The organism is Streptococcus jiangjianxini (assembly GCF_040225085.1).
GTDB lineage: Bacteria > Bacillota > Bacilli > Lactobacillales > Streptococcaceae > Streptococcus > Streptococcus jiangjianxini.
In genome coordinates this window covers 1-57,671 of sequence record NZ_JBEHGL010000009.1, presented here as the reverse complement: position 1 = coordinate 57,671, position 57,671 = coordinate 1, and the positions used below count along the sequence as shown (strand labels likewise).

Annotated in this window: 52 protein-coding genes and 1 other RNA gene (1 of these 53 running past the window's edge); 42 read left to right on the top strand and 11 right to left on the bottom strand. The window is 38.5% G+C overall.

Annotated elements, in window-relative coordinates; translation table 11 throughout:
* From infB to ABP870_RS05205, 3 genes are all read left to right on the top strand, one after another.
* Window positions 1–1,085, top strand: partial view of a translation initiation factor IF-2 gene (gene infB, locus ABP870_RS05215; protein ID WP_405054641.1) — the 3' portion only. The gene continues 946 nt to the left of window position 1, outside the view; only the last 1,085 of its 2,031 coding nucleotides appear in the window; the start codon falls outside the window, past its left edge; its stop codon occupies window positions 1,083–1,085.
* A 414-nt stretch (window positions 1,086–1,499) separates the two neighbouring features.
* Window positions 1,500–1,853, top strand: coding sequence for a 30S ribosome-binding factor RbfA (gene rbfA, locus ABP870_RS05210; protein WP_350014410.1), 354 nt, complete (start codon window positions 1,500–1,502; stop codon window positions 1,851–1,853).
* Between the two features lie 221 nt (window positions 1,854–2,074).
* Window positions 2,075–2,500, top strand: a complete 426-nt coding sequence (locus ABP870_RS05205; RefSeq protein WP_350014409.1) for a CopY/TcrY family copper transport repressor — start codon at window positions 2,075–2,077, stop codon at window positions 2,498–2,500.
* Between the two features lie 65 nt (window positions 2,501–2,565).
* Here ABP870_RS05205 and ABP870_RS05200 read toward each other — a convergent pair whose 3' ends face one another.
* Complete coding sequence (locus tag ABP870_RS05200; protein ID WP_350014445.1) at window positions 2,566–4,605, bottom strand: surface-anchored 5'-nucleotidase; 2,040 nt, start codon at window positions 4,603–4,605, stop codon at window positions 2,566–2,568.
* 271 nt (window positions 4,606–4,876) lie between these two features.
* On the opposite strand from ABP870_RS05200, the gene ABP870_RS05195 reads away from it, so the two are divergent.
* On the top strand, window positions 4,877–5,791 hold the full coding sequence (locus tag ABP870_RS05195; RefSeq protein ID WP_350014408.1) for an aldo/keto reductase: 915 nt from the start codon (window positions 4,877–4,879) through the stop codon (window positions 5,789–5,791).
* 607 nt (window positions 5,792–6,398) lie between these two features.
* Here the strand turns inward: ABP870_RS05195 and ABP870_RS05190 are convergent.
* Window positions 6,399–7,361, bottom strand: coding sequence for an asparaginase (locus ABP870_RS05190; RefSeq protein WP_350014407.1), 963 nt, complete (start codon window positions 7,359–7,361; stop codon window positions 6,399–6,401).
* Window positions 7,362–7,430: 69 nt separating this feature from the next.
* Between ABP870_RS05190 and ABP870_RS05185 the strand changes: the two genes are divergently transcribed.
* Entirely contained in the window at window positions 7,431–8,816 is a 1,386-nt protein-coding gene (locus ABP870_RS05185) for a Cof-type HAD-IIB family hydrolase (RefSeq protein ID WP_350014406.1), read from the top strand.
* 181 nt (window positions 8,817–8,997) lie between these two features.
* Here ABP870_RS05185 and ABP870_RS05180 read toward each other — a convergent pair whose 3' ends face one another.
* Entirely contained in the window at window positions 8,998–9,450 is a 453-nt protein-coding gene (locus tag ABP870_RS05180) for a universal stress protein (RefSeq protein ID WP_350014405.1), read from the bottom strand.
* Window positions 9,451–9,627: 177 nt separating this feature from the next.
* On the opposite strand from ABP870_RS05180, the gene ABP870_RS05175 reads away from it, so the two are divergent.
* The 6 genes from ABP870_RS05175 to ABP870_RS05150 all read left to right on the top strand — a co-directional run bounded on the left by ABP870_RS05175 (window position 9,628) and on the right by ABP870_RS05150 (window position 16,911).
* A complete protein-coding gene (locus ABP870_RS05175) occupies window positions 9,628–10,842 on the top strand; it encodes a pyridoxal phosphate-dependent aminotransferase (protein WP_350014404.1) in 1,215 nt (404 codons plus the stop codon).
* A 149-nt stretch (window positions 10,843–10,991) separates the two neighbouring features.
* The gene (codY, locus tag ABP870_RS05170; RefSeq protein ID WP_350014403.1) at window positions 10,992–11,777 is read left to right on the top strand and encodes a GTP-sensing pleiotropic transcriptional regulator CodY; all 786 of its coding nucleotides are present in this window, start codon (window positions 10,992–10,994) and stop codon (window positions 11,775–11,777) included.
* A 684-nt stretch (window positions 11,778–12,461) separates the two neighbouring features.
* Window positions 12,462–12,764, top strand: a complete 303-nt coding sequence (gatC, locus tag ABP870_RS05165; protein ID WP_350014402.1) for an Asp-tRNA(Asn)/Glu-tRNA(Gln) amidotransferase subunit GatC — start codon at window positions 12,462–12,464, stop codon at window positions 12,762–12,764.
* Window positions 12,764–14,230: an Asp-tRNA(Asn)/Glu-tRNA(Gln) amidotransferase subunit GatA gene (gene gatA, locus ABP870_RS05160; protein ID WP_350014401.1), complete on the top strand. Its 1,467-nt coding sequence runs from the start codon at window positions 12,764–12,766 to the stop codon at window positions 14,228–14,230. The genes gatC and gatA overlap by 1 nt, the downstream gene beginning before the upstream one ends.
* Window positions 14,230–15,669, top strand: a complete 1,440-nt coding sequence (gene gatB / locus ABP870_RS05155) for an Asp-tRNA(Asn)/Glu-tRNA(Gln) amidotransferase subunit GatB (protein ID WP_350014400.1) — start codon at window positions 14,230–14,232, stop codon at window positions 15,667–15,669. Before gatA ends, gatB begins: the two co-directional genes overlap by 1 nt.
* 552 nt (window positions 15,670–16,221) lie before the next feature.
* Window positions 16,222–16,911, top strand: coding sequence for a hypothetical protein (locus ABP870_RS05150; protein ID WP_350014399.1), 690 nt, complete (start codon window positions 16,222–16,224; stop codon window positions 16,909–16,911).
* Here ABP870_RS05150 and ABP870_RS05145 read toward each other — a convergent pair.
* From ABP870_RS05145 to ABP870_RS05125, 5 genes are all read right to left on the bottom strand, one after another.
* The gene (locus tag ABP870_RS05145) at window positions 16,903–17,439 is read right to left on the bottom strand and encodes a TetR/AcrR family transcriptional regulator (protein WP_350014398.1); all 537 of its coding nucleotides are present in this window, start codon (window positions 17,437–17,439) and stop codon (window positions 16,903–16,905) included. The genes ABP870_RS05150 and ABP870_RS05145 overlap by 9 nt on opposite strands.
* 436 nt (window positions 17,440–17,875) lie before the next feature.
* Entirely contained in the window at window positions 17,876–18,511 is a 636-nt protein-coding gene (locus tag ABP870_RS05140) for a bifunctional 2-keto-4-hydroxyglutarate aldolase/2-keto-3-deoxy-6-phosphogluconate aldolase (RefSeq protein WP_350014397.1), read from the bottom strand.
* An 11-nt stretch (window positions 18,512–18,522) separates the two neighbouring features.
* Window positions 18,523–19,530, bottom strand: a complete 1,008-nt coding sequence (locus ABP870_RS05135) for a sugar kinase (RefSeq protein WP_350014396.1) — start codon at window positions 19,528–19,530, stop codon at window positions 18,523–18,525.
* A gap of 27 nt (window positions 19,531–19,557) precedes the next feature.
* Complete coding sequence (locus ABP870_RS05130) at window positions 19,558–20,196, bottom strand: RpiB/LacA/LacB family sugar-phosphate isomerase (RefSeq protein ID WP_350014395.1); 639 nt, start codon at window positions 20,194–20,196, stop codon at window positions 19,558–19,560.
* A gap of 14 nt (window positions 20,197–20,210) precedes the next feature.
* The gene (locus tag ABP870_RS05125; RefSeq protein ID WP_350014394.1) at window positions 20,211–21,023 is read right to left on the bottom strand and encodes a gluconate 5-dehydrogenase; all 813 of its coding nucleotides are present in this window, start codon (window positions 21,021–21,023) and stop codon (window positions 20,211–20,213) included.
* 794 nt (window positions 21,024–21,817) lie between these two features.
* Here ABP870_RS05125 and ABP870_RS05120 point away from each other — a divergent pair.
* The 24 genes from ABP870_RS05120 to ABP870_RS05005 all read left to right on the top strand — a co-directional run bounded on the left by ABP870_RS05120 (window position 21,818) and on the right by ABP870_RS05005 (window position 44,669).
* Window positions 21,818–22,252, top strand: coding sequence for a PTS sugar transporter subunit IIA (locus tag ABP870_RS05120; protein ID WP_350014393.1), 435 nt, complete (start codon window positions 21,818–21,820; stop codon window positions 22,250–22,252).
* Window positions 22,253–22,255: 3 nt separating this feature from the next.
* Window positions 22,256–23,452, top strand: a complete 1,197-nt coding sequence (locus ABP870_RS05115; protein WP_350014392.1) for a glycoside hydrolase family 88 protein — start codon at window positions 22,256–22,258, stop codon at window positions 23,450–23,452.
* A gap of 76 nt (window positions 23,453–23,528) precedes the next feature.
* Window positions 23,529–24,023, top strand: coding sequence for a PTS sugar transporter subunit IIB (locus ABP870_RS05110; RefSeq protein WP_350014391.1), 495 nt, complete (start codon window positions 23,529–23,531; stop codon window positions 24,021–24,023).
* A gap of 37 nt (window positions 24,024–24,060) precedes the next feature.
* Window positions 24,061–24,927 carry a PTS mannose/fructose/sorbose/N-acetylgalactosamine transporter subunit IIC gene (locus ABP870_RS05105; protein ID WP_350014390.1) on the top strand — a complete coding sequence of 289 codons (867 nt, stop codon included), beginning with the start codon at window positions 24,061–24,063 and terminating at the stop codon, window positions 24,925–24,927.
* Entirely contained in the window at window positions 24,914–25,729 is an 816-nt protein-coding gene (locus ABP870_RS05100; RefSeq protein ID WP_350014389.1) for a PTS system mannose/fructose/sorbose family transporter subunit IID, read from the top strand. Before ABP870_RS05105 ends, ABP870_RS05100 begins: the two co-directional genes overlap by 14 nt.
* Window positions 25,730–25,799: 70 nt before the next feature.
* A complete protein-coding gene (locus ABP870_RS05095; protein ID WP_350014388.1) occupies window positions 25,800–27,707 on the top strand; it encodes an alginate lyase family protein in 1,908 nt (635 codons plus the stop codon).
* A gap of 93 nt (window positions 27,708–27,800) precedes the next feature.
* The gene (locus ABP870_RS05090; protein WP_350014387.1) at window positions 27,801–28,802 is read left to right on the top strand and encodes a LacI family DNA-binding transcriptional regulator; all 1,002 of its coding nucleotides are present in this window, start codon (window positions 27,801–27,803) and stop codon (window positions 28,800–28,802) included.
* Window positions 28,803–29,851: 1,049 nt separating this feature from the next.
* On the top strand, window positions 29,852–30,379 hold the full coding sequence (locus tag ABP870_RS05085; protein ID WP_335339152.1) for a YqeG family HAD IIIA-type phosphatase: 528 nt from the start codon (window positions 29,852–29,854) through the stop codon (window positions 30,377–30,379).
* Entirely contained in the window at window positions 30,379–31,497 is a 1,119-nt protein-coding gene (gene yqeH / locus ABP870_RS05080) for a ribosome biogenesis GTPase YqeH (protein WP_350014386.1), read from the top strand. The genes ABP870_RS05085 and yqeH overlap by 1 nt, the downstream gene beginning before the upstream one ends.
* A 21-nt stretch (window positions 31,498–31,518) precedes the next feature.
* Window positions 31,519–31,839 carry a ribosome assembly RNA-binding protein YhbY gene (gene yhbY, locus ABP870_RS05075; protein ID WP_350014385.1) on the top strand — a complete coding sequence of 107 codons (321 nt, stop codon included), beginning with the start codon at window positions 31,519–31,521 and terminating at the stop codon, window positions 31,837–31,839.
* A gap of 39 nt (window positions 31,840–31,878) precedes the next feature.
* Window positions 31,879–32,511, top strand: coding sequence for a nicotinate-nucleotide adenylyltransferase (locus ABP870_RS05070; RefSeq protein WP_350014384.1), 633 nt, complete (start codon window positions 31,879–31,881; stop codon window positions 32,509–32,511).
* Window positions 32,508–33,101 (top strand): bis(5'-nucleosyl)-tetraphosphatase (symmetrical) YqeK, encoded by a 594-nt coding sequence (gene yqeK / locus ABP870_RS05065; protein ID WP_350014383.1) that lies wholly within the window; start codon window positions 32,508–32,510, stop codon window positions 33,099–33,101. The genes ABP870_RS05070 and yqeK overlap by 4 nt, the downstream gene beginning before the upstream one ends.
* Before the next feature lie 6 nt (window positions 33,102–33,107).
* Window positions 33,108–33,461 (top strand): ribosome silencing factor, encoded by a 354-nt coding sequence (gene rsfS, locus ABP870_RS05060; RefSeq protein ID WP_350014382.1) that lies wholly within the window; start codon window positions 33,108–33,110, stop codon window positions 33,459–33,461.
* A 136-nt stretch (window positions 33,462–33,597) separates the two neighbouring features.
* Window positions 33,598–34,341: a class I SAM-dependent DNA methyltransferase gene (locus tag ABP870_RS05055; protein ID WP_350014444.1), complete on the top strand. Its 744-nt coding sequence runs from the start codon at window positions 33,598–33,600 to the stop codon at window positions 34,339–34,341.
* A gap of 10 nt (window positions 34,342–34,351) precedes the next feature.
* Window positions 34,352–35,452 (top strand): nucleotidyltransferase, encoded by a 1,101-nt coding sequence (locus ABP870_RS05050; protein ID WP_350014381.1) that lies wholly within the window; start codon window positions 34,352–34,354, stop codon window positions 35,450–35,452.
* A 101-nt stretch (window positions 35,453–35,553) separates the two neighbouring features.
* Window positions 35,554–36,270 (top strand): YebC/PmpR family DNA-binding transcriptional regulator, encoded by a 717-nt coding sequence (locus tag ABP870_RS05045; RefSeq protein ID WP_350014380.1) that lies wholly within the window; start codon window positions 35,554–35,556, stop codon window positions 36,268–36,270.
* Window positions 36,271–36,742: 472 nt separating this feature from the next.
* A complete protein-coding gene (locus tag ABP870_RS05040; RefSeq protein ID WP_350014379.1) occupies window positions 36,743–37,528 on the top strand; it encodes a transporter substrate-binding domain-containing protein in 786 nt (261 codons plus the stop codon).
* A 739-nt stretch (window positions 37,529–38,267) separates the two neighbouring features.
* The gene (locus ABP870_RS05035) at window positions 38,268–38,693 is read left to right on the top strand and encodes a PTS sugar transporter subunit IIA (RefSeq protein WP_350014378.1); all 426 of its coding nucleotides are present in this window, start codon (window positions 38,268–38,270) and stop codon (window positions 38,691–38,693) included.
* A 21-nt stretch (window positions 38,694–38,714) separates the two neighbouring features.
* Window positions 38,715–39,206 (top strand): PTS system mannose/fructose/N-acetylgalactosamine-transporter subunit IIB, encoded by a 492-nt coding sequence (locus ABP870_RS05030; protein ID WP_350014377.1) that lies wholly within the window; start codon window positions 38,715–38,717, stop codon window positions 39,204–39,206.
* A 19-nt stretch (window positions 39,207–39,225) separates the two neighbouring features.
* The gene (locus ABP870_RS05025) at window positions 39,226–40,035 is read left to right on the top strand and encodes a PTS mannose/fructose/sorbose/N-acetylgalactosamine transporter subunit IIC (protein ID WP_350014376.1); all 810 of its coding nucleotides are present in this window, start codon (window positions 39,226–39,228) and stop codon (window positions 40,033–40,035) included.
* Window positions 40,032–40,859 (top strand): PTS system mannose/fructose/sorbose family transporter subunit IID, encoded by an 828-nt coding sequence (locus ABP870_RS05020; RefSeq protein ID WP_350014375.1) that lies wholly within the window; start codon window positions 40,032–40,034, stop codon window positions 40,857–40,859. Before ABP870_RS05025 ends, ABP870_RS05020 begins: the two co-directional genes overlap by 4 nt.
* 357 nt (window positions 40,860–41,216) lie before the next feature.
* Window positions 41,217–42,860 (top strand): sensor histidine kinase, encoded by a 1,644-nt coding sequence (locus ABP870_RS05015; RefSeq protein ID WP_350014374.1) that lies wholly within the window; start codon window positions 41,217–41,219, stop codon window positions 42,858–42,860.
* Window positions 42,853–43,614 carry a response regulator transcription factor gene (locus tag ABP870_RS05010; protein ID WP_350014373.1) on the top strand — a complete coding sequence of 254 codons (762 nt, stop codon included), beginning with the start codon at window positions 42,853–42,855 and terminating at the stop codon, window positions 43,612–43,614. The genes ABP870_RS05015 and ABP870_RS05010 overlap by 8 nt, the downstream gene beginning before the upstream one ends.
* 23 nt (window positions 43,615–43,637) lie before the next feature.
* Window positions 43,638–44,669, top strand: a complete 1,032-nt coding sequence (locus ABP870_RS05005) for an extracellular solute-binding protein (RefSeq protein WP_350014372.1) — start codon at window positions 43,638–43,640, stop codon at window positions 44,667–44,669.
* Between the two features lie 365 nt (window positions 44,670–45,034).
* Here the strand turns inward: ABP870_RS05005 and pbp1a are convergent, their stop codons facing one another.
* Complete coding sequence (gene pbp1a, locus ABP870_RS05000; RefSeq protein ID WP_350014371.1) at window positions 45,035–47,281, bottom strand: penicillin-binding protein PBP1A; 2,247 nt, start codon at window positions 47,279–47,281, stop codon at window positions 45,035–45,037.
* A 1-nt stretch (window position 47,282) separates the two neighbouring features.
* On the bottom strand, window positions 47,283–47,882 hold the full coding sequence (gene recU / locus ABP870_RS04995; protein WP_350014370.1) for a Holliday junction resolvase RecU: 600 nt from the start codon (window positions 47,880–47,882) through the stop codon (window positions 47,283–47,285).
* Window positions 47,883–47,960: 78 nt separating this feature from the next.
* Between recU and ABP870_RS04990 the strand changes: the two genes are divergently transcribed.
* The 5 genes from ABP870_RS04990 to ABP870_RS04970 all read left to right on the top strand — a co-directional run bounded on the left by ABP870_RS04990 (window position 47,961) and on the right by ABP870_RS04970 (window position 52,059).
* Window positions 47,961–48,479, top strand: coding sequence for a DUF1273 domain-containing protein (locus ABP870_RS04990; protein ID WP_350014369.1), 519 nt, complete (start codon window positions 47,961–47,963; stop codon window positions 48,477–48,479).
* A gap of 125 nt (window positions 48,480–48,604) precedes the next feature.
* Entirely contained in the window at window positions 48,605–48,958 is a 354-nt protein-coding gene (gene gpsB / locus ABP870_RS04985; protein WP_350014368.1) for a cell division regulator GpsB, read from the top strand.
* Window positions 48,959–48,972: 14 nt separating this feature from the next.
* An RNA gene (gene rnpB, locus ABP870_RS04980) (RNase P RNA component class B) lies at window positions 48,973–49,345 on the top strand.
* A gap of 69 nt (window positions 49,346–49,414) precedes the next feature.
* Complete coding sequence (locus tag ABP870_RS04975; protein ID WP_350014367.1) at window positions 49,415–50,572, top strand: THUMP domain-containing class I SAM-dependent RNA methyltransferase; 1,158 nt, start codon at window positions 49,415–49,417, stop codon at window positions 50,570–50,572.
* Between the two features lie 11 nt (window positions 50,573–50,583).
* Entirely contained in the window at window positions 50,584–52,059 is a 1,476-nt protein-coding gene (locus tag ABP870_RS04970; RefSeq protein WP_350014366.1) for a cell division site-positioning protein MapZ family protein, read from the top strand.
* A 40-nt stretch (window positions 52,060–52,099) separates the two neighbouring features.
* On the opposite strand, the gene ABP870_RS04965 is transcribed toward ABP870_RS04970, so the two are convergent.
* Window positions 52,100–52,582: an S-ribosylhomocysteine lyase gene (locus ABP870_RS04965; protein WP_350014365.1), complete on the bottom strand. Its 483-nt coding sequence runs from the start codon at window positions 52,580–52,582 to the stop codon at window positions 52,100–52,102.
* 151 nt (window positions 52,583–52,733) lie between these two features.
* On the opposite strand from ABP870_RS04965, the gene ABP870_RS04960 reads away from it, so the two are divergent.
* Window positions 52,734–54,344, top strand: a complete 1,611-nt coding sequence (locus tag ABP870_RS04960; RefSeq protein ID WP_350014364.1) for a ribonuclease Y — start codon at window positions 52,734–52,736, stop codon at window positions 54,342–54,344.
* Window positions 54,345–55,272: 928 nt separating this feature from the next.
* A partial coding sequence (locus ABP870_RS04955) for an IdeS/Mac family cysteine endopeptidase (RefSeq protein WP_350014363.1) occupies window positions 55,273–57,671 on the top strand: 2,399 nt, incomplete at its 3' end.

The window sequence follows — 57,671 nt, the reverse complement described above, 5'->3', positions numbered from 1 at the left end:
CTGAGTTTGTGGAAATTTCAGCGAAATTCGGTCAAAATATCGATGAATTACTTGAAACAGTTCTTCTTGTCGCGGAAATGGAAGAGTTAAAAGCCGATCCAACTGTTCGTGCCATCGGTACTGTAATTGAGGCTCGTCTTGATAAAGGTAAAGGTGCGGTTGCGACCCTTCTCGTTCAGCAAGGAACCCTTAATGTTCAAGACCCAATCGTTGTCGGTAATACCTTTGGGCGTGTTCGTGCGATGGTCAATGATCTTGGTCGTCGTGTTAAAACAGCTGCGCCATCAACACCAGTTTCTATTACTGGTTTGAACGAAACACCTATGGCTGGTGATCATTTTGCTGTTTACGCTGATGAAAAAGCCGCTCGTGCAGCTGGTGAAGAACGGGCTAAGCGGGCTCTGATGAAACAACGTCAAAATACACAACGTGTTAGTCTCGAGAACCTCTTTGATACTCTTAAAGCCGGAGAGGTTAAGACTGTTAATGTTATTATCAAAGCCGACGTTCAGGGTTCTGTTGAAGCCTTGGCAGCTTCTCTTCTTAAAATCGAAGTAGAGGGTGTTCGTGTTAATGTGGTTCACTCAGCAGTTGGTGCCATTAATGAGTCAGATATCACCCTAGCAGAAGCTTCCAACGCTGTTATCATTGGTTTTAACGTTCGTCCGACACCTCAAGCACGTCAACAGGCTGATGCAGATGAAGTTGAAATTCGCCTTCACAGCATTATCTATAAGGTCATCGAGGAAGTTGAAGAAGCGATGAAAGGTAAACTGGATCCTGAATATCAAGAAAAAGTTCTTGGTGAAGCAATTATCCGTGAAACCTTCAAAGTTTCTAAAGTTGGTACTATCGGTGGATTCATGGTCATCAACGGTAAAATTACACGTGACTCAAGCGCTCGTGTCATCCGTGATGGTGTTGTTATCTTTGATGGTAAATTAGCTAGTTTGAAACACTATAAAGATGACGTTAAAGAAGTTGGAAACGCTCAAGAGGGTGGCCTTATGATTGAAAACTTCAACGATCTTAAAGTTGACGATACCATCGAAGCTTATATCATGGAAGAAATTGTTAGAAAATAAGCTATTTTTGCGAATAGATAATTAAAAAGCTAGGTGAGTAGCCTAGCTTTTCTTGAAAATATAGTCAAATGAATTAGCTTTCAGACAAGGAACAGAAAGACGCAGACAGTACTCGTGTACGGCAAGTCGAAAGTGACGATCTATCAAAGTTAATTCAAAAGACTACAGTTGACTCTTAAACATTACAATCTATTAAACGCTCTTCGAAAAATAAGATAATGGTTTCTATATTTGTAACTATTTAAGGGCAGGCATGCTTAATCATTTTTGTTTTTCATGAAGGCTTATTAAATAAAATGAAAGGAAGGACTCTCTTTTAGGAACTATTTCAAAAGCTAGCCGAAGTTATCACAATTATATTGTCAATCTTGTAGCTATCTAGAATAGCTCCTCTAATGGAGTAGGTATCATATTATGGCAAATCATCGTGTTGATCGCGTTGGGATGGAAATCAAACGCGAAGTCAATGAAATCCTGCGTCTCAAGGTTCGTGACCCTCGTGTTCAGGATGTTACCATCACAGATGTTCAAATGTTGGGTGATTTATCATTGGCAAAAGTTTACTATACAATCCACAGTGAACTGGCTTCTGATAATCAAAAAGCTCAAATTGGTTTAGAAAAAGCCACAGGAACTATCAAACGTGAACTAGGTAAAAACTTACACATGTACAAGATTCCTGATTTATCTTTTGAAAAAGATGAGTCTATTGAATACGGTAATAAAATTGACGAATTATTACGTCATTTAGACCGTAAAGATAATTAACATTCTAAAAGGTCCATTGGACCTTTTTATCTTGATCCTCAAAGTTACACAGGTCCAAAAAAGTTTTGTCAACCTCAGGAGATTTGAAAGAACAAGTTTAAGGATTGGGTTTTACCGTTAAGATGATTTGTTCACGGTATCAAATCACCTAGTGTATGAAGTTTGACACTAACAAACAGATGGGGTAAAATTTATTTACAATTGTAAACAAGGAGATTATCATGCCACAGATTTCAAATGCTGAATGGGAGGTTATGAAGGTTGTTTGGGCATCTAAGGAAGCAACCAGTGCCTTTATCATTGATGTTTTGCAACAGAATCATGATTGGTCGGATTCAACTATAAAGACTATGATAACCCGTTTGGTTGAAAAAGAGTTGTTAGCTAGTCGTCGTGAGGGCCGTCGTTTTTGGTACAGAGCCTTGATTTCCGAAGAGATGGGTCAATGGACGAGTGTTTCAGATACCTTTTCTAAAATTTGTGTTACGAATCATAAGTTACTAATTGAAAGGTTATTGCTGGATACACCGATGACTTTGCGAGATATCGCAGATCTTGAGAAACTGCTAGATACTAAAAAGTCTGAAGCAGTGGATAAGGTGATTTGCCAATGCCTTCCTGGCCAATGTTCTTGCCACCGTCATTAATAAGAGAAAAATACTCCTCCTTGAATCACCAAGGAGGAGTATTTTGATGGGACTAAATCTGTAGCCTAATTGTTTTTGCGTTTAACAACTAGTCCAGCCATTCCTAAAATGCTGATTCCAGCTAGGATAAAGCTTGCAGAAGTATTTTCACCAGTTTCTGGAAGACTGACTGCTTTACTTTCATAATGATTTTCTGATTTAGCTGCAGCTTTTTTATTCCCAAGTGTTAAGACGATTGCTTTGTTTTGGATACTGTGGGAAGCTGGTAATTGGTTGGTCATTTGTCCATCACCAGGTAAGTTTGTTTGAGTTGTTGAAGTGGAAGGGTTATTTGGAGTATTAGGTCCTGTTGTTGTGTCATCTGAATCAACCGCATCATCAGGAACCTCAGCTAAGTAGGTTTTAACATTTCCAAAACCTGTTGTAATTTTCTCACCTTTAGCTTCTTGCTGTTGAATGTATTTGATAAAGGTTTCAGTATCAGGATTGATAGCCCCAATTAATTTTGCATTTCGGAAGCCTGCAAACCCATCACCACCGCCAAAGAGGAAGTCATTGATCACTAGGGTGTAAGTTTTGTTTGGATCAATCTCTTCGCCATTAGATTTGTAGGCTTTGACCACTTTATATGGTGTTTCTTCCCCGCCTTCAGGATTATCAGTAAAGGTGTATTTAAGACCAGACATTTGAAGGAAATATTTTTGTTTTTCATCGTATTGTTCATTAAGAACTTTGTAAATGTCTTCACCGGTCATTTGAACAATTTGAAGGATATTACCGAAAGGTTGCACGGCTTGTGCTGCTCCCCAGGTAATGGTTCCATCTTCAGCGACTAGTAAGTCTGAACGGATACCACCGTTATTAGTCATTGCAAAGTCTACTGGGGTCTCTGACTCTTGATTAGCAATTGCTAGTTGAGCAGTTGTGACAAGGTTTCCAACGGGACTTTCTTTGAATTCATTAACATCACGACTAATCAATTCTGAAGTAGCAGCAGTACCGATTTTAGCGTCAGTTACTTGTTTTACGATAGCATTGGCTTCGTCAACGATAGCTTGGATATCTTCACTACCAGTTTTGACACCAGGAGCAACTGCGATGACTTCAGCATTTGGGACAGCAACAAAATCTTGTGTATCAGTGTCAAGGATACCACGCACATCAGCGTAGGCCTTGCCTTGTGATAAAGCTTGAACGATGCGAGTGTTGCCGACAACGCCGTTTGTATACTGGTGATTGTGGCCTGCAAATAGGATATCAACACTATGTTCTGGGAAAATCTCAGAAACACGTTTCATAATATCTGCTGCTTCACCTTCAACAGCCTCTCCATTATTGACAGCTGGGACGTGGGCAAGAACAACAATAGCTTTTACCCCTTTTTTCTGTAATTCTAGAGCATAGGCAGCTATGGTTTCAGCTTCATCTAAGAATTCATACTGTTCATAATTTTGGCGTAATACTAGGTTAGGGATTTCTTTCGTCACAATACCGATGAAACCAACTTTAACAATTTTGTCATTGATTGGTACTTCTCGGATAGCGTATGGCTTCCAGTTATGTGGAATCTCGCGGGTTGTTTTGTCAATAACATTGGCGATGACAGTTTCTTGCGTTGCGCGAACGTGTTGGTAATCATAGACAATATCATTGAAGCCGGCATCAGCAGAAGGTGCTTCACCTGTTGTGATGCGATGGAACTCATCTAAACCTTCGTCAAATTCATGATTACCGATTGTTCCATAGTCAAATCCCATTTTATTGAAGGCTTTAATTGTTGGTTCGTCTTGAAGTAATCCAGAATTGGCAGGACTAGCCCCTACCATATCACCAGCTTGGACACGAAGTGATGTAGAATCGGGGTTTTCAGCAGTAAATTCTTTTTCCGCATCATCCATATAAGCGTCTAATTGAGCCGCTGTACCAGCATTAGAAACTTTACCATCAGGCATATAGGCAGAGCCAGTTGTATCTAGAGCCCCATGGAAATCATTAACTCCTAAAATTTGAATCGCTTCTTGATCGGCATAAACGCTACCAGCCATAAGACCAAAGCCAGCTACAACAGCTAAAATACTACTCTTTAAAGCAACTTTCTTTTTCATCATAACCTAACTCCTTAATTAGTGAAAATGTTAAAAATGTGTCCATAGTTAGTTTACTATGTCAACTGTAAAAATTCAAGATAGTTTTTAAAGAAAAAGCGAATTTTTTATTAAAAATAAAAAAAATCAAACGCATTTGAATCGCTTTCAATTTTTGCTTGGACTTTTTTTAACGATTAAAGTTGATTTTTTCTTATTTGACCTAATGAAAATTTATCTAAAAAATGCTATACTTTTCTTAAAATAAAAATAGTCTTTTAAAGGAGCTGCTATGTTACAAAATATTGGACAAACAGGTGTAAAGGGATCACGTATTGCCTTAGGTGCTATGCGCATGAATGCTCTTGATATTAATGAAGCCGAAAAAGTTATTTCAGCTTCGTTGGAGAGTGGTGTCAACTTCTTTGATCATGCGGATATTTATGGTGGTGGAGAATCTGAAATTCGTTTTAGTAACGCTATGAAAAAGCTTAATGTTAAACGTGAAGATGTGATATTACAATCAAAGTGTGGTATCCGCAAAGGGTTCTTTGATTTTTCAAAAGATCATATCCTAACATCCGTTGATGGTATTTTGAAACGTTTAGAGACGGAATATCTTGATTTTCTAGTGCTCCATCGACCAGATGCTTTGTGGGAACCTGAAGAAGTGGCGGAAGCTTTTACGCAATTGAAAACAGCTGGAAAAGTCCGTTATTTTGGTGTTAGCAATCAAAATCGTAGCCAAATGGAATTCTTACAGTCCTATTTAGAGGAACCTCTGGCTGTCAATCAGTTGCAATTATCACCAGTTCATGCTCCGATGATTTCATCAGGTCTTGAAGTAAATATGACAACATCGGGCGCAAACGACCGAGACGGGGGTATTATTGACTATTGTCGTTTGAATAAGGTGACTATTCAAGCCTGGTCTCCTTTCCAGATTGATCTCTCAAAAGGCTTATTCTCAGGAAATTCTGATTACAAGGAGTTAAACGATACTATAACAGCATTGGCAGATAAGTATGGTGTCTCTGATGAAGCGATTATTGTGGCTTGGATTTTACGTCATCCTGCTAAGATTCAAACCATTATTGGTTCGATGAATCCTGATCGTATCAAACGTATCGCGGAAGCTGAAAAGATTGAGTTATCACGTCCTGAGTGGTATGACATTTATACTAAAGCAGGCCATATTTTGCCTTAAAGGATTGATATAGAACCAAGACCCAAATCTTCCAAAGCACATTTTTGGGAATGTCTTATGTTTTTAGTTGCTCTTATTCTAAATTCCTCGTTTAATTGACAGTGGCATCTATCATTTTGTATTTCCAGCAGGTCCTATTTTATTTGAAAAGTTAAGGATTAGTGGGCTCCATTGTTTTTGCGATTGACGTGACATTAGGGTAGCATTCAGATATGACCAGATGGCAAAAAATATTTCTGTTTGTTGTAGTTTCTATCCTGTCAACTGTATCTCGTAGTCTAACGCAATTATAATTGGTGGCTTTAGTGTATCATTTTGACAGTGGCTAATTCTTTTCATCAGCGGACGTTTACTGATTGGTTTGTATTGCTCACTATTTGCAGGATAAATGAGAGCCTTTGTGAAGGAAAATCATTTGCTGTCAAAGGAGACTGAGCAAAAATATCAGAATATAGAAAAAGCATAGAACGGCGTTGCTAAAGACGTCGATTCTATGCTTTTTAAATTGCTCGTTTTACAAAAGAAGGGCTGAGTTTGGCGTTTTTGCTCAGTCTCTGTTATTGTGTAACGAGTCGATGTTTTCTAGCTTATCAAAAGGTATCTCTTGTTACCCTTCGATGTATTCTTTCAATGCTTGTCCTTTTAGCTGGGCATTGAGAGCAATGAGTAGCTTAAGGCGGGCTTTTTGGCTATTAAGTTCTTTGACAAACATGATGCCATTGTTAGCCAAATCCACGCCACCTCCTCGATAGGCATAGACAGGCTCAGCGATACCATTGAAACATCGCGATACTAGGACGACGGGTAAGCCTTCTTTAGCCAATGTTGTTAGCGATTCAGCGGCTTCGGGAGGTAGATTTCCGGCACCAAGCGCTTCAATGACGACACCATCAATATGACTGGCTCTCAGTAAACTTAGAATACCATTTCCCATACCCGCATAGGATTTGATAATAGGGATTGTCCCATCAATGGCGTTCAAATCAAAACGTACGCGTGTTTCAGCAATCTGAAAAAAGAGAATTTCATTTTTCATAATAATGCCCAAGGGTCCGTGAGTGGGTGTTTGGAAGGTGGAAACATTAGTTGTGTGAGTCTTGGTAACATACTTAGCGGCATGAATGTCATCATTCATGACCACAAGGACTCCCTTTCCAACTGATTTTGGATTTCCTGCAACCCGAAGGGCAGAAAGGTAATTGTAAATACCGTCACTGCCAAGCTCGTTGGATGAGCGCATAGCACCCGTAATAACAATTGGGATGTTGGGGAGATTCATGGTATCAAGAAAATAGGCTGTTTCTTCTAAAGTATCGGTACCGTGGGTAATGACAACGCCATCGAATCGATCACCGATTTCTTTTATTTTGCGGTAAAGTTCAAACATGTGTTTTTCAGTGATGTGAGGACTAGGAACGTTAAAAATATCGATGGTTGTGATGTTATAATCATCCAGTTCCACAGCGACGTGGTTCATTGGATTATCTGCAGATGAGTTGACATTTCCCATTTCATCAGCAGTCATGGAAATAGTGCCTCCAGTGTGGAGAACGAGTATATTTTTTACCATTAAAAAAGACTTCTTTCAAAATTATGTTATAATTTATTCTATCATAATTCGGAAAATGGGAGAATTAAGTTGGCAATCAAGGCAGTTTTTTTTGATATTGATGGCACCCTATTAAATGACAGTAAACGCGTTGAAAAAGCAACTGTTTTAGCTATTAAAAGTTTAAAAGAGCAAGGGATTCTTGTCGGTGTAGCAACTGGGCGAGGTCCTGGTTTTGTGCAACCTTTTATGGATAACTTAGGCCTTGATTTTGCTGTAACTTATAATGGTCAGTATATTTTTACAAGAGATAAGATTCTTTACCAAAATCAGTTACCAAAATCGCTTATTTATCGAGTGATTCGTTATGCTGGTGATAAAAAACGTGAAATTTCTTTAGGAACAGCTTCTGGTTTAGTGGGCTCGGGGTTAATTGAAATGGGGACCAGTACCTTTGGACAGATTGTCAGTCGATTGGTGCCTAAGAAATTAACGAAGACTGTCGAAAATAGCTTCAAAAAAATTATTCGTCGCATCAAACCTCAAAATATTGATTATCTTAAGACCATAATGAGAGAGCCAGTCTTTCAAATTGTACTGGTTGCAACGCAAGGGGAAAGTCAAAAGCTGCGCGACAAGTTTCCTCAGATTACCATCACACGTTCCAGTCCTTACTCAATTGATTTAATTTCTGACGGACAATCTAAAATTAAAGGTATTGAGAAAATCGGCGACATTTTTGATTTTGATCTAGATGAGGTCATGGCATTCGGTGATTCAGAAAATGACATGGAGATGCTCACAGGTGTTGGTATTGGCGTTGCTATGGGGAATGGTCAGGATAAATTAAAGTCCATCGCTAACTACACGACAGATAGTAATAACCGAGATGGGATCTCAAAAGCTCTAGCACATCATGGCTTAATTCATTTGGATCCTGAAGAAGGATTTAAGAGTCGAGATGACAATTTCAATAAAGCTAAGGATTTTCATCTCCTCATGGATGGTTCGGTTAACCATACCCCTCGTCTCTATAATATTAATGAGGGTGGCAATCGTGCTAACTTCAAGGTAGAAGAAATTGTTGAATTTCTCTATGCTGCTAGCCAAGGGGATCATCACGATTTTACCCAAGCTATTTTGAATCTTCATGCAGAGGTTGACAAGGCGGCTCAAAAAGTACAACGTAAACCCCATCCGGAAACACCGTTAGTGGGAGAAGTGGATGCCTTGACAGATCTGCTTTATTTCACTTATGGGTCATTTGTCTTAATGGGGGTTGATCCAAAACCATTCTTTGATATTGTTCACGAGGCGAACATGGGTAAAATATTCCCAGATGGTAAAGCCCACTATGATTCGCACACCCATAAAATTCTGAAACCAGATGATTGGGAGAAAAAATTTGCACCAGAACCAGCTATTAAAAAAGAATTGGACCGTCAAATCCAAAAATCATTGCAGCGAACACAATAAAAACTTCTAGGCTGGAGTCTAGAAGTGTCGGTTGAAGAAAAGACTATTTTCTTCAATTTTTTATTTAAGAAGAAAACTCTCAGAAAGGGCATTGCATCATCCTTTCCAAGAGTTTCCTCTATTGAGAACTAATTTTTATCTTACAGTTTTAAGCTTCCTACTACCTGAGGTGTCGTGAGCATTACAAAACTTTGTCTTTATCGCGAACCACTAGGATATCTATTTTAGCGTTGCGAAGGATGTATTCAGATGATGACCCAACCAAAAGACGTTCGAAGGCATTGAGACCGGTAGCACCAAGCATAATCAAGTCAGCTTCCTCTTTATCAGGAATATCAATAGCTAGTAGTGATTTTGGATTGCCAAATTCAACAATTTGACGGACATCTTGGATACCAGCAGCTCTAGCTTTGTTTTCCAATTCAGTGAGTGATTCATGGGCTTCACGTTCTAATTTTTCATAAACAGTCGCGTCAAATGTAGCAACACTTTGAAGAGCTCGTGTATCAATAACATGGGTCAACAATAGTGCAGCCTCATTTCGTTTAGCAACGTTAACAGCTTTCTCAAAGGCAAGTTCAGATTCTGCAGAGCCGTCGATTGCGACTAGGATTTTTTTGTATTGATGAGACATATAAGTGACCTCCTTATTCTTATGTTTCTATTATAACCTATTTGTCTAAAAAATGAAAGCGTTTCAAATGTGTTTTCTGAAAAGGCTATTTTACCCAAAAACGTCACTTGAAGACAAATGAAAAAGCGTGTTATTTTCTAAAAATTACGATATAATAGCAAAACGTGAGGTACACTAATGAAGACTTTTGAAAAATCATCTAAATTAGAACATGTTGCTTATGACATTCGAGGACCTGTCCTTGATGAAGCCAATCGAATGCGAGCAAACGGTGAAAAAATTCTTCGCTTAAATACGGGAAATCCTGCAGAATTTGGCTTTACAGCGCCAGATGAAGTGATTAGAGATTTGATTATGAATGCGCGTGATAGTGAAGGGTATTCTGACAGTAAAGGTATTTTTTCAGCCCGCAAAGCGATTATGCAGTATTGTCAAATCAAGCAGTTTCCAAATGTTGATATTGATGATATTTATATCGGCAATGGTGTGTCTGAATTGATTACCATGTCCATGCAGGGCTTGCTTGATGATGGTGATGAAATCTTAGTCCCTATGCCAGATTACCCACTGTGGACAGCAGCTGTCAGTCTAGCTGGTGGTAAGGCAGTGCATTATATTTGTGATGAAGCAGCCAATTGGTATCCTGATTTAGATGATATGGAAGCTAAAGTTTCTAAAAAAACGAAAGCTATCGTTATCATTAACCCTAACAATCCCACGGGTGCTTTATATCCTAAAGCGATCTTGGAGGGAATTGTGGCTATAGCACGCCGCCATAACTTACTCATTTTTTCTGATGAAATTTATGACCGTATGGTCTTTGATGGTGCAAACCATATTCCAATCGCAACGTTGGCACCTGATTTGTTTGTGGTAACGATGAATGGCTTATCAAAATCACATCGCATTTGTGGTTTTCGTGTTGGGTGGATGGTTCTTTCAGGACGTAAAGATCATGTGAAAGGTTATATTGAAGGTCTAGATATGCTTTCCAATATGCGCCTTTGTTCTAACGTTTTAGCTCAGCAAGTAGTCCAAACCTCCTTAGGTGGTTATCAGTCGGTAGATGAACTTTTGATGCCTGGTGGACGGCTTTATGAACAAAGAGAATTTGTAACCAAGGCGATCAATGATATTCCAGGCTTATCTGCTGTTAAACCGCAAGCTGGACTCTATCTTTTTCCTAAAATTGACAAAACGGTCTACAATGTTCCAGATGATGAACAATTTGTATTGGACTTTTTGAAACAAGAAAAAATCATGCTGGTCCATGGTCGAGGCTTTAACTGGAAGGATCCAGATCATTTTCGCATTGTCTATTTACCGAGAGTCGAAGAATTAGCTGAAATTCAAGCAAAAATGGAGCGCTTTCTGAGACAATACCGTCGGTAACATTGGTAAAATGGTAATGAGATATTAAAAAAATGATAATTGCGTATTTTTTTCGCTATTGTAAGTAATTTTCAGATAATTACTTGCCTTTTTGGTCTACAATTGTTATAATTACTCGTAATATATTTTTCAGTATAGAAAGGGTCATCATGCCTAATTTATTATCACAAACGCGTAAAATTACCTCTATTCTTCAACGTTCGGTTGACAGCCTTGAAGGAGACCTACCTTATAACCTAATGGCAACACAACTTGGAGATATTATTGACTGTAATGTATGTATCATCAACGGAGGCGGCACTATCCTTGGGTTTGCCCTTAAATACAAAACTAATAACGACCGTGTTGAGGCTATGTTCGAGGAGAAAAAGTTAATCGATGAGTACGTCAAAGCTGCTAGTCGTGTTTACGATACAGAAGCTAACTTACCTGTAACTCATGATCTTAGTATTTTCCCGGTAGAGCTTCAAGAGGAGTTCCCAGATGGTTTAACCACCATAGCCCCTATTTACGGAGGCGGCATGCGTCTTGGAACATTGATTATTTGGCGCAATGACAAGGATTTTAAAGATGAAGACTTGATTCTTGCAGAAATTGCCTCAACAGTTGTGGGTATCCAGTTGTTGAACCTTCAAACTGAGAATCTTGAAGAAACTATCCGTAAACAAACGGCTGTTACTATGGCCATCAATACACTATCTTACTCAGAAATGAAAGCGGTAGCAGCTATTCTTGGTGAACTAGACGGTACCGAAGGGCGTTTGACAGCCTCAGTGATTGCGGATCGGATTGGTATCACACGCTCAGTTATTGTTAATGCTCTTCGCAAACTTGAGAGTGCTGGTATTATTGAAAGTCGTTCACTTGGTATGAAAGGGACTTACCTTAAAGTTATCAATGAAGGTATCTTCGATAAAATTAAGGAATATAATTAACTCTAAAACCCTCGTTCAATCGCTAATACAATCGACTTTGTGGCTGATGCTATAACTAACACCAGAGAGAAGTGCTCAAGAAAGTGAGTCGTTGTTTGCTGGTTTGAGCAAAAAGGCTTATGAAGATGACAATTATCCCTTTTTGCTAATGATCGTTATGATGAAGAACACTTTTTATCTGGACATCTGGTTGTTACACCTTCTAACTTTGGAGGAGTTCTTAGTCAAAATCTATTAGAGCGCTTGCTCGGTTCCAGGAGCCAGTAAAGGAAAAGGTTAGCCTTTTCTGAACGGATAACTGTTATTATTCAGCTCTTGCTGGCAGAGATTTTGATAGCTGTCGGTGTTAACTGTCATGCTGATACCTGTAGTATTGGTAATGTTTTGATGGTTATTTGTGTCTTGTCTAGAGGATCTGTTGATGCTGATAAGCCTGCTTATTAAGTCGAAGTATCTAAAAGTCATCAGTTGCTCGTTTGACGTTTTAGCGAAACCGCTTGGCCTTGAAGTATAGGGGCTACAATAACGGATCAAACTAATCACCCTGTCTATTGTGGATGGGGTGTTTTCTTAATTTTAGGAGATAGGAGTATCTTCATTTTTGTGGTATAATTTAACGGATAGACTGGATGTAGCTCTTGTTTTTGATTAAAAATAAGCTACAAAACGATAGAGGAGAAATCAATGAAAATTTCTGAAGAAGAAGTACGTCATGTTGCTAAGTTATCTAAGCTGAGCTTCACAGATCAAGAAACCAGTGAATTTGCTCAAAGTTTGACAAAAATTGTTGATATGGTTGAATTGTTAAATGAAGTTGATACAGAAGGTGTGCCAGTGACAACTACCATGGCAGATCGTAAAAATGTTATGCGTGAAGATGTCGCCAAAGCTGGTCAGCCACGAGAGGAACTTTTTAAAAATGTTCCTGAAGAAAAAGACTATTTTATTAAAGTACCAGCCATCTTTGAAGAAGGAGGAGATGCTTAATGACTTTTACTCATAAGACAATTGAAGAGTTGCACAACCTCCTTGTTAAAAAGGAAATTTCAGCGACGGAACTAACTAAGGCGACTTTAGAAGACATCAAATCTCGCGAAGATCGTATGGGATCATTTGTCACTATCGCAGAAGAAGAGGCCTTGAAACAGGCTCAAACGCTTGATGCTAAAGGGATTGATGCTGATAATATTATGAGCGGTATCCCACTTGCGGTTAAAGACAATATCTCTACTAAAGGGATTTTGACAACAGCGTCATCAAAGATGCTATATAACTACGATCCCATTTTTGATGCAACAGCCGTTGCTAATGCTTATGACAAAGATATGATTGTCATTGGTAAAGCAAATATGGATGAATTTGCCATGGGTGGCTCTACTGAAACATCTTACTTCAAGCAGACTAAGAATGCCTGGGACCATACAAAAGTTCCTGGTGGGTCATCTGGTGGTTCTGCTGCAGCTGTTGCGTCTGGCCAAGTACGTTTGTCACTCGGTTCTGATACCGGAGGATCCATTCGCCAGCCAGCTGCTTTCAATGGCGTGGTTGGAATGAAACCGACTTATGGTATGGTATCACGCTTTGGTTTGATTGCCTTTGGTAGTTCGCTTGACCAAATTGGTCCATTTGCACCAACAGTTAAAGAGAATGCTCAATTATTGAATGTGATTTCAAGCTATGATCCTAAAGATGCGACATCAACTAAAAGTCAAGTGGCCGATTTTACCAGCAAGATTGGTCAAGATATTAAAGGTATGAAAATTGCGCTTCCAAAGGAATACCTTGGCGAAGGGATTGATCCTGAAATTAAGGACAATATCTTGGCAGCGGCTAAGCAGTTTGAAAAACTTGGTGCTATCGTAGAAGAAGTCAGTCTTCCCCACAGTAAATATGGTGTAGCTGTTTATTACATTATCGCGTCTTCAGAAGCATCATCAAACTTGCAACGTTTTGATGGTATTCGCTATGGTTTTCGTGCCGAAGATGCAACAAATCTCGATGAAATCTATGTCAATACACGTAGTCAAGGTTTTGGAGATGAGGTGAAACGCCGTATCATGCTTGGTACTTTCAGCTTGTCATCAGGGTATTATGATGCCTACTATAAAAAAGCTGGTCAAGTTCGTACGTTGATTATTCGCGATTTTGAAAAAGTCTTTGCAAAATACGACTTAATTTTGGGTCCAACGACACCTAGTGTAGCTTTTGGTTTTGGTGATAAATCCAAAGACCCAGTTTCTATGTATTTGGCTGATCTCTTGACTATTCCAGTTAACTTAGCAGGTCTTCCAGGAATTTCAATCCCATCAGGTTTTGTGGATGGCTTGCCAGTCGGTTTGCAATTGATTGGTCCTAAATACAGTGAGGAAACGATTTATCAAGCAGCTGCAGCATTTGAAGCAACAACAGATTATCACAAACAACAACCTAAGATTTTTGGAGGTGAAAATTAATGAATTTTGAAACAATCATTGGACTTGAAGTTCACGTTGAATTAAACACGAATTCTAAAATCTTTTCACCATCATCAGCACATTTTGGACAAGAAGCCAATAGTAATACCAATATCATTGATTGGTCTTTTCCAGGTGTTCTGCCTGTTATCAATAAAGGGGTTATTGATGCGGGGATTAAAGCATCCTTGGCTTTAAACATGGCTATTCATCAAGAAATGCATTTTGACCGTAAAAATTATTTCTATCCTGATAATCCAAAAGCTTATCAAATTTCCCAATTTGATGAGCCGATTGGTTACAATGGTTGGATTGATGTTGAGTTAGAAGATGGCTCAACCAAGAAAATCCGTATTGAACGCGCTCACCTAGAAGAAGATGCCGGTAAAAACACGCATGGAACAGATGGTTACTCTTATGTTGACTTGAACCGGCAGGGTGTCCCTCTGATTGAGATTGTTTCAGAAGCAGATATGCGTTCACCTGAAGAGGCTTATGCTTATTTGACGGCCTTGAAGGAAGTTATTCAATATACCGGTATTTCAGATGTCAAGATGGAAGAAGGGTCAATGCGTGTTGATGCCAATATCTCTCTGCGCCCTTATGGACAAGAAGCCTTTGGTACTAAGACAGAGCTAAAAAACCTTAACTCATTTAACTATGTTCGTAAAGGGTTGCAATATGAGATTGAGCGTCAAGCTAAAATTTTACGTTCTGGTGGACAAATTCAACAAGAAACCCGTCGTTATGATGAATCGACTGGCGAAACTATCCTTATGCGTGTTAAAGAAGGGGCTGCGGATTATCGTTACTTCCCAGAACCTGATTTACCACTTTATGAAATTGATGATGCCTGGATTGAAGAGATTCGCACAGAGTTGCCAGAATTTCCAAAAGAACGTCGTGCTAAATATACCTCAGAATATGGTCTTACAGCCTATGATGCTAGTCAGTTGACAGCTACTAAAGCAACGTCAGATTTCTTTGAATCAGCAGTAGCTCAGGGCGGAGATGCTAAGCAAATTTCTAACTGGCTTCAAGGTGAGGTGGCGCAATTTCTCAATGCGGAGAATAAAACATTACCAGAAATTGGTTTGACGCCTGAAAATCTTCTTGAAATGTTAGGCTTGATTGAAGATGGTACGATTTCATCTAAAATAGCTAAGAAAGTTTTTGTCCACTTGGCCAAAAACGGTGGTTCAGCACGCGAATACGTTGAAAAAGCAGGGTTGATTCAGATTTCTGATCCAGAAGTCTTGATTCCTATTATTCACCAAGTTTTCGCTGATAACGAAGCAGCAGTTGCTGATTTCAAATCCGGAAAACGTAATGCAGATAAGGCCTTTACAGGCTTCCTTATGAAGGCAACTAAAGGACAAGCTAATCCACAAGTAGCACTTAAACTCTTAGCACAAGAATTACAGAAATTATTGGATTAGTATTGCTAAACAGTGTTATAGCAATGGGCTAGATAGTCTGAGGATTTTGCCCCTGTCCTTAACCTTCAGGCTTTTGAGCTAATTGTAGAAGAGATTTGGCTAAGGAATGGCACTAATGTTTGATAAGTTCAATATCATTCTTTCTTAAATAAAAAATGAAAATGAGTCTGGGACAAAAAAGATTTCTCAGATAATAAAAATAGAGATTCACGTTTTGGATGAGTCTCTATTTTTAGTTTAAGTGATGTTCTTATGTTACTTGATGAGCCTAATACTCATCCAAAATCAAAAAATAACACGATGTATCGAATAGCAAAAAAGTTATTTTTTGAAATTATAGTCTTTTGAATTAACTTTGCTACTTCGTCACTTTCGCCTTGCCGTACGCGAGTACTGTCTGCGTCTCAATTCCTTGTCTGAAAGCTAATTCATTTGACTATAACTGATTATAAACTGTTAAAGTTTAGACATTTTTAAAAGAAATGTCGTGTACTTCCTCCCATCTTTCTAGTAAACTAGCAGGCATCATAATAGAATTACTGGAGGGTATTTATGTATTTTGGACATTATGCGGTGGCAACAGCCGTAAAGGCAAAAAAACCAGAAATGCCGGTTTTACCAATCTTTTTGGCAACAGGAGCGATTGATATTATGAATGGTCTCTTTATTATGGCTGGAATTGATAAGGTAGATGCTAATCTGAATACGAAGCCTTACCTTTATTTTGATTTAACCTATATCGACTGGGATCATTCACTCTTAATGGGAATTGTTTGGTCCATTTTGGCGGGCTTGCTAGCCTATGCGGTTTATACGAAAGATAGAAAAATTGTTGTAACGACGGGCTTGGTTGCCTTTTCGCACTGGCTCTTAGACTTACCGCTTCACAATGGTGATATGGCGCTGTATCCTGGCTCTTCTATCAAGCTTGGTTGGGGCTGGTGGCAATTGCTAGGTGAATACGGTTGGCATTTAGAAGTCTTTTTCTCACTAGGACTCCTTTACTATACTTATAAGAAAAGTAAGGAATATGGCGAAAATGTTTGGCCACAACTTCTTTTTATGGGGTTACTTATGCTCAATATGTCTCCATGGTTTTCACCGATGAAAATAGTAGCAACCTTCCCAGAGCCTTGGGCACATTTGGTGCATGGCTTTGCAGTCTTTATGGGCTTTATCATACCAGGTTTTATCTTTAAGTGGTTATATAAGAAGACAGGTAAGAAAGCGCGCTTAGCTTAATATCTTGAAAATCAGCTGGCTAATGTCTCTGCTATTAAGCGACATTTCCGGCTTTTTCAATTGGTAACTGATGGCAGCAATGACACTTGCCGCAAATATTTCTAATAGGAAGTCATCTTTTCTCATGCCGTTGTCTCGGAAGAGTAGACTAAATTGCTCCTTAATCGCTGTTTTCCAGAGTTCTGTAAAGGCAAGATTTGGCTGTGCAACCAAAAAGGCGTGAAAGATGTGATGATGTGCAACCACATAGGCCAAGGTCGTTTCAACAAATAAAATATCGCTGACTTGCTGGATAGGACGTCGAAAGAGTTTACGATTGATGTCAACAAGATTTTGGATTGTCCGTTCCTCAATATCGATTTTTAGCTCTTCAATGCTGTCGTAGTAGGTATAAAATGTTGATCGAGCTATGGGTGTTCTTTCACAAATTTCCTTTACACGAATTTTGTCCGCAGAAGTAGTTTCCCACAGGGTGATGAAAGCCTGATGGATGTTTTGTTGGGTCTCTGTTAGTTCTTCTTTTGTCATAGTCAATTTACTCTACTTATTTTTTGGGGGGGATTATGTTGTATCCAAAAGGAATGTTGTCATAGGTAGATGACGTTCTCTTGGTGAAGCTTTACTGAAAGACAATATTGCATGATTTCGGTCATTAGACTTTGTTAGTTATTGAACTGTTATCTGTAAATAGTACAAGAGTAGTAGTTTTTATTTTACTAATAACTTGAGCTCTTCGTCAAGCATATCAAGACAGAGGATTTTTGGTTTTTAGATGCAGGGCATAGAAACTGGAGGTTTGGGACAGTAGTCTATCTGACTAAAGCAAAAAGCAGTGGCACAAAACCGCTGCTTTTGCTTTAGTCAGAGGGATAGTCTTAACAAATATAGTTGTTTAAAACCGATAGTTCTTTTTTTGTTATAAATTAATGCTTACAGTTGTATGTGACTGTCAAGCGGACATATTCTAAGTCTTAGCTAACTGTATAAATTCTGTAGCTATTTTTGTAATGTCACTAAATTGTTGTTTTTCTGCTAGTTGATTAAATTCGCCTCCGATACCAATAATGGAAGCTCCGCTATTAAACCAATCTTGAGCATTGGCCAAGCTGACTCCGCCTGTCACCATAAGGCGAACTTGTGGCAAGGGGCCTTTGATAGACTTAAGAAAACTTGTTCCTAAACTACCGCCTGGAAAAATTTTTACAATTTCACACCCAGCTTCAAGAGCGGTTGTAATTTCAGTTAACGTCATACAGCCAGGGAGATAAGGCACGGTGTAGCGATTGCAAAGACTTGCTGTATCTGCATTGAAAGAGGGGGAAACAATAAATTTGGCTCCAGCTAAAATAGCTAATCGAGCAGTTTCTGCATCTAAGACGGTTCCAGCTCCGATGATAATCTGTTGATTCGTTTGGTAGAGGTCATTCAATGCTTTGATGACTTGGCTAGCTTCAGAGTTAGTATAAGCTACTTCAATAGTAGTAATGCCACCTTCTATGCACGCTTTAGCGGCTTCGATGGCTTGCTCTTTGGTATTTCCTCTTATAACGACGACAACTCTTTGTTGCTCAAGTTTTAATAGTATTTCAGATTTTATCATAAAATTCTTCCTTAACGGACAATGTCATTAGTTTGATTAAGTACTTTTTTGACATTTTCTGGGGATTCAAACATATTATCACCAGAAATGGTACATTTGAGACTGGCCGCAGCAACAGCAAAATCGACAACATCCTGAGAATGATTGTTTTGTAATAGCTGGTAAAGTGCGCCAGCAACGAAAGCATCACCGCTACCAATACGTTCTAAAATTGGCGTTGTTATTTTTTTTGATACAGCGAATTCGGTAGACTTGTTGTAGAGGTAAGCCTGATAACAGTTACGTCCCCACTCGTCTTGTAGACGGCTAGTGTGGAAGATTGTTTGTAAGTCAAATGCCTTAGTTAAATCAACCATCCGTGTTTTAATATCATCTAGACTGGCCATGGAACGATCGAAAAAGCTTGTGTCACTTTCTGAAAGCATCAATGGTTCTATGCCAAAGCAAATATCAATGTCTTTAGCAAATTCTGAAAAGACGCGCTTTGCTTCGAGTGGGTCAATAAGATGGCTTCTAAAATTGAGGTCTAAGGAGAGCAATACCTCTCTTTTTTTAGCTTCTTTGATTAGTAACTTAGTCATATTTCTTAACTCGTTGCTTAACGCTAATGTGATACCGCTAAAATGAAAAATACTAACGTTATCAAAAAGTGCATCAAAATCAATGTTATTAGTCCTCAAATAATGGAGACAGCTTAAGTCTCTATCATAAGTAATGTCACCTTGTCGGCAACCATAAGGAGGTTGGACGAAATAGATACCCAAACGGTGATCAAGTTGTTGAATTGCTGAAACATCAATATGATTAGAACTCAAAAAAGTCATAAAAGTATTACCAATCTGATTATTAGGTAGCGCTGTTAATAGCCGAGTATCCTGCTTAAACCCCTGGAGAGCTCTTGCAATGTTAACTTCTGAGCCTCCGTAGTATAGATTGGTTTGAACTTGATTTGTAAATGTTTGAGATGCTGATGGGCTAATACGAATGAGTGCTTCACCAAATAGAAGTACTTTGGACATAAGAGGAAAAGCCTCCTTTCGTTCTGTTTAGGCTAATAGAGTTTTTAAGAAGTCAGCAATCTCGTCGTTTTGACAGTTATCAAAGAAATAGTCTTTAAAGTGTTTTCCTGAAATGGTTTCTTTTAGGAAATCTTGATCAATGTCAGTTAGTACGGTCATCAGATCTTTATAGGTCAATGCTTTGACTTCATTCAAAATCCGGGCATTTCGTTGTTCTGGGACAGCGCGTTCTTTTGGATAGCCGCCCCCTTTTTCCTCTTCAAAAAGACGTTCGAACATATAACGAAGGTTGAGTTCTCCGCCCCAACCGAAGCCTTTGGCAAAAGGTAATGAAAGAGCATTTCCACCGTTTACCTGAGAGAAGAGGTAAGCGTCAACTGGGTCTACAGCTAGACCACAGACTACCCCAGGAAAACTGTTGCAAGCTAACATTGCACCGACCCCTGTTCCGCAGCCTGTGATAACAAAGTCTGCAGCACCACTATTAAGTAAGATAGATGCCAAAAGGCCGTTTTGAACATAAGTTAATTGGCTTTCGCCTTTCTCACCATACATGCCATAATTAAAGACGTCGTAACCCTTTTGGTCAGCGACTTTTTTTAATTCGTTAAAGATAATACTATTTTTTGCGGCTTGGCTATTTTCATTAATTAAAGCTATTTTCATGATTGTATTCCTTTCTATTCAGGTTGTTTACCAATATATGCTAAGATACCACCGTCGACATAGAGAATATGTCCGTTAACAAAATTTGAAGCATCACTTGCTAAAAAGACGGCTGGAGCGCTTAAATCATCAGGAGTTCCCCAACGAGAGGCCGGTGTTTTTGAGATGATGAATTGATCAAATGGATGTCTAGTACCATCTTCTTGAAGTTCACGCAGTGGTGCTGTTTGAGGAGTTGCAATATAGCCTGGACCAATACCATTACATTGGATGTTTGCGGCACCAAACTCAGAAGCAATGTTCTTAGTTAGCATTTTTAGGCCACCTTTAGCGGCTGCATATGCAGCTACTGTTTCTCTCCCTAGTTCACTCATCATAGAGCAAATGTTAATGATTTTACCATGTCCTTTTTCGATCATTCCAGGAATGACAGCTTTAGATACGATAAAGGGTGCCGTTAAATCAATATCTATGACTTGCCGAAAATCAGCTGGTTCCATCTCCAGCATCGGTGTTCGTTTAATGATGCCTGCATTATTGACTAGAATATCGATAATACCAACCTCGTCTTTGATTTGGTGAACTAATTTTTGAATACCATCTTCATCGGTAACGTCACAAACATAGCCATGGGCTGCAATGCCTAGTTCACTGTAAGCTGCAAGTCCCTTATTTACCAGGTCTTGGTTAATGTCGTTGAAAACAATGGTTGCCCCCGCTTTGGCAAATGCAGTTGCGATAGAAAAACCAATGCCATAAGATGCTCCGGTCACTAGAGCAATTTTACCGTGGAGTGAAAAGTGCTCTAGTGAAAAGTTCTTTGTCATTATAATTACCTCCAAAAATAAGTAGTAAACCCGTTTACAAAGATACTAACACGGTAAACCGGTTTTGTCAACAATTTTATGTTATCGTTTTCAAGAAAACATAAAAAGAATTAGAGTGTAGATAGAACGTGGGTGAAATTTTGGGAACATGAAGACATCAAGAAATTGACTTTTACATCATTAAACAATAACTATTTTTGAAGTATTGTTGATAGGTTAGTATTTCTAAGAGTTTTTTACGTTACAAAATAAGGAAAAGCTGACGAAAATTGTCTAAAGTAGTCGTTTTATTCAATCTGAATGTAGACAAATACTTTAAATAATGACTAATGAATTGAAGCATTAAGCTTGATTGTCACTAAAACTAGTTATGAAATATGTTCATCTAATAGCTGACTTCAGCGTTTTTCTTGCTATACTTAACTTCAAAAGAGTATCAAACGGGACTTTTTCAGTATTCTGAAAGTCACCCATATTTATTTTAAATGGTTTTTTTCTTTGCGAAGAGTATCCATATGATTCCCGTTACTAATAAATAATAGGTGATAAGTAAATAAGCAGGGGAACATCTTTGGCTAGATTAAGTCGTACTATATCGATTGATTATTAAATTTTTAGTATATTAACTATTAGTCTAAGTGCTAGACGTCTCATTTGATTACAATGATTGTTGGGGACTGATGAGAATAAAAAGAATGATTTGAGAAATTTTTATCAAAAAAGTATTGACAGCTTTTTTTGAAAGCGCTATAATTGATTTGCGTAGTAAACCGGTAAACTCAAAAGGAGAAAATATGACAAAAATTATTGTTTTAGCTCATGGGAACTTTCCAAGTGGTATCTTAAGCTCTTTGGAGTTGATTGCAGGAAAGCAAGAAGACATTGTTGGGATAAACTTTCTAGCCTCAATGTCTTCGGATGATTTGCAAAATCAATTATTATCTGCTTTGGGAGATTCCAAACGTATTTTGATTTTGACTGATTTGCTAGGAGGAACTCCCTTTAACATTGCATCGACATTATCCATTTCGGAAGAAGATCGGGAGATAAAGGTGTTAAGTGGATTAAATCTAGCTATGCTCATTGAAGCAGCCTTTTCACGCAATAACTATCATGAACTTGATGCATTGACGGAAAAAGTTCTTAGTTCTGCTCAATTAGGTGTTTCGGAGTTTTCGAAGTGTTTGACAGAAGATGAAGAACAGGTTGAATTCGAGGGAGGGATTTAGGTGATGCCAGTCATAAAAAATGTTGTGATTGAAGAAATCAAGAATAAGGAGGAGTTCCTATCTCATCCATTACTCACAAAGGAAGAAGTTAAGTTAGCGATTAATCAAGCGTTAGAGCAATTACGCTGTAATATTGACTACTTTGGTGAACATTATCCAACTCCAGCCACTTTTGATAATCAATATCATGTAATGGACAATACGGAATGGACGAATGCGTTTTGGACAGGATGTTTGTGGTTAGCTTTTGAGTATAGCAAAGATGAGACAATCAAAGACTTGGCTCATGCTAATGTCTTATCCTTTTTGGAACGTGTTAATCAGCAAATTGAATTAGACCATCACGATTTGGGCTTTCTCTACACTCCTTCTTGTATGGCTGAGTATCGTATTAATCAAGATGAATCAGCACTTGAAGCTTCTATCAAAGCTGCAGACAAGTTAATCGAGCGATACCAAGAAAAAGGTGGTTTTATCCAGGCTTGGGGAGAGTTAGGCCATAAAGACCATTATCGCTTGATTATAGATTGCCTTTTGAATATTCAACTTCTTTTCTTCGCTTATGAACAAACCGGAGACATGAAGTACAAGGAAATAGCTGAAACTCACTTTTATAGCTCTGCTAATACAGTCATTCGAGATGATGCGTCTGCCTTTCATACTTATTATTTTGATCCTCAAACGGGTCAACCTATCAAAGGCGTAACACGACAAGGCTATAGTGACGACTCATCTTGGGCTCGAGGACAATCTTGGGGCATTTATGGTATTCCGTTGAGTTATCGAAAAATGAAGGATGTCCAACAAATACCTTTATTTAAGGGCATGACCAACTATTTCTTGAATCGCTTACCAAAAGATAACGTCTCTTATTGGGATCTTATCTTTAGTGATGGCTCAGATCAATCACGGGATTCATCAGCAACCGCCATTGCCGTTTGTGGCATTCATGAGATGTTAAAATACCTACCAGAAGTAGACCAGGATAAAGACGTCTACAAGCATGCTATGCATACAATGTTAAGAAGTCTCATTGATCATTACTCAAATCGCGACATAGAGTCAGGAAGACCATTATTATTACATGGTGTCTATTCTTGGCACTCGGGAAAAGGAGTTGATGAAGGAAACATCTGGGGAGATTACTATTATTTAGAAGCGCTTATTCGGTTTTATAAAGATTGGGAGCTTTACTGGTAAATAAGTTATCTTAGTAATCTAATCAAACCTAGAAACAAAAAGAAGAAATCCTGAAAGGGAAGAAAAAGGAGAACAAATGGCAGTACCGAATATTGTAATGACTCGTGTCGACGAGAGACTAATTCATGGACAAGGACAATTATGGGTAAAATTTTTGTCCTGTAATACCGTTATTGTGGCTAATGATGCTGTTTCACAAGATAGTATTCAGCAAACATTGATGAAAACAGTGGTTCCAGAATCCATTGCATTGAGATTTTTTAGCATTCAAAAAGTGGTTGATGTTATTCACAAAGCAAACCCAGCTCAGACTATTTTTATCATTGTGAAAGATTTAAAAGATGCTTATCGTTTAGTTGAAGGTGGCGTTCCTATTAAACATATTAATGTTGGTAATATTCACAATGCCGAAGGTAAGGAACAAGTTAGCCGTTCTATTTTCTTAGGGTCAGCTGACAAAGACTGCTTAAGGAGACTACATCATGACTATCAAGTGACATTTGATACAAAGTCGACACCTGCAGGAAACGATGGTGGTGTTGATGTTGACTTATTAGACTACATTATTTGATGCTTATTGAGAAGTATCTATATAAAGGGAGAACAAAATGGATATTAGTATTGTACAAGCTATTTTAATTGGTTTGTGGACAGCATTTTGCTTTAGTGGTATGTTGCTTGGTTTGTATACCAATCGTTGCATTGTCCTATCATTAGGGGTTGGCGTTATCTTAGGAGACCTTCCAACGGCCTTAGCAGCAGGTGCTATTTCTGAATTGGCTTATATGGGATTTGGAGTCGGTGCTGGAGGGACTGTACCACCTAACCCTATCGGACCAGGAATTTTTGGGACATTGATGGCAATTACAACAGCAGCAAGTAAAGATAAAATCACCCCAGAAGCTGCTTTGGCATTATCTACACCAATTGCTGTTGGTATTCAATTCTTACAAACAGCAACGTATACTGCTTTTGCTGGTAGTCCTGAAGCAGCTAAAAAGGCTCTTCAACAGGGGAATTTAAACGGTTTTAAGCGTGCAGCCAATGGCACTATCTGGGCATTTGCAGCTGTAGGCTTCTTACTTGGCATTACAGGTGCCCTGTCCATGGATACGCTTACGAAGATGTTCGCGCTGATTCCACCAGTACTTCTTAATGGTTTAACACTTGCAGGTAGAATGTTGCCTGCGATTGGGTTTGCAATGATTCTCTCTGTCATGGCTAAAAAAGAACTTATTCCTTATATCATTTTGGGTTATGTTCTGGCAGTTTACTTTGGTTTGCCAGCCCTTACGCCAACAGCTAATGAAGATGGGGTGTTAACCGCAGTCACGACGTCATCGGTTTTAGGTGTACCTACAATCGGTGTAGCTTTGATAGCAACGATATTTGCTTTAATTGATGTCTTTAGAAAACCTACTAATACGATGGCAGAATCAAAACCTGAAGGAGAGGCTCAAGATGACTGGATCTAAAAAATTAGCAAAAAGTGATTACACAAAAACAGCTTTACGTGCATTTTACTTACAAAATGGCTTTAACTATAGCAATTATCAAGGTTTGGGTTATGCGAATGTCATGTATCCAGCGCTAAAAAAATACTATGGTAATGATAAGGCTGGACTGACAGCAGCTTTAGAAGAAAACGTGGAATTTTATAATACGAACCCTCATTTTCTACCATTTGTAACGAGTTTGCATTTGGCAATGTTAGAAAACGATCGCCCACAAGATGAAATTCGAGGCATTAAGATGGCTCTTATGGGACCATTGGCAGGGATAGGTGACTCCCTATCACAATTTTGTTTGGCGCCGCTTTTTTCAACTATTGCAGCCTCACTAGCTTCTGATGGGCTGGTGATAGGACCGATTCTCTTCTTTGTTTCAATGAACCTTATCCTAACTACCATTAAACTTGTGACTGGTTTATATGGTTATAAATTGGGAACAAAATTTATTGACAAACTAAGTGAGCAAATGTCAGTTATTTCTCGGGCTGCTAACATTGTTGGGGTTACCGTTATTTCAAGTTTGGCAGCAACACAGGTGAAATTAACGATTCCGTACACATTTGCACCCGATAAGGTCACAAGTGCCTCTCAAAAAATTGTTACCGTTCAAGGTATGCTTGATAAAATCGCTCCAGCGATGCTACCAGTTCTCTATACCTTACTAATGTTTTATCTTATTAAAACTAAAAAATGGTCAACCTATAAATTGGTTATCTTAACCGTTATTATCGGAATTATTGGTAGCTGGTTAGGAGTGCTTGCGTAATAAGATAGAAAAGGGATTGGACTTTGTACTGATCCTTTTTTTATTTAGAATAGTTGGGGAATGATAGGTTATGAACAAAGAGCGTGCGAAATGGTTTTTTAGTAACCATGACAGTTCCTTTAGTAGACAGTATATTTTGAAACATCACAAGGAATCGTACGAATCTATTAGAGAATCTGTCGATTTATTGTTGGATAATACATTTGTATTCAATGGTAACTGGGATATGGAGCCCTGTCATATTCCTTATCGATTGAGTGAGTTGTGCTGGGATCAAGCCGTGACTGATGATAATGAATGGAATTATATGTTAAATAGGCAAAGTTATTTGTTAAACTTTCTTATTGTACACTTAGTTGAAGATGACTACCGTTATATCGGTAAGTTAAAAGAGATGATGTTTCATTGGATTGATTGTGATTTTGAATTGAAACCAGAGTCATTAACAAGTCGTACGTTAGACACAGCTATTAGGTGTTTGGTTTGGTTGAAAGTTGTTTTGTACTTACAACGTGATCGACTAATAAAGTCAGACGAATTAGTCAAAATTTTAGGTTCTGTTAAAAAACAACTTCAATTTTTGCAGGACCATTATATTGAAAAGTACAGTTTGAGCAATTGGGGAGTATTTCAGACGGTAGCAATATTAACTTGGCTGTATTATTTTGAAGATGAGTTTGACATGCCAGAGCTAAGGGCTTTTGCAGAAGATGAGTTAGAAGAACAATTAAGATTGCAGATTTTAGAAGATGGGACTCAGTATGAACAATCGATCATGTACCATGTCGAAGTTTACAAAGCATTGCTTGATCTTGCTATCTTTGTACCAGATTATAAAAATCGTTTAATAGCTGTGCTTGAAAAAATGGCCCATTACATCGTGATGATGACTGGTCCAGATCACCATCAGATAGCATTTGGAGATAGCGATGTGACGGATACGCGTGATATTTTGACATTATCAGCTTTAGTCCTGAAGTCTGGGCAATTAAAAACATATGGTTATTGCAAGGTTAATATTGAAAGCTTAATGTATTTTGGAAAAATAGCTGTCCAGCACTATCAACAGATTGAGGCTGAACCTGAGCGAGCGCAAATAAGTCTATTTGATTGTAGCGGACATATTTGCTTTAAAGAGCCGCAGAGGTATTTGTTTTTTAAGTGTGGTCCATTAGGTAGTGCCCATAGTCACAGCGATCAAAATAGCTTATGTCTCTATGACAGGGGTGTGCCCATTATTATTGATCCGGGGCGCTACACCTATCGAGAAGACTCGATACGTTATTGGTTAAAAAGTTCAAAGAGTCATTCGACTTGTTTCATTAAGGATAAAAATTTAGAAGAAATAACAGATTCTTGGAGCTATGCCAAATATCCGACAGCAAACCATGTATCGCTGACTCAGCAGGATGATGTGTTTTTAATGGAAGGGCTTTACTCAACTGATATTTGCGGAAAACCGTTCATGCATAACCGACTTATTTTGGGATTACCAAACCATGTCACGCTTATTGTTGATGAAATCAGCCATCCGGGAAAGCATGATTTGGAAAGTCAATTTATCTTAGACAAGGATGTTACCATCAATCATCATAGGGTTAATCAGCTGTATTTTCACAGCGCTGTTCCATTTAATGAGGATACTTGCTTGATTTCTAAACGCTATAATCAGTTAGTAGACAGTAAGAGACTTTATAAAACCATATCATTTGAAGATAATAGTCAAGACTATACTTTGATAGCCGATCACAATTGTCGAGTGACTGAGTTACCGTTGATTCAGACAGGTTCTGAAAAGCCACTGAAGAATGGCCTAGCTTGGGAAATTGTCGACAGTGACCATCATTATCTTGTTGGCGTAATGGTAAGTGATATTTTGACAGGGGATAAACTCTATAAAATAAAAGGACGTAAATGTCGGGGGAAAGTAGTTGTATTTGATATTAAAAACTCTCGCTATTATCGTTTAAAAAGTTAGTTGTTACAAGCATTATCAAGTTTTTGTCTTGTGAAAATGTGGTATACTAAATGGGATATAATAGTATTAATAAAGTGAGGAGGGAGAATAAGTTTGCCAAAAAAAGTTACGATAACTGACATCGCGCAATTATCAGAGACGTCTAAGACTACGGTATCATTTTACTTAAATCACAAATTTGAAAAGATGTCAGAAGAAACTCGTCAGCGTATTGAAAAAGCTATCCAAAAAACTGGTTATAGACCTAGTGTTATTGCAAGGAGCATGAACTCTAAGCGAACCCATCTAATTGGTGTTCTCATTGGAGATATAACGAATACCTTTTCCAATCAAATTGTAAAAGGTATTGAAACAGTTACCAAAGAAAAAGGCTACCAAGTTATCATCGGTAATAGTAATTATGACTCTAAAAATGAAGATCATTACATTGAAAACATGCTTAATTTAGGTGTTGATGGATTTATCATCCAACCAACATCGAATTTTAGGAAATACTCAAGAATTATTAGAGAAAAAGAAAAAGCGATGGTTTTTTTTGATAGTCAATTATATGAACATCGGACAAATTGGGTGAAAACGAATAACTATGATGCTGTTTATGATATGGTACAAGTCAGTATCGAAAAAGGCTATACTGATTTTGTGATGGTTACAGCAGATACTAGTTTATTAAGTACACGAATCGAACGTGCTTCAGGTTTTATAGATGCTTTATCTGAGAAGAACTATGACTATCAAAAATTAATTATCAATCAAGACGATGCTGATGAAGCTTTGCTCGAAGACTTCTTGGACAAACATATCAATAGAGCCAATAACACTTTGGTTTTTGTCCCCAATTGCTGGGCACTACATATGGTATTTAGTGTCATGAAAAAGTTGGACTTCGAGATGCCAAAGATTGGTTTGGTTGGTTTCGATAATTTGGAATGGACCAATTTTTCATCTCCAACAGTAACAACAATCGTTCAGCCTGCGTATGCTGAAGGCCGTGAAGCTGCTGAAATATTGATTGGTGAGATAGAAGAAACGACATCGGAGGAAAAACAAAAAATCTTTGATTGTAGTATTGAATGGAAGGGTTCTACCTTGTAAGTATTATAAGAATGCTTGACAGCATTCATTATGACTTTAGTTAGTATGTAGCTTGGTTTGTTTGATGGCACAATTGAGAATTTTCTGGCTCAATCTTACTGGCTAAGGTCAGAGCTATTTTTTGAGCTGTTTAATACATCATCTTAGATGGATGAGGAGATATTCGGGGAAGGACATCTTGATTAGGGTGCTGCTTCTCCTTTAAAGAAGGACTAAGAAAGTTCAGACTAGATGATATAGGAATAGAGCAGCTGCAAATAGTCGATATTGAGGTCATACTTCTAATGGAGGTGAGTTCTGTCACTATTAAGGAAAAGACACAAGTCCATTTGACAGCTAAGCACAATTCATTGGTAAAAACGAGGTCAAGTCTCACAGTTCAAAAACCTTATTTAAAAATAGCAGATCAGAAGGGAGATAGCCCTTGTAAGCGATAGATAACGTGTAAATGCAAGATTTGATGATAAAAAATAAACTCTTAGAAAGGATGATATCATAAGCTTTCTGAGAGTTTTCTTTCCCAAAATAAATGAAAAAAGAAAAGAAAATAGTTCAAAACGACTGTTGTCCAAATCTGCATGTCTTACAAAGGAGGATTTACGTTGATTTTGGATTTAGAATAGTGTCATCAGCTTATATTTGGATAATTAAAACATGTATCTACTGACAAGACAGTTCTTGCTTGCTGGACTCGTCTCAAAGTGAGTTATCCTTTTAGTTACCTCTACAAAGTTCTTTAACGGTGGATAGGGTTAACTAAACAATAAAAAAACGTTGATTTAATAGGCTTTAGAGCACGACAAACGCATGAAGGATTTTTGGCAAGAAAATAAAGTTTTCTGTATTTCAATGTTCAGAATTTACAAAAATAGTAGCCATGTTTAAGCGTTTTTCCTATAGCGAAAACGCTTAGATAAAATATTTTTATCTATACTATAATTCGGAAATAACTGTTTCATGCGTTTGTCGTGGCTTTAGTGGTGTTTGTTTTACTATATTCAGGTTGCGTGCTATAATAAGGAGTAATATTATATTTTTTGGAGAATATATTGGCTATTGAAGATTATAGGCCGGACCATGTGGTTGAGGCTGTTTATGATTTGCGGGCGGACGATTTGCTTCGCCAAGGTATTCGTGCGGTCTTGGTAGATTTGGATAATACTTTGATTGCCTGGAATAACCCTGATGGTACCGATGAGCTGCGAGCTTGGTTGGATGAAATGACTCAGGCGGATATTCCAGTGGTTGTGGTGTCAAATAACAATCACGCGCGTGTTAAGCAAGCAGTGGAACGGTTTGGTGTTGACTTTGTTAGTCGGGCCTTGAAGCCATTTACACGTGGCATTGATATTGCTATTGGGCGCTATGGCTTTGATAAATCAGAAGTTGTTATGGTTGGTGATCAATTGATGACAGATATTCGAGCAGCCCATCGCGCAGGTATCCGTTCTATTTTGGTGAAACCAATCGTATCATCTGATGCTTGGAATACAAAAATCAATCGTGCGAGAGAACGCCGTGTCTGGGCAAGATTGGAAGAAAAATACGGTAAAATGATCTATCAAAAAGGAATTTAATGGAAGAATTAATATGTATTGGCTGTGGCGCCATTATCCAAACGCAGAATAAAGAAAAAGCAGGATTTACTCCTAAAAGCGCTCTAGAAAAAGGACTTGAAACAGGTGAACTCTATTGTCAACGTTGTTTCAGATTACGTCATTATAATGAAATAGTTGATGTCAATATTTCGGATGACGAGTTTTTAAAACTCTTACATGAAGTCGGTGATAGCGATGCCTTGGTTGTCAATGTCATAGATATTTTTGACTTTAATGGTTCTGTGATTCCTGGCCTGCCTCGATTTGTATCGGGAAATGATGTTCTTCTTGTTGGGAATAAAAAAGATATTTTACCTAAGTCAGTTAAAGATGCTAAGGTGACACAATGGCTGACTGAAAGAGCTCATGAAGAAGGTTTTAGACCTGTTGATACTATTTTAACGAGTGCACAAAACAAAACAGCTATTCGCGAGTTGATTGCTGCCATCGAAAAATATCGCCGCGGACGCGATGTTTTTGTGGTTGGAGTAACCAATGTCGGTAAATCAACCCTCATCAATGCTATTATTCAAGAAATTACTGGTGACAAAGATGTGATTACTACCTCACGCTTCCCAGGGACAACGCTTGATAAGATTGAAATTCCGCTTGACGATGGTTCCTACATCTATGATACGCCAGGGATTATTCATCGTCATCAAATGGCGCATTACCTGACAGCTAAAAACCTTAAATATATCAGCCCCAAAAAGGAAATCAAACCTAAAACCTATCAGCTGAATTCAGAGCAAACCCTCTTTTTAGGTGGTTTGGGACGTTTTGACTTTGTTTCAGGTCAAAAGCAAGGTTTTACTGCTTATTTCGATAATAATTTAGAACTACACCGTACCAAATTAGATGGAGCAGATGCTTTTTATGAAAAGCACGCAGGAAGTCTCTTGACGCCACCATCTAACAAGGAAAAAGCTGATTTTCCAAAATTAGTTCGCCATGAGTTCACTGTCAAAGACAAAACGGATATTGTCTTTTCGGGGCTTGGCTGGATTCGTGTCAACACGACTCAAGAAAATCCGACAGTCGTCGCCGCTTGGGCACCAGAAGGTGTATCAGTGCTGGTCCGAAAAGCTTTGATTTAATAATAGAAAAAGAAAGATTTTATGTCACTAACAAGTAAACAACGTGCCTTCTTGAAATCAGAAGCGCATTCTCTAAAGCCCATTATTCAAATTGGAAAAAACGGTCTCAATGACCACATTAAAACCAGTGTTCGTCAGGCTTTGGATGCGCGTGAATTGATTAAAGTAACACTTCTTCAAAATACTGATGAAGATATTCATGATGTCGCTGAAACATTAGAAGATGAAATCGGCTGTGATACCGTTTTAAAAATTGGCCGCATCTTAATTCTCTTTAAAGAATCAGCCAAAAAGGAAAATCGTAAACTCTCACCAAAAGTAAAAGCCTTAAAATCAAACTAAACAACATAAACAATCAATCGTATCGTGTAAGGAGTAGCTATGCCCATTGAGCTCTTAACTCCCTTTACCAAAGTGGAGCTAGAAGAAGAGAAAAAAGAAACTGACCGCAAGCAAGTCGGTATTTTAGGGGGAAACTTTAACCCTGTTCATAATGCTCACTTAGTAGTCGCAGACCAGGTTCGTCAACAACTAGGATTGGATCAAGTTTATCTCATGCCTGAGTTTGAGCCACCACATGTAGATCATAAAGAAACTATTGATGAGAAGCATCGGCTTAAAATGTTGGAATTGGCCATTCAAGATGTTCAAGGTTTAGCTATTGAAACCATTGAACTCGAACGCAAGGGCATTTCATATACTTATGAAACGATGGCGCTTCTTATTGAGAAGAATCCTGATGTGGATTACTACTTTATTATTGGTGCCGATATGGTTGATTATTTGCCAAAATGGCATAAAATTGATGAACTGGTCCAAATGGTTCAGTTTGTTGGTGTTCAACGTCCTAAATACAAGGCAGGAACCTCCTATCCAGTCATCTGGGTTGACGTTCCACTCTTGGATATTTCCTCAAGCATGATTCGCGATTACATCAAAAAAGGTCGTCAGCCTAATTATCTCCTTCCAAAGCCAGTCTTGGATTATATCAAAGAAGAAGGACTTTACCAATGAGTTACCAATCCTACACAACTTATAGCAGAGACCAGCTGTTGGAAAAGCTGCAGTCAGTTATGAGTGCCAAACGCTTTGCGCACGTCTTAGGAGTAGAGCAAGCAGCGATCAATCTAGCTCGTTTAAACAACTACGATGAAGTTAAAGCGGGCTTGGCAGGGTTACTACATGATTACGCCAAGGAAAGTTCTGACCAGGAGTTTTTACAGCTGATTGATAGACATCACTTGGACCCTGATTTAAAACAGTGGAATAATAATATCTGGCATGGTGTGGTTGGCATCTATAAAATCCAAGAAGAGCTTGGGTTAACAGATCCAGATGTTTTGCGTGCCATTGAAATTCACACCATTGGCGATGCAGAAATGACAACCTTGGATAAAATTGTTTATGTGGCTGATTATATTGAACACAATCGTGATTTTCCTTTGGTTGCAAAAGCCCGTGAAATTGCACAGCAGAATCTTGATCAAGCAGTGGCTTACGAAACGATTAATACCGTAGCCTTTCTGGCTCAAAAAGCGCAGCCTATTTACCCAAAAACCATCGAAACTTACAACAGTTTTGTGAAGTATATGAAGGAAGTTTAATAAAGAATGAACAAAACAGAATTACTTGAATTGGTAGTCAAAGCAGCTGATGAAAAACGAGGAGAAGATATTCTCGTCCTTGACTTAGCTGAATTGACCAGTGTGACGGACTATTTCGTTATTGTTAGCTCAACTAACAGCCGTCAACTAGAGGCTATTGCGGATAACGTCCGTGAGAAAGTTAAAGAGGCTGGTGGAGACCCTAGTCACATCGAAGGCGATAGTAAGACGGGATGGGTTCTCTTGGACCTTAACGATATTGTGGTTCACATTTTCTCAGAAGATGAACGATTCCACTACAACCTTGAAAAACTGTGGCATGAAGCACCAGAAGTGGATGTCGCAGAATATCTTGCATAAACTATAAAAAATAAACCTTGCTAAAAAGCAAGGTTTTTGAGAATAGAAAGGAAAAGTAGCTTGTCTTTTTAGTCGATCTGAAGGCTTGTTAAAGACTCTTGGCAGCATAAATGCTGTCCTAGCTGCGCTTTGTATCATGATTAAAAACTACGAGACCTTTGCATCGGTTTACGATGCCATCATGGATGATTCTTTATATGATTTGTGGACAGATTTTTCACTGCGTCATTTACCCAAATCTAAACATCGAAAGAAATTACTAGAGTTGGCCTGTGGAACTGGCATTCAGTCTGTTCGTTTCTCACAAGCTGGGTTTGATGTTACTGGCTTAGATTTGAGTCAAGAGATGTTGGATATTGCTCAAAAACGTGCTCTGTCAGCTAAGCAACATATTGCTTTTCAACAAGGCAATATGTTAGATTTATCAAAGGCTGGTATGTTTGATTTTGTGACGTGTTATTCAGATTCTATCTGTTATATGCAGGACGAAGTTGATGTTGGAGATGTCTTTAAGCAGGTTTACGATTGCTTGAATGATGACGGTGTCTTTATCTTTGATGTCCACTCAACCTATCAAATAGATGAGGTTTTTCCAGGTTATTCTTACCATGAAAATGCGGAAGAATTTGCCATGGTTTGGGACTCTTTTGAAGATGAAGCGCCTCATTCGGTGGTTCACGAGTTAACCTTCTTTATCCAAGATGAAGATGGTCGTTTCACACGCTTTGACGAAGTCCACGAAGAACGTACTTATGATATTTTGACTTACGATATCCTCCTTGAACAAGCTGGCTTTAAATCCTTCAAACTCTACGCTGACTTTGAAGATAAAGAACCGACGGAAACGAGTAAGAGATGGTTTTTCGTAGCTCAAAAATAGTGAGGTTATCATGGTAGTTACCGGTATTATCGCTGAATTTAATCCTTTCCACAATGGGCACAAATACTTATTGCGACAAGCCAAAGGTCTTAAGATAGTAGCTATGTCTGGAAATTTCATGCAGCGTGGCGAACCTGCTCTTGTGGATAAGTGGACCAGAGCCGAGATGGCTTTGGAAAATGGAGCAGATCTAGTTGTTGAGTTACCCTTTTTAGTGTCTGTCCAATCTGCCGATTATTTTGCGAAAGGGGCAGTGAACATTCTATCGCAGTTGGGGGTTGACCAGCTAGCTTTTGGTACGGAAGAACTGATTGACTATAATCATATGGCTGAGATTTATGTGACAAAGCAAAAGGACATACAGGCTTATCTTGCCTCCTTGCCAGATCATCTGACTTATCCTCAAAAAAGCCAACAGATGTGGGAGGCTTTTACGGGCATTTCTTTTACGGGAAATACGCCAAATCACATTCTGGGATTGGCTTATACCAAGGCTTGTGCCATTAGAGGGATGAGTTTACAGCCTATCAAACGCCTTGGAGCAGGTTTTCATTCAGAAAGTAAAAAGGAATCTATCGCATCAGCAACAGCTATCCGTCTGCACAGAAATGACTATGACTTTGTGGAAAAGTCAGTACCAAATTATAAACTATTACAGGCTTGTCCACAAGTTTCTTGGGATAACTATTTTCAGTTGTTGACATACCAAATGTTGACGCATCCTGATTTGACTAAAGTCTTTCAAGTTAATGATGAATTGGCTAGTCGGATACGATCAGCTATCAAATCAGCTTCGTCTCTCGAAGACCTTGTGGATAAGGTATCGACAAAACGGTTTACCAAGGCTAGGGTTAGACGGGTGTTAACATACATTTTAGTTAATGCTGTGGAAAAACCATTACCAGAAGCTATTCGGCTTTTAGGATTTTCCCAACAAGGACAGGAACACTTGAAAAGTGTGAAAAAGTCTGTGGATATTGTCAGTCGTATTGGGGTTAAAACTTGGGATGAAACCACTCAAAGAGCAGATGCTATCTATCAACTAGGGCATCCTGAACTCAAGGAACAGAATTTTGGAAGAATTCCACTTGGAATTAAATCTAATCATTGATCCCAGTGAAATTTTACGAAATCCTGCCAAAGTGCTATAATAATAAAGTCATTGGTTCTTATTTTAAACCAAAATCATAACAAATATACGAGGTGAATCCCATGGGACGTAAGTGGGCAAATATTGTTGCAAAGAAAACAGCTAAAGATGGTGCAACATCTAAGGTTTATGCTAAATTTGGTGTTGAAATTTACGTAGCCGCTAAGCAAGGCGATCCAGATCCTGAGACTAACTCAGCATTGAAGTTCGTTATCGACCGCGCTAAGCAGGCGCAAGTACCAAAACACGTAATTGATAAAGCGATTGATAAAGCCAAAGGTAACACTGATGAAACGTTCGTAGAAGGTCGTTACGAAGGTTTTGGACCTAACGGTTCTATGATTATCGTTGATACTTTGACCTCAAATGTTAATCGTACGGCAGCTAATGTTCGTGCAGCATACGGTAAAAATGGTGGCAACATGGGTGCTGCTGGTTCTGTTTCATATATGTTCGATAAAAAAGGTGTTATCGTTTTTGCTGGTAATGATGCTGACGCAGTATTTGAGCAGTTACTAGAAGCTGATGTCGAAGTGGATGATGTGGAAGAACATGAAGGAACCATCACTGTTTACACAGCGCCAACTGATCTTCACAAAGGACTTGAAGCCCTTCGCCAATCAGGTGTTGAAGAATTCCAAGTAACAGAGCTTGAGATGATTCCACAATCTGAAGTAGTGCTTGAGGGGGAAGAGTTAGCAACATTCGAAAAACTCGTGGATGCTCTTGAAGATGACGACGATGTTCAAAAAGTTTACCACAATGTGGCAGATTTCTAATAAAAGAAGAATGCTTGAGCCTTTCAAGTTGAAGAAAATGCTCGAAAAAAGCTTTTTCTTCAACTTTTTTATTTGGAGGAAAATCCTCATAAAGAAGCCCTAAGTCAACCGTTCTAAGAGTTTGTTTTTCTATAATCAACTCTTATCGTAAAGTGAATCAAAAAATAGGACAGCTCCGATATGCTATTAGTAGGGCGTGTCCACTAGATTTTCATAAAACAAGATAGAAAAGTGTTGCCTAATGGCAATGCTTTTTTGTAACATTTTAGTCCTTTTCTTGTTCCAATTTACGGTAGATGGTCAATGTCTCAACCGTCTAGAAGAATGATTGGTATCTTGAGAGTTCTAGATTTCTTTTTTGGTTATAACTCTTTTTGATAACTTATCATAACAAATAAGCATTAGTCACTTGCTTCGAACTTTGTTATGATATCAACTAAACCTATGATAATAACAGAAATGGAGATTGTCTATGAAGAAGCTATTTTTAGGCTTAACGATTGTGACTGGTTTAGTCATATCGCCCCTAGCACAGGCCAAGGAGAAAGAGGTAGTGGTAGCAACAGCGGGAGATATTCGTCCGTTTTCTTTTGAAAAGAAAGGACAGCTGACGGGATATGATATTGAGGTTTTAAAAGCGGCAGACAAGTTGATGGATGACTATCGTTTTACCTATAAGAAGACCAGTTGGGAAAGTATCTTTGTTGGTTTAGACAGTGGCCATTACCAAGTCGCAGCTAATAACTTAAGTTATACCAAAGAGCGTGCGGATAAGTATCTTTATTCTAAACCGATTGCAACCAATCCATTAGTTCTTGTGAGTCCCAATAATGCCAAAGTGAATCAACTCAATCATATTGGTGGATTAACAACACAAGATGATACAGGGACGTCAACAGCTAAATTAGTGTCAGATTGGAATAAGAAGCACAAGGATAATCCTTCAACAATTGATTATTCTGGTGAGGATGTCTCTAAAAGGTTACTGGATTTGGAAAATGGCGAATTTGACTACTTAATCTTCGATAAAATATCAGTTGAAACGATTATAAAACAGAAAAGCTTGGATTTACACGTCACTGACATTAAGAGTAAAGATAATCCAAATAATTATATTATTTTTGCAGATGATCAAAAAGCCCTACAAAAATCTTTTAATGGTGCTTTAGAAAAACTTCAAGATTCAGGCAAATTAAAAGAATTGAGTAAAGTCCATCTAGGTGGTAACTACCTTGCTCGTTCCAAAACTAATCGTTAGACAAAGTTATAAAATAGCATCCTCTAATAGGACAGAAAGATAGCCTAAGTCGTAAAGGGTTTGTATTTCTAGTTCTTACTCATCGTGATAGAATGGTTTTCGGATTTTCTAGTTGAGTGTGGCAGTGTTGATAAAGGGCTCTTTTTACTTTTTCTTAAGCTTAATACGACTTTCCAAAGAAAAAATAAGGCAGTGCTTAACTAAAGTCATTGTCTTTTTTTTGCTTCTTTGTTAATGTTGGCAGACTATCTGAAGCTTATACCTTCAAAAATCAAAAGCCTACCTTATTGGCTTAATTTGATGAACGTTAGTTCTATCTGCATCGGTCTTGCCTAGTCTCTTTTTTTATTTTCATTGAGTATCTGATGAGATGAGATCCGAGTAGTCTTTTGGTGATTGGTTGTTTGCAGTGGTTTCCTTAGAAAAGGAAACTGCTTGTTGCGAGTGACTGGCTTTAGAGACGGAAATGCTAAGTCTTAACATTAATTATCACCTTAACTCAAAAGTTGCTAAGAGTAAGCGTCAGAAGATAGCAGATTCTGGTTTTTTTAGCATCATTGTTGGGACGATTGACGGCGGTATTTGAAATGACTAAAAATATAGAATAAGAGTCTTTGTGGAGAATAGTCCACATTTCATCAAGGATTGGTCATGGTAAAAACGCTTACATCTGTTACAATAAAGGCATATTAATACATCTCACAAAGAGTCTAGAATTGTTTTTTAGAAGGAGGAAGCTATGAAACGACGTTATTTAATCGCAAGCCATGGTCATTTAGCCAGTGGTCTTCAACATTCACTGCAGATATTGACGGGACGCGGTGAAGAATTTACGGTTATTGATGCCTATGTAGATGATAGCGACTATACTGACATTTTAGTAGGATTTGTTAATCAACTACATGAAGATGAACAAGGGCTTATTTTTACTGACTTACTAGGGGGAAGCGTGAACCAAAAAGTGGTTCAAACATTGATGGATAACCCTAAAGACAATGTCTTTTTAATCTCAAATATAAACCTAGCCACTATTTTGTCATTAGCCTATGCTAAACCAGATGAAGCACTGACGTTGGAAGACATTCATCAAGTCATTGCAGAATCACAAGTGACGGCTGTTGATTTAGCGTTGAATAACAATGACGAAGCTGATTTTTTTGACTAATACTAAAACGAGGAGAAGAAAATGATTACACAAATTCGCGTAGATGATCGTCTCATTCATGGACAAGTTGCAGTTGTCTGGACCAAGGAATTGAACGCTCCACTATTAGTGGTTGCTAATGATGAAGCAGCAACAAATGAAATTACCCAAATGACTCTGAAGATGGCAGTTCCAAATGGGATGAAATTGCTTATTCGCTCAGTAGAAGACGCTATCGCTGTTTTCAATGACCCGCGTGCCAAAGACAAACGTATTTTTGTAATAGTCAACACTATCAGAGATGCGACTGAAATTGCTAAAAAAGTACCAAGCGTAGAGACGGTGAATGTAGCGAATGTAGGCCGTTTTGATAAGTCTGATCCTGCTTCAAAAGTAAAATTAGCTTCTAGTTTATTGTTGAATCCAGATGAACTTGAGGCAGCTAAGGAATTGGTTAGCTTATCTCATGTAGACTCTTATAATCAGATTTTACCGACAAATACTAAAGTCAGTTTAGCACAATTGCTAGACTAGAAAGAGAGGTTAGTAATATATGTTAATACCTGCAACTATGGCAGCCTTAGCTGTTTTAATCTGTTTTGGGGGGAACTATTTAACAGGTCAGAGTATGATGGAGCGTCCGCTTGTTGTTGGTTTGGTGACAGGCTTGCTTTTAGGTGATATGAAGACTGGTATTTTACTCGGTGCCTCTTTGGAAGCACTGTTCCTTGGAAATGTTAATATTGGTGGTGTTATTGCTGCAGAGCCTGTAACAGCAACAGCCATGGCGACAACTTTTGCCATTGTTTCCAATATTGACCAAAAAGCAGCGATGACCTTAGCTGTCCCTATCGGTATGCTAGCGGCTTTTGTTGTTATGTTTTTGAAGAATGTTTTCATGAATATTTTTGCACCAATGGTCGATAAAGCAGCAGCAGAAAATAATCAGCGGGCTTTAGTTGGTCTCCATTATGGAACATGGATTATCTATTATTTGATTATCGCTATGATTTCCTTTATCGGTATTTTAGTGGGAAGTGGACCTGTTAATAGTTTTGTTGAAAATATTCCTCAACCATTGATGAATGGCTTGAGTGCAGCTGGTGGCTTGCTTCCTGCAGTTGGTTTTGCCATGTTGATGAAGTTACTTTGGTCCAATAAACTAGCTGTCTTTTACCTATTAGGCTTTATTTTAACCGCTTATTTACAATTGCCTGCGGTAGCTGTGGCTGTACTGGGTGTGATTATCTGTGTGCTAGTCTCGCAACGCGACCTAGAACTTGATGCTATTGCCCGCGGAGCTAACCAAGTTACTACCACTTACGATTCAAAAGAAGCTGAAGAGGAGGACTTTTTTGCATGAAATCTCAAGAAAATCTAACCGTTGAAGAGAGAAAAATGTTGCGATCAGTCTTTTGGCGCTCATGGACGATGAATGCCAGTCGTACAGGTGCGACTCAATACCATGCTATCGGTGTTATCTATACCTTGTTACCCGTAATTAACCGTTTTTACAAAACGGATAAAGAAAAAGCCGAAGCTATCATCCGCCATACAACTTGGTTTAATGCTACCATGCATATCAATAATTTCATTATGGGTTTGGTAGCTTCCATGGAAAAGAAAAATAGTGAAGATCCTAACTTTGACCCTAGTTCTATTACAGCTGTCAAAGCTTCTCTTATGGGCCCTATCTCAGGTGTTGGTGATTCCTTTTTCTGGGGAATTCTACGTGTCATAGCTGCAGGGATCGGAATTTCTATAGCTAGCACAGGTTCTGCTATGGGAGCTGTTATTTTCCTACTTCTTTACAATGTTCCCGCCTTCTTAGTGCATTATTACAGTCTTTATAGTGGTTATTCTGTTGGAGCTAATTTCATTAAGAAATTATACGAATCTGGCGGTATGAAAATTGTCACTAAAACTTCAAGCATGTTAGGTTTGATGATGGTTGGATCGATGACGGCTTCCAGTGTTAAATTTAAAACCATTTTGACAGTCTCAGCTAAAGGTGCTAAGGAAGCGGCTGAAATTCAAACTTATCTTGACCAATTATTTGTGGGGATTGTGCCGTTAATAGTAACATTTGGTGCCTTTTGGTTACTTCGTAAAAAGGTTAATATCAACTGGATTATGTTCGGTATTATGTTACTTGGTATTGCTCTAGGCTTACTTGGTATTTGCTAATTTAATATGGTAAACGTTTGGGGTTTTGGTCTCAAACGTTTTTCTCTGGATAAAATAGCATCATATCAACTAAGAAAACATAACGAGAGACTTTTCAGGGTAGACGGCCCTTTGTTAGAGAATCAGTAAAGACTAGGTCATCTCATTTAATAAACATTTAAGGTGATATCGATGCCTATCAGCCAAAGTGATGTTTAAGAAGTGATGGAAAGAGTAGTTATAGGCGGTGGCTTATCTGACTTGAGTAGAAAATAGCCATGAAAGCAAAGGGGATACAGCAGGAAAAGGTGGTTCACCATTTCACTACCAATTTGCTATAATGAATATGGAAGCGTTTCAGACTAAGGTGGAAAATTTATGGAAGAAAAGTTTAAACTGACGTTACAAGAAGACATCGTTAAGCATTTTTCGCGTCAGGCACTATTGCTATCGGGGCTTTTAATTGCTTTGTTTTCATTTTTTGCGCTGGTCCCACAACAATATGGCATTTATCGTGATTCTAGACTCATCTCAAAAACATATAACAAGTTTGTGACGCATCACGAGCGTTTGCTGCGAGATCTTAGTCAAGGGGCTATCCAACAATACCTTTCCGATAAACCAGTCGAACGAGATGTTTATCGTGATTTCTATAGTGCACGGTCTTCGATGACCGTTCGATCAAATCTACTTGTTTTCAATGCTGAGCAAGATCTTCAGCTGATGACAGATAATCAGTTAACACCTTTAGCTCAGTCACTACAATTGAAATTGGTGATGAAACAAAGTAGTGATACCCCTATCAAGTCTACGGTTATTATAGATGGAGAGGGAAACCACTATCTTGCGATGATTGCTGCGATCAAGGCAAGGAATCGGTTAGTCGGTTATTCGGTCCTATTAATAAATGGAAATGATTTTTTGACGTTGTTAAAGTCATTAGATTCTCGATACCTTATTTTTGATGAGTATCAGTCGCCATTTTTGAGTAATAGTGACAGTTTTATGATGGGTAGTTTAGGAAAGGTTGATGAAACAATCCTGACTAAGCGGTTAATCTTTTCTAAGCAAAAAGCCTATCTGAGTCAAACCTCTTCCTTGGCACCTGCCATGACAGTCACTGTTTATCGGCAATTGCTACCTATAACAGCAATGTTGATATTTGCCCTGTGCCTATCAGCCAGTATTTTTGCTGTTTTGTTATGGCAATCGAAACAATTAGGAGATAAGATTGCGACTAAAAATTCGGTAGCGATTGAAACGTTGGTGTCAGAGATGGAGGCGGTTTCAAAAGGTGAAAAGAGAAGCATTGACTTAAAGACAGAGGACGAGTTTAGCTATTTGGCAGCTCAGATGAATCAGATGATCCAGCGCCTCTATCAATTGAGTCGAAAGGCTTTGCTATTGGAAAAGGAAAGACAAACCTTTGAAAGGCGTATGCTAGAAGCGCAATTTCATCCCCATTTCCTCTATAATACCTTGGAAACCATTTTAATCACCAGTCAATTTGATCCTAAGTTGACTGAAACGATTGTTCTTCGCTTAACGAGATTGTTGCGTTATAGCCTTAACCATGACCACCAACAAGAAACAATTGCTAATGACCTAGCCATTGTGGAGTCTTATTTGCAAATCAATCAAGTCCGTTTTGAAGAGCTGGATTATCAGCTGACTTATGATGATAATATCAAGGAGATAAGGATTCCTAAATTAGTACTATTGCCTCTTGTGGAAAATAGCATCAAATACGGCTACCGTTACCGCCATGACCTAGTGATTCACATCCATGTCAAAAAAGAAGCGGGTTATCTGTGGTTGAGCGTAGAGGATAATGGGCCAGGGATTAGTGAAGCGCGCCAGCAACAAGTCTTGGCTAATTTACAGACAATGGATAGTCATCATGGGGTTATTAACTCCTATCGTCGCTTGGTTCACCAATTTCATGATGTTGAGCTTCAATTCAATCGTACAGGCCTTGGCTTTGGGATCACATTTAAAGTAAGGGAGGATAATGGTGTATAAATTATTAATCGTAGAAGATGAGCATCTCATTCGAAAGTGGCTCAGGTATGCACTTGATTACGAAAGTTTGGGAATTATTGTGGTTGGGGAAGCAAAAGACGGCCAAGAAGGTGTGAAGCAAATCCATCAATTGAAGCCTGATATTGTGTTAACGGATATCAATATGCCGATCATGTCTGCTTTTGAGATGTTCGAAGCCACAAGAGACCTTACCTATGAAAAGATTATCTTATCTGGCTATGCTGACTTCAGTAACGCTAGAGAAGCGCTCCATTATGGGGCGGTTGAATTTTTGACGAAGCCTTTAGATAAAGAAGCCTTGTTCAGTTGTCTTAAGAAAATTATGTCTCAATTACGAGAAAGAGAGAAAGTCACTAGTCAAACAATTAGTCAAAGCTATGTTGATCTCCCTGTATTAACAGATAATATGCCTGAAGCTGTTGAATTGGTTGTCGCGTGGATTCATCAACACTATCAAGAAAAAATAACGATTGCGCAAATGGCTCATGATATTGGCTATAGTGAAAGTTATTTATATAATATGATCAAAAAATATTTACAGACGACGATTAACGACTACATCAATCAGTATCGTATTAGTCTAGCCATTCAACTATTGATGGACCAGCCTGATAAATTGGTTTACCAATTGGGAGAAGAGGTCGGTTATAATGATTACCGCTATTTCGATCGTGTTTTTAAAAAATACGTCGGTATGACCGTCAATCAATTTAAGAAACGACACACTGTATAACAATAGAGGAAGGGAGGCGTAGCTTGCGTAGACCAAGAGTGCTTGTTAAGCTAATCAGCATAGTTACCTTACTGCTGTTACTGGGAGTTTTCTTCGTCCAAAACAGCTATTTGTCATCAAAAAGCTATACGAAATCATCAACTCTTACCATATACTCTCCTAATAGTCCGACATTGCTGCGAGAAATGATTCCAGCTTTTGAAAAAAAGTATGGCATTAATGTCGAGCTTATTGAAAATGGGACGGGAGAGTTGATGAGTCAGATCCGACAAGGTTTTGAAAAAACACCAGATGTTTTTTTTGGAGGTATTTATACGCAATTTACCAATAATGAAGACTTGTTTTTACCTTACCGATCAAAAGCAGTAGCTAAATTATTAGAAGATTATAGAGACTCGAGTACGATAGCAACGGCTTATACGATTAATGGCAATGTCTTATTAGTGAATAAAGATTTAACCAAGGATATGACTATTGAAAGCTATCAAGACTTACTTAATCCCGAATTAAAAGGTAAAATTGCTTACGCTGATCCAAGAAGCTCGTCCAGCGCTTTGTCTCAATTGACGAGTATGCTAGTGGCTAAAGGTGGTTATGAAAGTGAGTCGGCATGGTCATTTGTTAAGAAATTAACTGATAACTATGGCAAGGTTTCTCCAACAAGTTCTTCGGCTGTTTATCAGTCGGTCGTTGATGGGAAGATGGCAGTTGGCTTGACTTACGAGGCGCCCAGTTTGAAATTAGTAGAAAATGCTGCTAACGTGAGACTTGTTTATCCCAAGGAAGGAACTGTCTTTGCGCCGTCTTCAATGGCGATTTTAAAAGGAGCCACGAATCTTGAAAATGCTAAATTGTTTATCGATTTTATGGTATCCAAAGAAGCACAGGATGCTTTAGGAAAACTAACTACCAACCGCCCTATTCACAAGGAAGCCAAACTGAATCCAAGTATGAAACCCTTGGAAAACATTAAAACTATTAAAGAGGACTATGATTATGTCACCAACCACCAATCGATGATTCTTGAGCGTTATGCTAAACTTATTCCAAACTAACCACGGCGTGAACAAGGACACTAATTTTGTGCTAAATGATTTCTCAAAAGCTTTGGGCCTAGTAGGTTTCTAAAATAACCATTGCTATGTCAGCGTTAGGGAAATCAGGTCCAACCTACTGGCAAAGTGTCATCATTGAGATGCTACACTATCGAAGACAGTTGGCTTTGTTAGTCATTGTGCTATGATAACTGTAATAGCTGCTCGTTTTTGGCATCTTAGATGATGACAACCTCTTTTGGCAAGTTAAGTAGGACACTAGCTAATCTTTTGAAATGTCGCTGTAGACAGAGACGCCTTTTATTTCGGGAATAAGCAGTTGTTAGATTAAAAAAATACTAGACCAATTGATCTAGTATTTTTTGTTAGTTTCCATTTCCGCCAGCAGCTGGTTGATTGTTGCCATCATTGTTGCTATTGCTGTTTTCTTGACCATTACCTTGGATCGTGTTTGATTGCTCAGTGTTTGGTGAAGGCGTATTGCTAGTATCTTGAGAGGGTCCTGCCGATGAACTATTGGATGTTGAGTCATTTTCAGAAGTATTTCCAGTATTATTAGAATTATTTCCTTCTGTGGTGTTACCATTGGTACCAAAGCCGTTACCGCTAGTTCCGTACGGATTAGAATAATAGTTTCGACGTCCAGTGTAGCTATTTAGATAAACATAACTACCGTTACGGTACAAACCATCGGGCATGAGCCAGTCTTCACTGTAACCGCCGGTGATATAGGACATCATCGTCTTATAGACGTCTGTGGCTATATTAAGCATACCTCCATAAAGAGGGATAGAACGATTTTTATAACCAGTCCAAACAGCCATAGCATATTGACTGGTATACCCGACAAATGTTTCATCAGGTGCCATTGTCCCCACAGCGCTATTATAAATACCTGTTTCTGCTTCAATTTTGGCTAACTCATCATCTGAGTATGATGAAGTTCCTGTTTTACCAGCTTGGTATAAGCCGCTGATGGCGGCGTTAGTTCCTGTACCATATGAAAGAACTGATTTCATCATATCAGTCATCATATAGGCTGTAGTAGCTTTCATAGCGCGTTTACCAGGTGCTGTGTAATCTTCTTTGGTTCCATCATTAAACTCAATGCGATTGATGTACATTGGTTCGTAATAAGTCCCACCGTTAGCAAATGCAGAGTAAGCAGCAGCCATTTTCTCACTGCTAGCACCATATTTTTGGTCAGAACTGCTTGTATTACTTGAAATCGCGTTAGAATAATGTAGTTCAGGATAATTGATTCCAAGGCCTTTCAAAAAGTTCAACGAATTTTTTAATCCAACCTCTTCGAGAGCCTTGATGGCAGGTACGTTACGTGATTCCTGAATGGCACGTTGAATGGTCATATTCCCATTATATTTACGATCCCAGTTATAGACTTGTTGGTCAGTACCAGGCCATGTGTAGTAGGAATCTTGAGTATTGGCAGAAGTAGCTGAGTAAACACCGTTCTCAATAGCTGGAGCATAATCCGTGACAGGTTTCATCGTTGAACCCCAATCGCGATCAGTCAGCACAGCTTGATTACTTCCTAGAGATACATTACTTTGATGTCGTCCGCCTAACTGGGCAACGACCGCACCATTGGTAACATCCATAACGGTAGATGCTACTTGGAATTTCTCATCTGGATAGTAGACATAAGTATCTGAATTGTAAATATCCCAGAGGAATTTTTGGAAATCAGAATTAATATTGGTGTAGACTTTTAAGCCAGCTGTGTAGACGTCTTTACCTGTTTTTTCTTTTACCTGTGAAATAACTTCTTTGAGGTAGTTGTCATAGTATGGTTCATAACTGGCCTCTTTTTTCAAGGTTTGCAAACCATCATTTACAGGAGTTGCAATCGCTGTATCATACTGTTCTTTATCGATTTTTTTCAACTCGTACATTTCTGAAAGAACTGTATCTCGCCGTTGTTTGGCCATTTCAGGATTGATATAAGGGTCGTACTGGCTTGGTGCCTGTGGAATACCAGCCAACAAAGCAACCTGGGCGATGGATAGGTCTTTTAAGTCCTTGCCAAAATACGACTTAGCGGCTGTTAGCATACCATAGTTACCATTTCCCATATAAACTTTGTTGATATAGAAGGTTAGAATTTCTTCCTTGGTGTATTCTTTCTCCATCTTGTAGGCCAGCCAACCTTCTTGAGCTTTGCGCTTAAGGTTTTGGTCAGACTTATTGGTTGAAAAATAAGCAAGTTTAATCAATTGTTGGTCAAGGGTTGACCCCCCTTGGGTTGTATTACTCGTTAAGTTATTCCAAGCGGCCCCCATAATCCGATAGATGTCGATACCACGGTGCGCGAAGAAACGATGGTCTTCGATAGAAGTGATCGCATTGACCAGCTCAACAGGAATATTGTCGGCTGTAACGTTCTCACGCTTCTCGGCTCCTAAGTCGGCAATGAGATTGTTGTCGCTATCGTAAATGAGGCTAGATGTAGTGGATTTTAACTTAGCTTCAGATAGTTTTGGAGCTGTGCTCGCATAGAAGATGAATAGAAGACCTCCAATGACAACTCCTGAGATAGCAAGGCCAGCAATCCCTAATAGGATATACTTAGCAATTTTTGAAATGTTATTCATTCTAGATTCCGCCTAAAAAATTTTGTTCAATAATGTCAAGATAAGGAACTTGAGGGAAAGTTGATAGTTTAATAGCATAGCCATGTTTTTGAATATAATCTAATGGCATGGATCGTTTACCTCCTTCAGCCTGATAAAATGCGATCAAGTGACTGGCAGGTAAATAATAGGTTTCTTTTAATGTTGAGAAATGCATCAACACAAAACAAATCCCTTTCTGGTCGATGACATTCTTCATATGATTAATCTGATGATCATGGAAATTTTTCAAAGGCATGGCTGTCTTTTGTCTAGTTTCTTTAGCTTCAAAGTCAATGTAATGACCCTTATAAACACCAGAATAATCTGTTGTTGATGCTTGCCTAAAATACGCTTCGACAATTTTTGCTCGACTTCTTTTGGGATAATCAACCTTAACAATCTGGACCGGTGTTGGTTTCTTATGGATAACAGCAACACCATGTGTTAAGTAATAGTCATTGGTTGCGTTGATAGCGGTTTCAAAAGACATCCCTCGATTGGCAAAATTAATATTGGATTCCTTTTTCGAAGAAGGTAAGTGTCGTGTTTTTTGAGAAATCCTATGAGGATAGTTAACCATATTTCTCCTAAAATCTTTTAAATAATGGTAAGATAAACACGTATCATTATATCATATTTTTGAGAGGACAACAAAATTATGACCACTCTTTTAGTGGCTGGTTATCGCAGTTTTGATTTAGGAATTTTTAAGGAAAATGATGAACGTATTGCCGTCATCAAAAAAGCCATTAGACGAGACTTGGAGCGATTTTGTTCAGAAGGATTGAAGTGGCTTATTTTTACAGGTGAGTTAGGGTTTGAGTATTGGGTTTTAGAAGTTGCTAAAGAATTGAAGGAAGATTATGATTTGAAGCTAGCCACCATATTTTGTTTTGCCAATCAAGGTGACAATTGGAACGAAGCTAATCAGATGAAATTATCGGCCTTTAAACAAGTTGACTTTGTTAAATATAGTTTCGATGCTTACGACAATCCTGGTCAATTCAAGCAATATCATCAATTTTTACTTGCCAATACCGATGAAGCTTATTTATTTTACGATAGTGACCATGAGACAAATTTAAAATACTTATACCACATGATGCGGAAATCGGATTATAAAGTCACTCAGTTACGATTTGATGACTTAAATGACATTGCTATGGAAAATGAATAACAAATCCCCTGATATGGGTGGAAAATACTTGCTTTTTGTGTTTAAATTCTGTATCATAGCTTATGATTGAATGATTATTTTAATCGTATTTTATCAGTAGAATGACGAGTGTTGGAGATGAGAGAATGACCAGTATTATTAATACCCCCAAAAAAATCTTTGAAAAAGAATTTAAAACGGCTATGCGTGGCTATGATAAGCGCGAAGTTGATGAATTTCTAGACGATGTGATCAAAGACTACGAGGCCTATGCTAGTTTAGTTGAGGAATTGCAATCAGAGAATGATCAGCTAAAGGCTCGTTTGAAAAAAGTCACTTCTCAACCACAGGCTAGTCGAACTGCAGGAGTTAATTTGGCGCAGAGAGGTGCTGTGGGTGGTTTGCAAAATCGTACGGACAATCCGGTGACTAATTTTGATATCTTGAAGCGTATTAGTCGGTTAGAAAAGGAAGTTTTTGGAAAACAAATCACGGAATAGAGTATTCCTGTGTAATTTTCGGATAATCGCGTAGTATAAGAATACTATGAGGAAAGTCCATGCTAGCACTGGCTGTGATGCCGGTAGTGTTTGTGCTAGGCGAAAAAATAAGCCTAGGGACGTGTCGACGATGCGTTACGGCAGGTAAAATGGCTAAGTCCTCTGGATATGCCTCAGTAACCTTGAAAGTGCCACAGTGACGAAGTTTTTAGGGAAACCTAAAAAGTGGAACGCGGTAAACCCCTCAAGCTAGCAACCCAAACTTTGGTCGGGGCATGAGATAGCTGGAAGACGAACAGAACTATCTTAACTGCTTTAGCAGTAGACAGATGATTATCGAGGAAGTTGGTTCCTAGTCAGCTTCTGAACAAAACATGGCTTATAGAAAATTACATAATAGGTTTAGCTAGCTTAGGCTAGCTTTTATTTAACAGTAAAAAAGTGAAAGAAGTAAAAATGAAAGAAACATTTGAATTGATCGCCACAGCAGCAGCTGGGCTTGAAGCAGTTGTGGGACGTGAAATCAGAAACTTAGGAATCGACTGTCAAGTCGAAAATGGCAAGGTTAGATTTCAAGGAACTGTCAGGACTATTGTAGAAACTAATCTATGGTTACGTGCTGCGGATCGTATTAAAATCGTGGTTGGGCAATTTCCAGCTAGAAGTTTTGAAGAATTATTTCAAGGTGTTTATGGCTTAGAGTGGGATCGTTATCTACCACTAGGTTCAGCTTTTCCGATTTCCAAAGCAAAGTGTGTCAAATCGAAACTTCATAACGAGCCAAGTGTTCAAGCTATCAGTAAAAAGGCTGTTGTCAAAAAACTTCAAAAAATTTACCATCGTCCAGAAGGTGTGCCTTTGATAGAGAACGGACCTGAATATAAAATTGAAGTTTCTTTACTAAAAGATGTGGCTACTGTTATGATCGATACAACTGGTTCAAGCCTTTTCAAACGCGGTTATCGGGTAGAAAAAGGAGGTGCTCCTATTAAGGAAAATATGGCAGCAGCTATCCTGATGCTAAGCAATTGGTATCCTGACAAACCCTTGATTGATCCAACCTGTGGGTCTGGGACATTCTGTATAGAAGCAGCGATGATTGGGATGAATATCGCACCAGGATTTAACCGAGAATTTGCTTTTGAAGACTGGTCTTGGGTATCTAAGGAATTAGTCCAAAAGGTTCGTGATGAAGCAGAATCAAAGGCAAACTATGATATTGAACTGGATATCACTGGTTCTGATATTGATGGTCGTATGATTGATATTGCTAAAAAGAATGCAGAAGAAGCTGGACTGGCAGATGTTATCAAATTGAAACAAATGCGTCTTCAGGACCTAAAAACTAATAAAATCAACGGAGTTATCATCTCAAATCCACCATACGGTGAGCGACTTCTTGATGACAAAGCTATCAACATCTTGTATAATGAAATGGGTCAAACCTTCGCGCCATTAACAACTTGGAGCAAATTTATTTTGACCAGTGATGAAGCTTTTGAAACCAAGTATGGTAGCTTAGCGGATAAAAAACGAAAATTATATAATGGTACTTTAAAAGTCGATTTGTACCAATATTTTGGCCAACGCGTCAAACGAAAAGAGGCTAAATAGAGAGGACTTGTATGACCAAAGAAAATGATAATTTAGACTTTGATAAGGCTAAAGATTTAACGGTTGGTGAAGCTGTCAGAAAAGATGCTGAAATCAAAGCGGGTATAACCAACGAAGATAGTATCTTAGATAAGTATATCAAGCAGCATCCTGATGAAGTAGCATCTCAAAAATTTGAAACTAGAGAAGTCAATTTAGAAGACCTAGATACGGCGACTTTAGATGACTTCATTAAAAAGCAACGGGCAGAAGTTGAACAGGACTCGATTGACTCAGAACCTGGTTTAGCGGCTTCGGAAGTAAATGCAGACGGGGCAATAATGGCACAAGATCCGGTAGATGACAATGCTGACGAGCAGGAGGCAGTTGCTGATATTTCTACAGAGCCTGAAGATGATTTTATTTTGAAAGATTCTAGTGACTTGGATGACAAACCTTTCTATAAGAGGAAGGTACCTATTTTATTAGGTTTGTTATTACTCCTTTTAAGTATCTTTGGAATCAGCTATGGTGTCAACCAACTTAATCAAAAAGAGGCTGCTTCAAGTTCCTCAACAACTTCAAGTAGTAGCCGCAAAGCGTTGGATGCATCTGGTAAACATGCCACGGCTCAATCTATTAAGGATAACGAAGCTTTTGGAGAAATGTATAACGGTTTCTTTACCGATGACAAGGCTGTTAAACTTAAAAATAGTGAGTTTGGAAAACTTCCTGAGTTAGAAATAGCGCTTAAAAAACTAGAAGGTACAAAGTTTTATGATGCTGCTAAAGAAAAATATGATAACTTGAAGGAGCAAATTGATGGTATTCAAGCTGTCAATGCCAAATTTGACAAGGCAGTCATTGTCGATGGGGAGTTAGTTGATTCAGCCAAACCTAAGGTGGATGCTAATTTTGATGATCTATCAGTTGGAACCTTAAACACAGGTAATGCAAGTTTAGATAATTTATTGCAAAAAGCTGTAAAAAAAGGTAGAGATGACTTAAAAGGTGTTAAGGATAGTAGTGCTGTTGAAGCAGAAGCTAGTCGTCAATCAAGTGTTGCTGCTAGCGAAAGTGCATCAAAAGCCGCTGAAGAAGCCGCAGCTGCTTCTCGAACAGAGAGCCAAGCTGCAGCGCCATCTCAAAACAATCAAGAAGCTTCCCAAACAGCGCCTGCTGCGCCATCCTATGGTATTTCTGGTTACGATGCTGCTAGCTTACAGCGAAATCTCAGTCGTGTTCCTTATAATGAAGCAGCTATTGCAGATTCTGGGAATGCTGCATGGAACTTTGCTCCTGGTGTTTTAGAGACTGTTGTTGGAAAAGCTCAAGCTCGCGGCAATATTTCAGGAAACAACTATATTCTTGAACGTGTTAATATTGTCAATGGTAATGGTTACTACAACATGTTTAAACCAGATGGCACCTACTTGTTCTCGATTAATGCTAAAACAGGCTACTTTGTTGGTAATAAACCAGGAAATGCGGATAATCTTGACTATTAGGTTGATAGAAAAAAGAGGGAGTCCCCTCTTTTTTGCTATTCTAAACGATATGACGCTCAAAGGCATTATCAGAAATCCCTTTTTCTAAGATGACTTTTGCCCATTCTTTAGCAGAAAAAAGGCTATGGTCTTTATAGTTTCCACAAGATTCGATGGTTGTACCAGGGACATCATCCCAAGAAGTAACGTTGGCAATTTCTTCTAGCGATGATTTTATCACTTTAGCGACTTCAGTGGCCTCTTGTTTGCCCCACATAATCATGTGAAAACCTGTTCGGCAACCAAAGGGTGAACAGTCAATCAAGCCGTCCATACGTTCACGGATAAGTTTGGCAAGTAGATGTTCGATGGTATGTAACCCAGCAGTTGGGATGGCATCTTCGTTGGGTTGAACCAATCGGATATCGAAATTGGTAATAACATCACCAACTGGACCGGATTCTTCAGAAATAAGTCTTACATAGGGTGCCTTAACGATAGTGTGGTCAAGTTCAAAACTTTCAACAATAACTTCTTTTGACATAAGCGCCTCCAATTCTTTTTTATATGCTTATCATATCATAATTTGGTGAAGAGGTCTTTCGCTGATTTTTCATTGTGGAAAGGCTTAAAATATGATAAACTTAAAAGTGGTTTTGACTATATTAAAACCTTAGAATTTTGAGGTAAATAAGATGTTAGGAATTGTTGTTTTAACATTGATTTTTGCCCTCATTGGTTTAGTTGTTGGTTACGCTATCATGACGATGAAGATGAAATCTTCAAAGGAAGCAGCGGAATTAACATTATTAAATGCTGAACAGGATGCTGTTAATCTGCGAGGGAAAGCAGAGATGGAAGCCCAAGCGATTCGTCAAACAGCTGAAAGAGAAAGTATTGCTCATCAAAAAGAGCTTCTCCTCGAAGCAAAAGAAGAAGCGAGAAAATATCGAGAAGAAGTTGACCAGGAATTTAAAGCTGATAAACAAGAGCTGAAAGAAAGAGAAAATCGTTTAACAGAACGTGCCTATTCGCTCGACCGCAAGGATGAAAATTTAGCTATAAAAGAAAAATCACTCGAGTCTAAAGAACAAAGTCTTTTTGATAAATCTAAACATATCGATGAACGCGAAAATCAAATTAGCAAAATAGAGGATGAAAAGCGTGCCGAACTGGAACGTGTTGGTCATATGACCATTGCAGAAGCGCGTGAAGTCATCTTGATGGACACGGAATCTAAGTTGACGCATGAGATTGCAACTAAGATCCGCGAAGCAGAGCAAGAAATTAAGGATAAATCGACTAAAATTGCCAAAAATTTGCTCTCTCAAGCTATGCAACGCATGGCTGGTGAGTATGTTACCGAGCAGACTATTACGACAGTCCATTTACCAGATGACAGCATGAAAGGTCGTATTATTGGACGTGAAGGTCGCAATATTCGTACCCTAGAAAGCTTGACTGGAATTGACATCATCATAGATGATACACCAGAAGTGGTTGTTCTTTCTGGTTTTGATCCTATTCGTCGCGAAATTGCAAGAATGACTCTAGAAGCCTTGATTGCTGATGGTCGTATCCATCCGGCTCGAATTGAGGAACTTGTTGAGAAAAATCGTCAGGAACTGGATAACCGTATCCGTGAGTATGGTGAAGAGGCTGCTTATGAAATTGGTGCCCCAAACCTTCATCCTGATTTGATTAAAATTATGGGACGCTTGCAGTTTAGGACATCGTACGGTCAGAATGTTCTTCGTCATTCAGTTGAAGTTGGTAAACTCGCTGGCATCATGGCTGGTGAACTAGGTGAAAATGTCTCGCTTGCTCGTCGTGCAGGTTTCTTGCATGATATGGGAAAAGCCATCGATCGTGAGGTCGAGGGAAGTCATGTTGAGATTGGTACAGAATTTGCTCGCAAATATAAGGAAAATCCAATCGTCGTCAATGCTATTGCAAGTCATCATGGCGATGTTGAACCAGATAGTGTTATCGCTGTCTTAGTTGCAGCAGCAGATGCTTTGAGTTCCGCACGACCAGGCGCACGAAACGAATCAATGGAAAACTATATCAAACGCCTACGTGAATTAGAAGAGATTGCTTCTAGTTTTGATGGCGTTCAAAATAGTTTTGCCTTGCAAGCTGGACGTGAAATCAGAATTATGGTTCATCCTAAGAAATTAAGCGATGATCAGGTAACAACCTTGTCACATAAAGTTCGGGAAAAAATCGAAAGCAACCTAGATTACCCAGGAAATATTAAGGTAACCGTTATTCGAGAGTTCCGTGCTATTGACTATGCTAAATAAAACATACTTTGTCGAATGTAGGGTATGATAGCAATTAAGAAGAGAATCACATATGGTTCTCTTTTTTTTGTTTAAAACGGTGATCGTGATCGTTTTAAAGTGCCCAGGAATAAAGTATATCGAAAAAATTCTCTAGTTCACAGTGGAGTGAGTCCCAATCGTTAGATTTTCCGTCTAACTTTTGGGGAGCAGTCCATATTCAGGAGTTATATTAAAGAGGCTGCTTAGTTTTCGATATTAATCTGATGACTTTTGATTATTTGTTTTTAGCAGAAAATACCATAATATTTTAATGTAATTGTTTCTTGTTAGACGCTTTGTACGATATTTTATCGGAGTGTATAAGGAGATGTTACAATAATTTCTTTTAAAGTAGAATAGATAGGGTCAAAATCATGCTGGTTAGATTTATTTTGACAGTTAAACACTTTCTTATGGTGAAAAGTCCCAGTCGATACCTCAGAATAATTTTCTGATGAATCGCGTGGGTAATGATGAGAGCAGAATTTAAGTGGATTGCCAAGTAGATCTTGAGCTTTGAGGCTTTAGTAACTTGAATCACTGATATATTTCAAATAGTTAAGATGTAAACCTTAATAGTTTAAACTCATTGGAAGGGATAAGGATTAAATTTAGAATCTATATCTATTGGTGAAATACCTTCTCTAACCTTTATAACAAAAGCCTATCATCATTGTATTAACTAATGACACGTTATAGCTGATGGCCAAAAAGTATGTCTTTTCATTTAATAATATTGACACAATAGTTTATTAAATCGTATCGGTAGCAGGTCGGTTAATGTTTAATTATTACTATTTTTAATGTATGTGTTTTTTATGTAATTTTATTATATTTTTATTGCATCTCTATTCTAATATGTTATTCTAAATGATAGAAAACATCGAAAATTGGAGGAATATATGTTATGTATAACAAATTAGTGAAACATAAGATTGGACACTTTAGAATGTGGAAATCGGGAAAACAGTGGCTTTTTGGCGCAAGTGTCTTAGCTATGCTTGTTGTTGGAAGCGCTACCCCTGTGTTGGCACATGAAACGGAAGCAACTGAGAACCTTTTGGCTAATGGAAGTAACATAGAGCAGACCACCTTGGTTCAAAATCAAGAAAATCTTGTTCCAGAAGTTACACCAGCACCGGAAGTGGCGCCAGAACCAGCAGTGACACCAGAATCAGAGAATTTAAACTCTGATCCGATTAGTGAAACAAGTGATGTAGCCCCTAACCAATCGCAAGAAGTAGATAATAACTCGCCGGTTGCCCCACAAGAACCTATTGCGGATGCTTCCACTACTACTACAGCTATTGAAGAAACTGTACCGAAACCTGAGCCTTTGAAATCGGGTGAAGAGAACAAAACACCTCCAACTATATCAGAGCATCAAGAATGGACTCATGGGGTATCGAAGCCCAATAAGGATGAATTGACATGGCAGAAAGAATATTATCAAGGTTACTATACTGCCCCTTATAAAGAGGGAAGCCGTCTTTTTGATGCCAATAAAGAGTTTAGTGCAAACAGCCGCGATTTTGGTTTGTGTTCAGCAGGTGTAGCAGCTAACATGCTCCATTGGTGGCTAGCTAATAATAAAGATAATGTGGATAGATATCTAGATGAATCTGCCACAAATGGAGTTGTAACACCAGATAATCATAAACCGATTGATTTGCGAGAGCATCGGAACTATGAGGGAGAACATAAAAGTCAACTTTTTGATTTGTTTAAGACTTATTTTTCAAAATCTGTTTATACTCATAGAGTGTTAGATCTATTTTTTAGTGGTTACCCAGATACCCGTAACTATGAAGTAAATAATGAAGTAGATTATCAAGCAAAAGAAACAAGTGGGAAGTTGGACCATCGCGGCGGTTTCTTTAAAGAGGTTTTTGAACAGAAGCTACTCACTAGCCGAGAAGAAGTGAGCGACCTTGCGTCCCTTGGTAGCAAGATCAAACAGGCTTTGAAGGCAAAAAAAGCTTTGGCGGTGGATTATCTGTTCAATAAGTACAGAGGACACATTGTTAACGTTTGGGGAGCTGAGTTTGATAAAAGTGGAAAACTAACTGCGCTCTATGTAACGGATACAGATGATCATACGGCTGTAATTAATGGGAAAGGTAATACCTTACAAAGTTTAAAACGCTACACAGTTGTTGAAAGAAAAGGAAAAGCATATATTTCTAATAATTATGATAAAACAGGTGGGGTGGCTATTAGAAATCTATATACCTTAGATTTAGGTGAGCAGCAGTGGAAGGATTATTTTGAAAAAAGCAAGAAAGAACGTGACAAGGCTACACAAATAGGTCCCAAAACAAAGTTGACAAGTGTGACTTCGTCTTCTACAACACCAGACTTTCCAAGTGTTCCAGAGACCCCTCGTTCAACTGATACTGAAGTAGGTCCTAAAACGAAGTTGAAAGTTTCTACAGGTGATACCAATGATTCGTCAACAGCTCGCGTGGTTCCATTAACTGATTCTAATGTAGCGATTGGTTCTAAAACAGAGCTTGTTCCACAAATCCCTACTGATACTCCATCGCAATCAAATACAGAAATCAACACGAAGTCTGAATTGAAGGTTCCGGCCAAGACTAATGATTCAAAAACTGACATGGAAATCCCACGAATCCCAGAGATTCCACGCTCTACGGCTACACAAATAGGTCCTAAAACGGAATTGACAAGTATGAATCCCTCTTCATCAGCTCCAGTTGAGCCAATTGTGCCAGAGATCCCCCGTTCAACTGATACTCAGATAGGTCCCAAAACCGAGTTGAAATTCTCTACAGGTAATGCTGAAGATACCTCAACAGACCGTGTTGTTCCGTCAACTGATTCTGATGTGGCGATTGGTTCTAAAACAGAGCTTGTTCCACAAGTCCCTACCGATACTCCAGACCAATCAAGAACAGAAATCAACACGAAGTCTGAGTTGAAGGTTCCGGCCAAGACTAATGATTCAGAAACTGACATGGAAATCCCACGAATCCCAGAGATTCCACGCTCTACGGCTACACAAATAGGGCCTAAAACCAAGTTGAAATTCTCTACAGTTAAGACTGAAGGTTCAACAACAGCTCGTGTTGTTCCGTCAACTGATTCTAATGTAGCGATTGGTTCTAAAACAGAGCTCATTTCACAAGTCCCTACTGATACTCCAGAACAACCAAACACAGAAATTGGCACGAAGTCAGAGTTGAAGATTCCGGAGACCCCTCGTTCCACTGATACTGAAGTAGGTTCAAAAACCGAATTGAAAATCCCTTCAGATAAGGCTAAAGATTCAACAACAGCTCGTGT

Excerpts from the sequence above, each read along its gene's own strand:
- rbfA (WP_350014410.1), top strand. The coding sequence starts at position 1,500 with ATGGCAAATCATCGTGTTGATCGCGTTGGGATGGAAATCAAACGCGAA.
- ABP870_RS05205 (WP_350014409.1), top strand. The coding sequence starts at position 2,075 with ATGCCACAGATTTCAAATGCTGAATGGGAGGTTATGAAGGTTGTTTGG.
- ABP870_RS05200 (WP_350014445.1), bottom strand. The coding sequence starts at position 4,605 with ATGAAAAAGAAAGTTGCTTTAAAGAGTAGTATTTTAGCTGTTGTAGCT.
- ABP870_RS05195 (WP_350014408.1), top strand. The coding sequence starts at position 4,877 with ATGTTACAAAATATTGGACAAACAGGTGTAAAGGGATCACGTATTGCC.
- ABP870_RS05190 (WP_350014407.1), bottom strand. The coding sequence starts at position 7,361 with ATGGTAAAAAATATACTCGTTCTCCACACTGGAGGCACTATTTCCATG.
- ABP870_RS05180 (WP_350014405.1), bottom strand. The coding sequence starts at position 9,450 with ATGTCTCATCAATACAAAAAAATCCTAGTCGCAATCGACGGCTCTGCA.
- ABP870_RS05175 (WP_350014404.1), top strand. The coding sequence starts at position 9,628 with ATGAAGACTTTTGAAAAATCATCTAAATTAGAACATGTTGCTTATGAC.
- codY (WP_350014403.1), top strand. The coding sequence starts at position 10,992 with ATGCCTAATTTATTATCACAAACGCGTAAAATTACCTCTATTCTTCAA.
- gatC (WP_350014402.1), top strand. The coding sequence starts at position 12,462 with ATGAAAATTTCTGAAGAAGAAGTACGTCATGTTGCTAAGTTATCTAAG.
- gatA (WP_350014401.1), top strand. The coding sequence starts at position 12,764 with ATGACTTTTACTCATAAGACAATTGAAGAGTTGCACAACCTCCTTGTT.
- gatB (WP_350014400.1), top strand. The coding sequence starts at position 14,230 with ATGAATTTTGAAACAATCATTGGACTTGAAGTTCACGTTGAATTAAAC.
- ABP870_RS05150 (WP_350014399.1), top strand. The coding sequence starts at position 16,222 with ATGTATTTTGGACATTATGCGGTGGCAACAGCCGTAAAGGCAAAAAAA.
- ABP870_RS05145 (WP_350014398.1), bottom strand. The coding sequence starts at position 17,439 with ATGACAAAAGAAGAACTAACAGAGACCCAACAAAACATCCATCAGGCT.
- ABP870_RS05140 (WP_350014397.1), bottom strand. The coding sequence starts at position 18,511 with ATGATAAAATCTGAAATACTATTAAAACTTGAGCAACAAAGAGTTGTC.
- ABP870_RS05135 (WP_350014396.1), bottom strand. The coding sequence starts at position 19,530 with ATGTCCAAAGTACTTCTATTTGGTGAAGCACTCATTCGTATTAGCCCA.
- ABP870_RS05130 (WP_350014395.1), bottom strand. The coding sequence starts at position 20,196 with ATGAAAATAGCTTTAATTAATGAAAATAGCCAAGCCGCAAAAAATAGT.
- ABP870_RS05125 (WP_350014394.1), bottom strand. The coding sequence starts at position 21,023 with ATGACAAAGAACTTTTCACTAGAGCACTTTTCACTCCACGGTAAAATT.
- ABP870_RS05120 (WP_350014393.1), top strand. The coding sequence starts at position 21,818 with ATGACAAAAATTATTGTTTTAGCTCATGGGAACTTTCCAAGTGGTATC.
- ABP870_RS05115 (WP_350014392.1), top strand. The coding sequence starts at position 22,256 with ATGCCAGTCATAAAAAATGTTGTGATTGAAGAAATCAAGAATAAGGAG.
- ABP870_RS05110 (WP_350014391.1), top strand. The coding sequence starts at position 23,529 with ATGGCAGTACCGAATATTGTAATGACTCGTGTCGACGAGAGACTAATT.
- ABP870_RS05105 (WP_350014390.1), top strand. The coding sequence starts at position 24,061 with ATGGATATTAGTATTGTACAAGCTATTTTAATTGGTTTGTGGACAGCA.
- ABP870_RS05100 (WP_350014389.1), top strand. The coding sequence starts at position 24,914 with ATGACTGGATCTAAAAAATTAGCAAAAAGTGATTACACAAAAACAGCT.
- ABP870_RS05095 (WP_350014388.1), top strand. The coding sequence starts at position 25,800 with ATGAACAAAGAGCGTGCGAAATGGTTTTTTAGTAACCATGACAGTTCC.
- yqeH (WP_350014386.1), top strand. The coding sequence starts at position 30,379 with ATGGAAGAATTAATATGTATTGGCTGTGGCGCCATTATCCAAACGCAG.
- yhbY (WP_350014385.1), top strand. The coding sequence starts at position 31,519 with ATGTCACTAACAAGTAAACAACGTGCCTTCTTGAAATCAGAAGCGCAT.
- ABP870_RS05070 (WP_350014384.1), top strand. The coding sequence starts at position 31,879 with ATGCCCATTGAGCTCTTAACTCCCTTTACCAAAGTGGAGCTAGAAGAA.
- yqeK (WP_350014383.1), top strand. The coding sequence starts at position 32,508 with ATGAGTTACCAATCCTACACAACTTATAGCAGAGACCAGCTGTTGGAA.
- rsfS (WP_350014382.1), top strand. The coding sequence starts at position 33,108 with ATGAACAAAACAGAATTACTTGAATTGGTAGTCAAAGCAGCTGATGAA.
- ABP870_RS05055 (WP_350014444.1), top strand. The coding sequence starts at position 33,598 with ATGATTAAAAACTACGAGACCTTTGCATCGGTTTACGATGCCATCATG.
- ABP870_RS05050 (WP_350014381.1), top strand. The coding sequence starts at position 34,352 with ATGGTAGTTACCGGTATTATCGCTGAATTTAATCCTTTCCACAATGGG.
- ABP870_RS05045 (WP_350014380.1), top strand. The coding sequence starts at position 35,554 with ATGGGACGTAAGTGGGCAAATATTGTTGCAAAGAAAACAGCTAAAGAT.
- ABP870_RS05040 (WP_350014379.1), top strand. The coding sequence starts at position 36,743 with ATGAAGAAGCTATTTTTAGGCTTAACGATTGTGACTGGTTTAGTCATA.
- ABP870_RS05035 (WP_350014378.1), top strand. The coding sequence starts at position 38,268 with ATGAAACGACGTTATTTAATCGCAAGCCATGGTCATTTAGCCAGTGGT.
- ABP870_RS05030 (WP_350014377.1), top strand. The coding sequence starts at position 38,715 with ATGATTACACAAATTCGCGTAGATGATCGTCTCATTCATGGACAAGTT.
- ABP870_RS05025 (WP_350014376.1), top strand. The coding sequence starts at position 39,226 with ATGTTAATACCTGCAACTATGGCAGCCTTAGCTGTTTTAATCTGTTTT.
- ABP870_RS05020 (WP_350014375.1), top strand. The coding sequence starts at position 40,032 with ATGAAATCTCAAGAAAATCTAACCGTTGAAGAGAGAAAAATGTTGCGA.
- ABP870_RS05015 (WP_350014374.1), top strand. The coding sequence starts at position 41,217 with ATGGAAGAAAAGTTTAAACTGACGTTACAAGAAGACATCGTTAAGCAT.
- pbp1a (WP_350014371.1), bottom strand. The coding sequence starts at position 47,281 with ATGAATAACATTTCAAAAATTGCTAAGTATATCCTATTAGGGATTGCT.
- recU (WP_350014370.1), bottom strand. The coding sequence starts at position 47,882 with ATGGTTAACTATCCTCATAGGATTTCTCAAAAAACACGACACTTACCT.
- ABP870_RS04990 (WP_350014369.1), top strand. The coding sequence starts at position 47,961 with ATGACCACTCTTTTAGTGGCTGGTTATCGCAGTTTTGATTTAGGAATT.
- gpsB (WP_350014368.1), top strand. The coding sequence starts at position 48,605 with ATGACCAGTATTATTAATACCCCCAAAAAAATCTTTGAAAAAGAATTT.
- ABP870_RS04975 (WP_350014367.1), top strand. The coding sequence starts at position 49,415 with ATGAAAGAAACATTTGAATTGATCGCCACAGCAGCAGCTGGGCTTGAA.
- ABP870_RS04970 (WP_350014366.1), top strand. The coding sequence starts at position 50,584 with ATGACCAAAGAAAATGATAATTTAGACTTTGATAAGGCTAAAGATTTA.
- ABP870_RS04965 (WP_350014365.1), bottom strand. The coding sequence starts at position 52,582 with ATGTCAAAAGAAGTTATTGTTGAAAGTTTTGAACTTGACCACACTATC.
- ABP870_RS04960 (WP_350014364.1), top strand. The coding sequence starts at position 52,734 with ATGTTAGGAATTGTTGTTTTAACATTGATTTTTGCCCTCATTGGTTTA.